Annotated in this window: 53 protein-coding genes and 2 pseudogenes (2 of these 55 only partly in view); 21 read left to right on the forward strand and 34 right to left on the reverse strand. The window is 70.7% G+C overall.

All coding sequences use genetic code 11. From position 1 onward, the window contains the following. The 3 genes in view from ACLVWQ_RS36475 to ACLVWQ_RS36485 are tightly spaced (each overlapping or abutting the next) and all read left to right on the forward strand, a layout consistent with a single transcriptional unit that may run on beyond the window. Positions 1-97 carry the 3' portion of a branched-chain amino acid ABC transporter permease gene (locus ACLVWQ_RS36475; protein WP_414113563.1) on the forward strand. The gene continues 773 nt to the left of window position 1, outside the view, so 97 of the gene's 870 nt are visible here — the last part of the coding sequence; the start codon falls outside the window, past its left edge; it ends in the stop codon at positions 95-97. Further along, positions 94-1,977: an ABC transporter permease subunit gene (locus ACLVWQ_RS36480; protein WP_414113564.1), complete on the forward strand. Its 1,884-nt coding sequence runs from the start codon at positions 94-96 to the stop codon at positions 1,975-1,977. The genes ACLVWQ_RS36475 and ACLVWQ_RS36480 overlap by 4 nt, the downstream gene beginning before the upstream one ends. After that, a complete protein-coding gene (locus tag ACLVWQ_RS36485; protein ID WP_414113565.1) occupies positions 1,974-2,756 on the forward strand; it encodes an ABC transporter ATP-binding protein in 783 nt (260 codons plus the stop codon). The genes ACLVWQ_RS36480 and ACLVWQ_RS36485 overlap by 4 nt, the downstream gene beginning before the upstream one ends. A gap of 19 nt (positions 2,757-2,775) precedes the next feature. On the opposite strand, the gene ACLVWQ_RS36490 is transcribed toward ACLVWQ_RS36485, so the two are convergent. From ACLVWQ_RS36490 to rox, 7 genes are all read right to left on the reverse strand, one after another. Next, complete coding sequence (locus ACLVWQ_RS36490) at positions 2,776-3,915, reverse strand: RNA polymerase sigma factor (RefSeq protein WP_414113566.1); 1,140 nt, start codon at positions 3,913-3,915, stop codon at positions 2,776-2,778. A gap of 34 nt (positions 3,916-3,949) precedes the next feature. Further along, a complete protein-coding gene (locus ACLVWQ_RS36495) occupies positions 3,950-4,357 on the reverse strand; it encodes a YciI family protein (protein ID WP_414113567.1) in 408 nt (135 codons plus the stop codon). A gap of 123 nt (positions 4,358-4,480) precedes the next feature. Next, entirely contained in the window at positions 4,481-4,840 is a 360-nt protein-coding gene (locus ACLVWQ_RS36500) for an STAS domain-containing protein (protein ID WP_414113568.1), read from the reverse strand. Next, positions 4,837-6,078, reverse strand: coding sequence for a PP2C family protein-serine/threonine phosphatase (locus ACLVWQ_RS36505; protein WP_414113569.1), 1,242 nt, complete (start codon positions 6,076-6,078; stop codon positions 4,837-4,839). Before ACLVWQ_RS36505 ends, ACLVWQ_RS36500 begins: the two co-directional genes overlap by 4 nt. Continuing rightward, positions 6,075-6,884 (reverse strand): alpha/beta fold hydrolase, encoded by an 810-nt coding sequence (locus tag ACLVWQ_RS36510; RefSeq protein ID WP_414113570.1) that lies wholly within the window; start codon positions 6,882-6,884, stop codon positions 6,075-6,077. Before ACLVWQ_RS36510 ends, ACLVWQ_RS36505 begins: the two co-directional genes overlap by 4 nt. Positions 6,885-7,105: 221 nt before the next feature. Further along, positions 7,106-7,666, reverse strand: a complete 561-nt coding sequence (locus ACLVWQ_RS36515; RefSeq protein WP_414113571.1) for a hypothetical protein — start codon at positions 7,664-7,666, stop codon at positions 7,106-7,108. 136 nt (positions 7,667-7,802) lie between these two features. Beyond that, positions 7,803-9,299, reverse strand: coding sequence for a rifampin monooxygenase (rox, locus tag ACLVWQ_RS36520; RefSeq protein ID WP_414113572.1), 1,497 nt, complete (start codon positions 9,297-9,299; stop codon positions 7,803-7,805). Between the two features lie 293 nt (positions 9,300-9,592). On the opposite strand from rox, the gene ACLVWQ_RS36525 reads away from it, so the two are divergent. Then, a complete protein-coding gene (locus ACLVWQ_RS36525; RefSeq protein WP_414113573.1) occupies positions 9,593-10,009 on the forward strand; it encodes a DUF1761 domain-containing protein in 417 nt (138 codons plus the stop codon). A gap of 248 nt (positions 10,010-10,257) precedes the next feature. Here ACLVWQ_RS36525 and ACLVWQ_RS36530 read toward each other — a convergent pair. Further along, positions 10,258-10,384, reverse strand: a pseudogene (locus tag ACLVWQ_RS36530) (cellulose-binding protein); the annotation flags it as partial. Positions 10,385-10,428: 44 nt separating this feature from the next. Further along, positions 10,429-11,019: a TetR family transcriptional regulator gene (locus ACLVWQ_RS36535; RefSeq protein ID WP_414113574.1), complete on the reverse strand. Its 591-nt coding sequence runs from the start codon at positions 11,017-11,019 to the stop codon at positions 10,429-10,431. 169 nt (positions 11,020-11,188) lie between these two features. Between ACLVWQ_RS36535 and ACLVWQ_RS36540 the strand changes: the two genes are divergently transcribed. Further along, on the forward strand, positions 11,189-11,959 hold the full coding sequence (locus tag ACLVWQ_RS36540; protein ID WP_414113575.1) for a dienelactone hydrolase family protein: 771 nt from the start codon (positions 11,189-11,191) through the stop codon (positions 11,957-11,959). Between the two features lie 108 nt (positions 11,960-12,067). On the opposite strand, the gene ACLVWQ_RS36545 is transcribed toward ACLVWQ_RS36540, so the two are convergent. From ACLVWQ_RS36545 to otnK, 3 genes are all read right to left on the reverse strand, one after another. Continuing rightward, a complete protein-coding gene (locus ACLVWQ_RS36545; RefSeq protein ID WP_414113576.1) occupies positions 12,068-12,694 on the reverse strand; it encodes a hypothetical protein in 627 nt (208 codons plus the stop codon). A gap of 200 nt (positions 12,695-12,894) precedes the next feature. Then, a complete protein-coding gene (locus ACLVWQ_RS36550; RefSeq protein WP_414113577.1) occupies positions 12,895-13,539 on the reverse strand; it encodes a class II aldolase/adducin family protein in 645 nt (214 codons plus the stop codon). Further along, on the reverse strand, positions 13,536-14,864 hold the full coding sequence (gene otnK, locus ACLVWQ_RS36555; protein ID WP_414113578.1) for a 3-oxo-tetronate kinase: 1,329 nt from the start codon (positions 14,862-14,864) through the stop codon (positions 13,536-13,538). The genes ACLVWQ_RS36550 and otnK overlap by 4 nt, the downstream gene beginning before the upstream one ends. A gap of 243 nt (positions 14,865-15,107) precedes the next feature. Between otnK and ACLVWQ_RS36560 the strand changes: the two genes are divergently transcribed. The 3 genes from ACLVWQ_RS36560 (at position 15,108) to ACLVWQ_RS36570 (ending at position 18,795) form a co-directional block, all read left to right on the forward strand. Beyond that, a complete protein-coding gene (locus tag ACLVWQ_RS36560) occupies positions 15,108-16,520 on the forward strand; it encodes a homoserine dehydrogenase (protein ID WP_414113579.1) in 1,413 nt (470 codons plus the stop codon). Then, positions 16,520-17,878, forward strand: a complete 1,359-nt coding sequence (locus ACLVWQ_RS36565) for a gluconate:H+ symporter (RefSeq protein ID WP_414113580.1) — start codon at positions 16,520-16,522, stop codon at positions 17,876-17,878. Before ACLVWQ_RS36560 ends, ACLVWQ_RS36565 begins: the two co-directional genes overlap by 1 nt. A 122-nt stretch (positions 17,879-18,000) precedes the next feature. Continuing rightward, complete coding sequence (locus ACLVWQ_RS36570) at positions 18,001-18,795, forward strand: DeoR/GlpR family DNA-binding transcription regulator (protein WP_414113581.1); 795 nt, start codon at positions 18,001-18,003, stop codon at positions 18,793-18,795. 51 nt (positions 18,796-18,846) lie between these two features. Here ACLVWQ_RS36570 and ACLVWQ_RS36575 read toward each other — a convergent pair whose 3' ends face one another. Further along, on the reverse strand, positions 18,847-19,590 hold the full coding sequence (locus ACLVWQ_RS36575; RefSeq protein WP_414113582.1) for a class I SAM-dependent methyltransferase: 744 nt from the start codon (positions 19,588-19,590) through the stop codon (positions 18,847-18,849). Positions 19,591-19,724: 134 nt separating this feature from the next. Between ACLVWQ_RS36575 and ACLVWQ_RS36580 the strand changes: the two genes are divergently transcribed. Then, positions 19,725-20,891, forward strand: a complete 1,167-nt coding sequence (locus ACLVWQ_RS36580) for an FAD-dependent monooxygenase (protein WP_414113583.1) — start codon at positions 19,725-19,727, stop codon at positions 20,889-20,891. Between the two features lie 43 nt (positions 20,892-20,934). Here ACLVWQ_RS36580 and ACLVWQ_RS36585 read toward each other — a convergent pair whose 3' ends face one another. Next, the gene (locus tag ACLVWQ_RS36585) at positions 20,935-22,293 is read right to left on the reverse strand and encodes an MFS transporter (protein WP_414113584.1); all 1,359 of its coding nucleotides are present in this window, start codon (positions 22,291-22,293) and stop codon (positions 20,935-20,937) included. An 84-nt stretch (positions 22,294-22,377) separates the two neighbouring features. Here ACLVWQ_RS36585 and ACLVWQ_RS36590 point away from each other — a divergent pair, with 84 nt between their 5' ends. Next, positions 22,378-23,181: an AraC family transcriptional regulator gene (locus ACLVWQ_RS36590; RefSeq protein ID WP_414113585.1), complete on the forward strand. Its 804-nt coding sequence runs from the start codon at positions 22,378-22,380 to the stop codon at positions 23,179-23,181. A 453-nt stretch (positions 23,182-23,634) separates the two neighbouring features. Continuing rightward, positions 23,635-24,861: a cytochrome P450 gene (locus ACLVWQ_RS36595; protein WP_414113586.1), complete on the forward strand. Its 1,227-nt coding sequence runs from the start codon at positions 23,635-23,637 to the stop codon at positions 24,859-24,861. 167 nt (positions 24,862-25,028) lie between these two features. On the opposite strand, the gene ACLVWQ_RS36600 is transcribed toward ACLVWQ_RS36595, so the two are convergent. The 7 genes from ACLVWQ_RS36600 to ACLVWQ_RS36630 all read right to left on the reverse strand — a co-directional run bounded on the left by ACLVWQ_RS36600 (position 25,029) and on the right by ACLVWQ_RS36630 (position 33,782). Next, positions 25,029-26,294 (reverse strand): cytochrome P450, encoded by a 1,266-nt coding sequence (locus ACLVWQ_RS36600; protein WP_414113587.1) that lies wholly within the window; start codon positions 26,292-26,294, stop codon positions 25,029-25,031. Next, positions 26,291-26,908: a GTP-binding protein gene (locus ACLVWQ_RS36605; protein ID WP_414113588.1), complete on the reverse strand. Its 618-nt coding sequence runs from the start codon at positions 26,906-26,908 to the stop codon at positions 26,291-26,293. The genes ACLVWQ_RS36600 and ACLVWQ_RS36605 overlap by 4 nt, the downstream gene beginning before the upstream one ends. Then, positions 26,889-27,245 (reverse strand): DUF742 domain-containing protein, encoded by a 357-nt coding sequence (locus ACLVWQ_RS36610; RefSeq protein ID WP_414113589.1) that lies wholly within the window; start codon positions 27,243-27,245, stop codon positions 26,889-26,891. Before ACLVWQ_RS36610 ends, ACLVWQ_RS36605 begins: the two co-directional genes overlap by 20 nt. Further along, positions 27,242-27,661 carry a roadblock/LC7 domain-containing protein gene (locus tag ACLVWQ_RS36615; RefSeq protein ID WP_414113693.1) on the reverse strand — a complete coding sequence of 140 codons (420 nt, stop codon included), beginning with the start codon at positions 27,659-27,661 and terminating at the stop codon, positions 27,242-27,244. Before ACLVWQ_RS36615 ends, ACLVWQ_RS36610 begins: the two co-directional genes overlap by 4 nt. A gap of 131 nt (positions 27,662-27,792) precedes the next feature. Continuing rightward, positions 27,793-29,541, reverse strand: a complete 1,749-nt coding sequence (locus ACLVWQ_RS36620) for an ATP-binding protein (RefSeq protein WP_414113590.1) — start codon at positions 29,539-29,541, stop codon at positions 27,793-27,795. Positions 29,542-29,972: 431 nt separating this feature from the next. After that, a complete protein-coding gene (locus ACLVWQ_RS36625) occupies positions 29,973-31,166 on the reverse strand; it encodes a phosphatidylinositol-specific phospholipase C1-like protein (protein WP_414113591.1) in 1,194 nt (397 codons plus the stop codon). A gap of 213 nt (positions 31,167-31,379) precedes the next feature. Beyond that, positions 31,380-33,782 (reverse strand): RICIN domain-containing protein, encoded by a 2,403-nt coding sequence (locus ACLVWQ_RS36630; protein ID WP_414113592.1) that lies wholly within the window; start codon positions 33,780-33,782, stop codon positions 31,380-31,382. A gap of 329 nt (positions 33,783-34,111) precedes the next feature. On the opposite strand from ACLVWQ_RS36630, the gene ACLVWQ_RS36635 reads away from it, so the two are divergent. Continuing rightward, on the forward strand, positions 34,112-34,558 hold the full coding sequence (locus ACLVWQ_RS36635) for an SRPBCC family protein (protein WP_414113593.1): 447 nt from the start codon (positions 34,112-34,114) through the stop codon (positions 34,556-34,558). A 56-nt stretch (positions 34,559-34,614) separates the two neighbouring features. Beyond that, the gene (locus tag ACLVWQ_RS36640; RefSeq protein ID WP_414113594.1) at positions 34,615-35,367 is read left to right on the forward strand and encodes a type 1 glutamine amidotransferase; all 753 of its coding nucleotides are present in this window, start codon (positions 34,615-34,617) and stop codon (positions 35,365-35,367) included. A gap of 49 nt (positions 35,368-35,416) precedes the next feature. On the opposite strand, the gene ACLVWQ_RS36645 is transcribed toward ACLVWQ_RS36640, so the two are convergent. Then, a complete protein-coding gene (locus ACLVWQ_RS36645) occupies positions 35,417-35,971 on the reverse strand; it encodes a hypothetical protein (protein WP_414113595.1) in 555 nt (184 codons plus the stop codon). A 461-nt stretch (positions 35,972-36,432) separates the two neighbouring features. On the opposite strand from ACLVWQ_RS36645, the gene ACLVWQ_RS36650 reads away from it, so the two are divergent. After that, entirely contained in the window at positions 36,433-36,660 is a 228-nt protein-coding gene (locus tag ACLVWQ_RS36650; protein ID WP_414113596.1) for a DUF397 domain-containing protein, read from the forward strand. A gap of 101 nt (positions 36,661-36,761) precedes the next feature. Further along, positions 36,762-37,682, forward strand: coding sequence for a helix-turn-helix domain-containing protein (locus ACLVWQ_RS36655; protein ID WP_414113597.1), 921 nt, complete (start codon positions 36,762-36,764; stop codon positions 37,680-37,682). A gap of 129 nt (positions 37,683-37,811) precedes the next feature. Here the strand turns inward: ACLVWQ_RS36655 and ACLVWQ_RS36660 are convergent, their stop codons facing one another. The 7 genes from ACLVWQ_RS36660 to ACLVWQ_RS36690 form a co-directional block, all read right to left on the reverse strand. Further along, complete coding sequence (locus ACLVWQ_RS36660) at positions 37,812-38,630, reverse strand: SAM-dependent methyltransferase (protein WP_414113598.1); 819 nt, start codon at positions 38,628-38,630, stop codon at positions 37,812-37,814. Positions 38,631-38,786: 156 nt separating this feature from the next. After that, positions 38,787-40,103: an MFS transporter gene (locus tag ACLVWQ_RS36665; protein ID WP_414113599.1), complete on the reverse strand. Its 1,317-nt coding sequence runs from the start codon at positions 40,101-40,103 to the stop codon at positions 38,787-38,789. Then, positions 40,100-40,543 (reverse strand): MarR family winged helix-turn-helix transcriptional regulator, encoded by a 444-nt coding sequence (locus ACLVWQ_RS36670; RefSeq protein WP_414113600.1) that lies wholly within the window; start codon positions 40,541-40,543, stop codon positions 40,100-40,102. The genes ACLVWQ_RS36665 and ACLVWQ_RS36670 overlap by 4 nt, the downstream gene beginning before the upstream one ends. Before the next feature lie 116 nt (positions 40,544-40,659). Then, entirely contained in the window at positions 40,660-41,214 is a 555-nt protein-coding gene (locus ACLVWQ_RS36675) for a cysteine hydrolase family protein (protein WP_414113601.1), read from the reverse strand. Positions 41,215-41,326: 112 nt separating this feature from the next. After that, entirely contained in the window at positions 41,327-42,820 is a 1,494-nt protein-coding gene (locus ACLVWQ_RS36680) for an MFS transporter (RefSeq protein WP_414113602.1), read from the reverse strand. Next, positions 42,820-43,275 (reverse strand): MarR family winged helix-turn-helix transcriptional regulator, encoded by a 456-nt coding sequence (locus tag ACLVWQ_RS36685; protein ID WP_414113603.1) that lies wholly within the window; start codon positions 43,273-43,275, stop codon positions 42,820-42,822. Before ACLVWQ_RS36685 ends, ACLVWQ_RS36680 begins: the two co-directional genes overlap by 1 nt. A gap of 154 nt (positions 43,276-43,429) precedes the next feature. Beyond that, entirely contained in the window at positions 43,430-44,098 is a 669-nt protein-coding gene (locus ACLVWQ_RS36690) for a TetR/AcrR family transcriptional regulator (RefSeq protein ID WP_414113604.1), read from the reverse strand. A 51-nt stretch (positions 44,099-44,149) separates the two neighbouring features. Between ACLVWQ_RS36690 and ACLVWQ_RS36695 the strand changes: the two genes are divergently transcribed. Together ACLVWQ_RS36695 and ACLVWQ_RS36700 are read left to right on the forward strand one after the other, a co-directional pair. After that, a complete protein-coding gene (locus ACLVWQ_RS36695; protein WP_414113605.1) occupies positions 44,150-44,572 on the forward strand; it encodes a hypothetical protein in 423 nt (140 codons plus the stop codon). An 8-nt stretch (positions 44,573-44,580) separates the two neighbouring features. Beyond that, positions 44,581-45,087: pseudogene (locus tag ACLVWQ_RS36700) on the forward strand (alpha-L-rhamnosidase C-terminal domain-containing protein); the annotation flags it as partial. Between the two features lie 286 nt (positions 45,088-45,373). Here the strand turns inward: ACLVWQ_RS36700 and ACLVWQ_RS36705 are convergent. Beyond that, a complete protein-coding gene (locus tag ACLVWQ_RS36705; RefSeq protein ID WP_414113606.1) occupies positions 45,374-46,282 on the reverse strand; it encodes a LysR family transcriptional regulator in 909 nt (302 codons plus the stop codon). 146 nt (positions 46,283-46,428) lie between these two features. Between ACLVWQ_RS36705 and ACLVWQ_RS36710 the strand changes: the two genes are divergently transcribed. Continuing rightward, positions 46,429-47,178 (forward strand): SDR family NAD(P)-dependent oxidoreductase, encoded by a 750-nt coding sequence (locus ACLVWQ_RS36710; protein WP_414113607.1) that lies wholly within the window; start codon positions 46,429-46,431, stop codon positions 47,176-47,178. 145 nt (positions 47,179-47,323) lie between these two features. Here ACLVWQ_RS36710 and ACLVWQ_RS36715 read toward each other — a convergent pair whose 3' ends face one another. Together ACLVWQ_RS36715 and ACLVWQ_RS36720 are read right to left on the reverse strand one after the other, a co-directional pair. Then, on the reverse strand, positions 47,324-47,917 hold the full coding sequence (locus ACLVWQ_RS36715) for a DUF4291 domain-containing protein (protein ID WP_414113608.1): 594 nt from the start codon (positions 47,915-47,917) through the stop codon (positions 47,324-47,326). 267 nt (positions 47,918-48,184) lie between these two features. Next, positions 48,185-48,757 (reverse strand): TetR/AcrR family transcriptional regulator, encoded by a 573-nt coding sequence (locus ACLVWQ_RS36720; RefSeq protein WP_414113609.1) that lies wholly within the window; start codon positions 48,755-48,757, stop codon positions 48,185-48,187. Positions 48,758-48,840: 83 nt separating this feature from the next. Between ACLVWQ_RS36720 and ACLVWQ_RS36725 the strand changes: the two genes are divergently transcribed. From ACLVWQ_RS36725 to ACLVWQ_RS36735, 3 genes are all read left to right on the forward strand, one after another. Continuing rightward, on the forward strand, positions 48,841-49,791 hold the full coding sequence (locus ACLVWQ_RS36725) for an NADP-dependent oxidoreductase (RefSeq protein ID WP_414113610.1): 951 nt from the start codon (positions 48,841-48,843) through the stop codon (positions 49,789-49,791). A 272-nt stretch (positions 49,792-50,063) separates the two neighbouring features. Beyond that, a complete protein-coding gene (locus tag ACLVWQ_RS36730; RefSeq protein ID WP_414113611.1) occupies positions 50,064-51,890 on the forward strand; it encodes a serine/threonine-protein kinase in 1,827 nt (608 codons plus the stop codon). Between the two features lie 163 nt (positions 51,891-52,053). Then, positions 52,054-54,039, forward strand: coding sequence for an FHA domain-containing protein (locus tag ACLVWQ_RS36735; RefSeq protein WP_414113612.1), 1,986 nt, complete (start codon positions 52,054-52,056; stop codon positions 54,037-54,039). Between the two features lie 81 nt (positions 54,040-54,120). On the opposite strand, the gene ACLVWQ_RS36740 is transcribed toward ACLVWQ_RS36735, so the two are convergent. Together ACLVWQ_RS36740 and ACLVWQ_RS36745 are read right to left on the reverse strand one after the other, a co-directional pair. Continuing rightward, positions 54,121-54,861, reverse strand: a complete 741-nt coding sequence (locus ACLVWQ_RS36740) for an alpha/beta hydrolase (protein ID WP_414113613.1) — start codon at positions 54,859-54,861, stop codon at positions 54,121-54,123. A 345-nt stretch (positions 54,862-55,206) separates the two neighbouring features. Then, positions 55,207-56,059: the 3' portion of a LacI family DNA-binding transcriptional regulator gene (locus tag ACLVWQ_RS36745; RefSeq protein WP_414113614.1), read on the reverse strand. The gene runs 164 nt beyond the window's last position; the window shows 853 of its 1,017 coding nt (coding positions 165-1,017); the start codon falls outside the window, past its right edge; it ends in the stop codon at positions 55,207-55,209.

Here is a 56,059-nt window from a genome sequence, read left to right on the forward strand (position 1 = left end):
GGGCTACTCCGTGCTCGTGACCTTCCTGGTCTTCACCGCCGCCATCATGATCCGCCCGACGGGCGTCTTCGGGGAGAGGACGGTGAGCCGCGCGTGAAGACCGTACGGACCGGACTCCGGTCCACCGGGCCCCGGGCCGCCAGGGCCGGACTGCTCTCGGCAGGCGCGGTGGCCGCCTGGCTGCTCCCCTACGGCCTGGGCGGCTACTCCATCCATGTCGTCGACATCGCGCTCATCTACGCCCTGCTGGCCATCGGCATGGGCCTGGCCATGGGCGTCTCCGGACAGATCAACCTCGCGCAGGTCGCGTTCTTCGGCGTCGGCGCGTACACGCTCGCCATCCTGACCACCGACTCCGGGTACGGCTTCTGGGCGGCGGCCGGGTGCGCGGTGCTCGCGACCGTGGCGACGGGCCTGTTCGTCGGCATCCCGGCCCTGCGCATGCAGTCCCACTACCTCGGGATCGTCACCCTCGGCCTGGCCCTCGGCTTCATCAACTGGATCACCAACGCCTCGGTCACCGGGGGAGCCGACGGCATCTCCGGAATCCCGCAGCCCACCCTGCCCGGCGTCGACCTCTCCAGCGAATACCTCTACTACTACCTGGAGTTGGTCGTCTGCGCGCTCGGCCTCGGCTTCGGACTCTTCGTCGTCCGTACGTCCCTGGGGCGACGGCTGCGCGCGATGCGTGACGACTCCCTGGCCGCGGGCGCGACGGGCGCGCAGATCCCGCTGCTGCGCATGACCGCGTTCCTGCTCGCCAGCCTCTACGGGGGCCTGGCCGGAGTCCTGTACGCGGGCCTCATCCGCTATGTCGCCCCGGAGACCTTCTCCATCGCCAACATGTTCATCCTGCTCGCCATGGTCGTCATCGGCGGCCGGCGTTCCCTCGTGGGCTGTGTGGTCGGCGCGGTCGGACTGACCCTGATCCGCGAGCAGCTGTCCGACTTCTCGACGTACGCACAGCTCGGATACGGCGTGGTGGTCGTCCTCATGGTCGTCTTCGCGCCGACCGGACTCGCCGGAATCCCCACCCGCGCACGGGAGTTCGTGAACCGGAGGCGACCAGGGAGGACCCGGGCGCGGGACCGCGCCCGGCTGCGCCCCTTCCAGCCGTACGAGGCCGTCGAGGCACCCGGCACCGAGGACGGGCCCCTCCTGGACATCCGGTCCGTCACCAAGGACTTCCGTGGGCTGCGCGCCCTGGACGAGGTCTCCCTGACGGTCGCCCCCGGTGAGATCCGCGGCATCGTCGGCCCCAACGGCTCCGGCAAGACGACCCTGTTCAACGTCATCAGCGGCTTCCACCGGGCCACTTCGGGACAGGTACGGTTCGCCGGCCGAGCCACCACCACGACCCGGCCGTACGAGCTCTCCCTGCTCGGTGTGGCCCGCACCTTCCAGAACCTGCGCCTGTTCGGCCAGTTGACGGTCCGGGAAAACGTCCTCGTCGCACTGGACCGCACCAGGACGCACACCATCTGGCAGTACGCGGTGTGGCAGCCCGGAGTCGTACGCCGCGAGCGACGGCTGCGCCGGCAGGCCCAGGAACTCCTGGAACGCTTCGGCCTCACCGACTTCGCCGAGGCCCCGCCCGGATCCCTGCCCTACGGCATCCAGCGGCGCATCGAGATCGCCCGCGCCATGGCCGCCGGGCCCCGGCTGCTGCTGCTCGACGAACCGGCCGCCGGACTGAACGGCGAAGAGGTGCGGGAACTGGCGGACATCGTGCGCTCCATCCGCGACAGCGGCACCACGGTCGTCCTCATCGAGCACAACATGGGCCTGGTCATGTCGCTGTGCGAGCGCGTGACGGTGCTCTCCGGCGGCTCGGTCGTCGCGGAGGGCACACCCGCCGAGGTGGTCGCGGCACCCGAGGTGATCGAGGCGTACCTCGGGGACTCGGCGCCGGCCGACGTCCCCCGGCCGCGGCCGGCTCCGGCCGGGACACCCGGGGCGAAGGAGACGACCCAATGAGGAAGCCCCCCTTCGGGCGAAGGGCCACCGCCACGGACGAGGCCGCGGCGGCCTCCGGCAGCGGCGCCCCGGCCACACTCGCCGTCGACGACCTGTCCGTGCACTACGGCGGGGTCCGCGCGGTCAGTTCGATCAGCTTCAGCGTGGAGCCGGGGGAGTCGGTGGGCATCATCGGCGCCAACGGCGCGGGCAAGACCTCCACCCTCAAGGCCCTGATGGGACTGGTGCCGCGCGGCGGCGGACGCATCACGCTCGGCGAGCGCGACCTGACCCGGGTGAAGGCCCGTGACATGGTGCGGCACGGCATCGGCTACGTACCGGAGGGCCGGCATGTGTTCCCCGGCCTGAGCGTGGAGAAGAACCTGCTGCTCGGCGCGTACGCCCGGCGCTGGGACGACGGGACCCGGGCGACGCTCGCCGAGGTGCGCGAACTCTTCCCGGTACTGGGCGAGATGGGCCAACGGCTCGCCGGGGCACTGTCCGGCGGACAGCAGCAGATGCTCTCCATCGGGCGCGCGCTGATGGCCGGGCCGCGGATCCTGCTCCTCGACGAACCGTCCATGGGACTCTCGCCCAAACTCGTCGGCGAGATCCTGAGCGTGCTCAAACGACTGCGCGAGGACGGGCTGAGCCTGCTCCTCGTCGAGCAGAACGCCAAGCTCACCTTCGGTGCGACGAGCCACTGCCTGGTCATGGAGAACGGCGCTGTCGCCATGACCGGCACCTCCGAGGAACTGAGCCAGGACACCCGGGTGCGCCGGATCTACCTCGGTCTGTGAGCGGCGGGACCCGTCGGCATCACCGGCCGGCGTTGAGCCGGGCGGCCCGGCGCGTCAGGTGGTCGCGTTCGGCGAGGTTGGGTGCCTTCCGGGCCGCCTCGGCGTACAGCCGCGCCGCCGTCGTCAGGTCGCCGTCGCGTTCGTGGAGGTAGGCCGACACCGCGGTGTGGCGGGGCAGCGAGTCGTCCAGCGCCGCCAGTGCCGCCAGGCCCGCGCGCGGGCCGTCGGCCTCGCCCACGGCCACCGCGCGGTTGAGCCGGACGACGGGGCTGTCGGTCAGGCGCGCGAGTTCGTCGTACCACTCGACGATCTGCACCCAGTCGGTCTCCGCGGCGGTCTGCGCGTCGGCGTGGAGCGCAGCGATGGCGGCCTGGGCCTGGTACTCGCCGAGCCGGTCACGGGCGAGGGCCGTCTGCAGGATCCCGATGCCCGTGGCGATCGACGCGGTGTCCCAGCGGCCGCGGTCCTGCTCGGCGAGCGGCACCAGGCCCCCGTCGGGCGTGGTCCGGGCCGCGCGCCGGGCATGGTGCAGCAGCATGAGGGCGAGCAGCCCCGCCACCTCGGGATGGTCGATCGCGGCCGCGAGCTGCCGGGTGAGCCGGATGGCCTCGGCGGCGAGGTCGAGGTCCCCGGAGTAGCCCTCGTTGAAGACCAGGTAGAGGACTCGCAGCACGGTGGCCACGTCACCGGGCTGGTTGAACCGTACGCCGGAGACGGTGCGCTTGGCCCGGCTGATGCGCTGCGCCATCGTGGCCTCGGGCACCAGGTAGGCCTGGGCGATCTGGCGGGTGGTCAGGCCGCCGACCGCGCGCAGGGTGAGCGCGACCGCCGACGACGGGGTCAGCGACGGGTGGGCGCACAGGAAGTAGAGCTGGAGGGTGTCGTCCACCGTGGGCGTGGGCCCCGGCACCGGTTCCTCGTCGACCAGGTCCTCACGCCGGCGGCGGGCGGTGTCCGCGCGGGCCGCGTCCAGGAACCGGCGCCAGGCCACGGTGACCAGCCAGCCCTTCGGGTCCCGCGGCGGCTCGGCCGGCCAGACGCGGGTGGCCTCGACCAGCGCGTCCTGCACGGCGTCCTCGGCCGCCGCGAAGTCGGCTCCGCGGCGGACGAGGATCCCGAGGACGCTCGGTGTGAGGCTCCGGAGCAGGGCCTCGTTCATCTGAGAGGTCACTCCTTGCGAGGTCGGTGAGAGGTCAGTCCGTGATGGTGGGCGGCTCGGTCAGGAACGGGCGCAGCTCCAGCCACTCGTGGATCGGGTTCCCGCCCGCTCCGGGGGCGGCCGACAGCTCCCCGGCCAGTTCGACGGCGCGGTCGTAGCTGTCGACGTCGATCACCATCCAGCCGGCGATGAGGTCCTTGGTCTCGGCGAACGGGCCGTCGGTGACCGGCGGGCGCCCTTCACCGTCGTACCTGACGAAGGTCCCCTCGGGGGACAGCGCCTGACCGTCGACGAACTCGCCGGTCCCCTCCAGCCGGGCCGCGAAGTCCTGCATGTACTTCACGTGGGCCGTGATCTCCTCGGGCGTCCACTGCGCCATGGGTACGTCGTTCACCGCGGCCGGGGCGCCACGGTAGTGCTTCAGCAGCAGGTACTTGGCCATGATGGTTCTCCTCGGTACTGGTGCGACCCATTGTGGTCGTGTTCATAGCGAGGACGGAGCGGGGCACGGGTTCTCGACATCCCCGGCCGACTTTTCCGCGAAAAGTTTTTCCGTGGGCCGCGGTCAGCCGCTGGTGGGGTGCCACGCGGCCTCGGCGGCCTCGGCCGTCGGATGGGACGGGAAGACCTGGTCCAGGCCGACGATGCGGAAGATCCGGCTGACGCGGTCGGGGACCGCGGCCAGGGCGATGGTCGCGCCGGCCGCCAGCGCGTGGTTGCGGGCGGCGATCAGCACGGTGATGCCGGTGGAGTCGCAGAAGGTGACACCGCCGAGGTCGAGGACGAGCTGCCGGCCCGGCCGCAGGTCGAGACCGGGCAGCGCGGCGCGTACGTCGGGGGCGGTGTGGTGGTCGAGTTCCCCGGCGAGTTCGATGACCACTCCGGTCGGAGCGGTGCGGGTGCGGAGGGTCAGTCGCTGCGTCACTGCTGCTCATCACTGGGGGGTCGGGGGACATGGATGGCCAGGACGGCGGTGTCGTCGTCCACACCACTGCCGAAGGTGTCGAGCAGGTCGCGGATCGCGTCGATGGTGTCCGACGCCGTGGTGGGGGCGAGGGCGCCGGCGAACGCGAGGAGCGCGTCGTCCCCGTAGCGGTCCTCGCTGTCGACCCCTGCGGTGACGTGGGCCTCGGTGAGCCCGTCGGTGTGCAGCAGCAGGGTGTCGCCGGGTGCCAGGTGGACGGTGGTGGTGGCGATGTGGGCGTCGGGCAGGACACCGATGAGCTGCCCGTCGGGGGTGGGGAGGTAGTCGGTGGCGCCGTCGGCGCGCATCAGCAGGGCGGGGGGATGTCCGCCGCTGGCCAGGGTCACGTGGAAGCCTCCCCTGTCGTGGTCGGGGGTGAGCAGTCCGAAGATGACGGTGCAGAAGCGGGGGTCGGCGCCGTTGTACTCGTGGTTCAGGACCGTGTTGAGGTTGCCGAGGACCGCGACGGGGTCGGGGTCGTACACGGCCGCGGCGCGCAGGGTGTAGCGGGCCAGCGAGGTGACGGCCGCGGCGGCGGCGCCCTTGCCGCACACGTCGCCCAGGAACATGCCCCAGGTGCCTTCGGACAGGGGGAACAGGTCGTAGAAGTCGCCGCCGACCTCGTCGGCGGAGGCGATGTGGTAGTGCGCGGAGACATCCAGGCCGGGCACGTTGGCCAGGGTCGGCGGGAGCAGCGTCTTCTGCAGGGTGGCGGCCAGGCGCTGGAGGCGCTCGCGTTCCTGCTCGGCCTCCTTGCGGGCGCGCAGCAGCTCCGTCTCGTAGGCCCGGCGGTCACGGGCGTCGAAGACCGTCGTGCGGATCAGCAGGGGCCGGCCGTCACTGCCGGTCTTCACCGTCGAGGTGACCAGGACGGGCAGGCGGGAGCCGTCGGCGGCCTTGAGTTCCAGGGCGATGCCGCTGACCTCGCCCTGCAGCCTCAGCAGGGGAGCGAAGTGGGTCTCGTGGTAGATCCGTCCGCCGACGGTCAGCAGGTCGGAGAAGTGTCGGCGGCCCAGCAGGTCGTCGCGCTCGTAGCCGAGCCAGTCCAGCAGGGTGGTGTTGACCTTCACGATCCGGCCGTCCAGCAGCGTGGACAGATAACCGCAGGGCGCGTGCTCGTACAGATCCTCGGCGCTGTCCTCCAGGAGTGCGGAGAACTGGGCTCGGTCGTCCTCCTCGTCGCCCGCTCCGACCGTCATCTGAGCGCTTCCGCGAACGCGGTGATCACTGCGGTGGTCTCCTCGGGAGCGGCCATCTGCGGGCAGTGGCCGGTGGCGTCGAGCGTGACCAGTCGGCTGCCCGGGATCCGGGCGTGCACGAACGCGCCCACCTCCCGGGGAGCGATGGCGTCACTGGAGCACTGGGCCACCAGCGTGGGCACGCTCACCAGGGCGAGGTCCTCGCGGTTGTCGGACAGGAAGGTCACCCGGGCGAAGACGCGCGCGATGTCCGGATCGGTGCGGCAGAAGCTGTTGGTCAGCTCCTCGCCCAGTTCGGGCCGCTCGGGGTTACCCATGATCATCGGCGCCATGGTGCCCGACCAGCCCAGATAGTTCGCATCGAGGGACTCCAGGAGCTCGTCGATGTCCTCGGCGTCGAACCCGCCCCGGTAACCGGTCCCGGGGTCGTCGACGAAACGCGGCGAGGGCGCCAGCAGCACCAGCCCGGCGAACGCCCCGGGCTCGCGGACGCTGGCCAGCACGCCCATCATCGCGCTCACGGAGTGCCCCACGAACGTCACGGGGCCGAGCGCGAGCTCCCGGCACAGCTCCAGCAGGTCCTCGACGTATCCGTCCAGCGTGGAGTACCGCTCCGGGCTCCACGCCGACAGGTCCGAGTTTCCCGAGCCCACATGGTCGAAGAGCACGACGGTGAAGTCGCGCTCCAGCGCCGGCGCCACCAGACGCCACATGTTCTGGTCGCACCCGAAGCCGTGCGCCAGCATCACCACCGGCCCACCGGGCCGCCCGCTCACCGCCACATGGTTCCTGCGCCGCACATCCATACGGAACATCCTTGCAGACCACAGACTGTCCACGGGGATCGCGGCACCTGCGTACGGGGGTCCCCGCGGGCGTACGGGGGTGCGGTTCGACCTGGGCGGGCTTGCGCATCCGCGTCACGAACAACCACAGCACGGCGGCCGCGGCCCGCAAGCTGTGTCTGGGCCGATCGTCGACTCGACGCCTAGCAGGTCACGGCACCGTCCGGGTTCCGTTGCCGGTGTCAGTCGTCGTCGTCCAGGGTCGTCGCCCACTCCGCCAGTGCGGTGAAGTCCTCGGCGGTCAGGCCGTGCCGGGGGTCGACGTGGTGCAGGAGTGCCGGGCCGTGGTGGTGTGCCCGCACCCAGGCGCGGTCCGTGTCGGTGATCTCGTCGTCGATCCAGGCGAACGCCCGGCCGTTCGCCCACGCGACGATCTCCGGCGTCTTCCAGAAGACTCCGCCGCCCGGCTCGGACCGCGGTGAGGTCCACGGAATGAAGGGCAGCGCCGGCAGGGTCAGGACCGGTGCGATGAAATCGTTCGCCTCCTCCTCCCACGTGGTCGCCCAGACGAGGTCGTAGGGCAGCGCGGCCAGCGCCGGCCCGTGGTCAGGGTTGAGCCACACCCGCAGCGGCTTCACCGGATCGTCGGGCAGCCCCCACGCCGCCAGGCGCAGCCGTTCACCGGCCTCCCAGCGCGGCGTCAGCATCCGGTGCGTCTGATAGCCCCTGGGTCGCCGGTAAGGCTTCGCGGCATAGGGATTGAGCGGTCCGTCGACATCCACCAGCAACACCGGGCGCACCATCCGACCTCCTGGGCTCTGGTCCGCACGGTACCGGTCGACGGCGAGGCGACTCAGCCGAGTTCTCCGCGGCCGACGACCTGCGCGAGGCCGCTCCGGCGGCCGGGTTCCGATGCCTGCGCGGACCATTACTGCGTGCTCAACCGGCGGCGCCGCCAAACCACCTGGGCACATGGTCGAGCAGGTCCCGCTGATCGTCACCCACCCACGCCACATGGCCGTCCGGCCGCAACAGCACGGCCGGCGCGTCGAGTTCCCCGCTGACGTCGCTGACGTCGACGACGTGGTCCACCCGGTCCGCCCAGCCCGCCACCGAGAGCCGGCCGGTCCGGTCGAGCAGCAGCCCACGGCCGGCGTGCATCAGCGAGTAGAGGCGCCCGCCCTTCAGCTCGATGTCCCGCATCCGCCGGCCGAGCAGCTCGTGTCCCTCGCCGCAGCCCTCGCCGAAGTCGTAACGGACCCCGACCGCGGTGATCATCCCGGTCATGTACCGGTTCACCTCCTCGAAGTCCATGAGCGTCGAGAGCAGCTCCCGCAGCGCCGTCGCACCCGCGCCCGTCCCCAACAGCGTGATCTGCGCCCGGGTGTTGCTCAGCACCCGAGCGCCCACCGGATGCCGTTCGTCGTGGTAACTGTCCAGCAGCCCCTCGGGCGCCCAGCCGTTGACCGCGGCGGCCAGCTTCCAGCCGAGGTTGAACGCGTCCTGTACGCCGAGATTGAGCCCCTGCCCGCCGGTCGGCGGGTGGATGTGCGCCGCGTCGCCGGCCAGCAGCACCCGGCCGACCCGGTAGCGCTCGGCCTGCCGGGTGGCATCGCCGAACCGGGACAGCCAGCGAGGCGAGTGCACACCGAAGTCGGTTCCCGCGACCGCCCGCAGCTGCCGCTTGAACTCCTCGAAGGTCGGCGGGGTCGCGCGCTCCTCGGCCACGGCCTCGGCAGGCACGATGACGCGGTACGTGCCGTCCTCGTTGGGGATGGTGCCGAACCGCAGTTGCGTCGTGCGGACCTTCGCGACGACGGCGTCCACCGTCGCCCGGTCCTCGGTCATCTCCATGTCGCCCAGCAGGGTCTCGACCGTGGCGGGTTCACCGGGGAAGCCGACGCCGAGCAGCTTGCGCACCGTGCTCCGGCCGCCGTCGCAGCCGACGAGGTAGCGCGAGCGCAGCCGCGTGCCGTCGGCCAACTCGACGCTCACTCCGCCCTCGCCGCCGCCCCTGTCCCCCTCCCCGTCGCCTTCACCGTCACGCTCCTCGGACTGGCTCAGGGCGACGACCTCGCAGCCGCGCCGGATCTCGGTGCCGAGTTCGAGGGCGCGCTCACCGAGCAGCCGTTCGGTGACCGGCTGCAGGGCGGAGAGACCGTAGGGGTGCGCCGTGTCCAGCCGCTCCGGCCACGACTTCATGATGCCGCCGAAGAACCCGCCGACCTGGAACTTCTCGCTGACCGCGAGAAACCGGTCCAGCAGGCCGCGCTGATCCATGATCTCGACGCTGCGCGTGTGCAGACCACGCCCACGGGACTCCGCGGTCGGCTCGGTCAACCTCTCCAGCACGACCACCCGCACACCGTGCAGCCGCAACTCGCAGGCCAGCATCAATCCGGTGGGCCCGCCGCCGACCACGATCACGTCAATCATCAGAAACCCCAACTCGACCACGTCACATCTTCAGAGCCGGACCATTGATTCCGGCTTCTGATTCCGGCTTCGGCCGATGATTCTGCGGCACCCCTGGGGCCTTGCCGCAAGCCCCCCGGTGCGCTATAAGTTGAGAGTGGCAAGGAGCGGTTTTCCCTCCTTGCCTTTTTCATTTCCCGCTCCGACTTCGCTCCGTTCCCTCCGAGGTAGCGGACACAACCTGTCCTGTACACCACGGAGACTCCTCTCATCAGCGGTCACAGGGACCGCTCGTCCGTACAAGGGGTCTCCGCGTGTTCTCCGTCCTCGCCGACATCAACCTGCCGGCTCTCGCGATCTGTGTGGTCGCGTCGTTCCTGATCGCCGGAGTGTGGTTCGCGGTCGTGATCGCCAAGCCGTACGCCGTCGCCCTCGGCCGAGAGGGCGCCCCGGCACCCGCGTCGACGGCGGTCACCCTGCTGGGTCCGCCGGTGTGCATTCTTGCCACGGTCCTGACCAGCGCGGTGCTCATCGAGGCGCTCGACATCACCGGCACCGGCGACGCCATCGCCTTCGGACTGATCGTCGGCGTCGGCTATCTCAGCGCGATGACCTTCCAGATCGCCATCAACCCGAATTTCCCGCGCCCGCTCTACTACGGCCTCCTCAACGCACCGTATTTCTTGATCACCAGCGTGCTCAGCAGCGTCGTCCTGGTCGCCATGCGCTGACGCGGATTTTCCGGCCGGGTGGACGCATTACATGAACGGCTCGACGCTCGACCGAGGTGAATGCGATGACCAGGGCGGCACTGGGGGCGTCCGTGGCCCCCTGACCACCACGCGGGCTTTCAGTTGTTCCGGTCGATGGGCCGATGGGCCGATCGGTCGACCGGTCCGCGCGAGGACCCCATGACCGCGACACCTCATGGGGAATGGCCCCCGCCGGACTTCCTGTTCGGCGGGGGCAGGTGAGCGAGTCAGCGGAAGTTCACGTCGCTGCACAGGAAGTACGTCTGGTCCATGTGTGACGCCTGCCAGGCCCGAAGTGCTCACGTCGATCAGGTAGTTCTGACTCGGCGCGTACGAGCCGGTGCGGGCGCCCAGCTAAACCTGTCGCAGCAGCCGCATCCGCAGCCGCAGCCGCAGCGCTACGGCGCCAACGCGGCGAACGCCTCGTCGAGCAGCCCGATGAGATCCAGGCTCCCGTCCGACTCGATCCAGTGGTCCTGCGCGACATTGAGGCAGTCCAGCGCGGCCGCGGCCCGTACCGACTGTGCGAGTGTCGGAGGCCCGGCGACGTCCTGGCGGTCGGCCAGCGCCTGGGCCAGTGCGGGGCGCCAGCGGTGCTGCTTCTCCAACTGGCGGGCGCGCAGGCCGGGGTGGCCGTAGACGAGCCGCGCCGTGGCCAGGGCGCCGACCGGATCATGGCGATGACGCTCCAGGAGGACGTCCAGTGCGTGACGCAGCGCCGTCCAGTCGTCCTCGCCGGCGGGCCGGTCGCGGAGCGCCGCGGCGACCTTCAGTTCCAGCCCGTCGTAGGCCGCGAGGACCGCGTCCTCCTTGGTGCCGAAGTAGCGCAGCAAGGTGCTCCGCGAGACATCGGCGGCGCGGGCGAGGTCGTCCAGCGTGACCTGGTCGAACCCCTGGCGGCGGAACAACTCGAAAGCCACCTGCGCCAGTTCGGCTCGCACGGCCGCCCGTGCGATGTCTCTGGTCCTGCCCCGTCCGCCCGTGTTCACGTGGTGATCCTAACTGTGGCACTGCTTGCCCGGACCGGAAGTGAGTCACTAACCTGACACTGAGTCTCACACATGGCGCCGCACCGCATCACGCACATGGTGCCGCAGCGCATCAGCTGCTCGCTGCGCCGACGCCGCACCCCTCACCAGGAAAAGAGCCCTGCCACCGATGACCTCGACACCGGGATCGACCGTCCACGGATCGACCGTCCATGTCCCGACCCCGGACGGGACAGCCGACGCCTACCTGACCCACCCCGACGACGGCGCTGCCCACCCGCCCGTCCTGCTGTACATGGACGCCTTCGGTCTGCGGCCGCACCTCGAAGGCATGGCGGACCGGCTGGCCGGGGCCGGGTACACGGTCCTGGTCCCGAACGTCTTCTACCGGTACGGCCCGGCCCCCGTCGTACCGCTGCCCGAGTTCATCAACCCCGCCGAACGGCCGGAGATCTTCAGCAGTATCGGCGTCGCCGCCCGGACGCTCACCCCGGAGGGCGCCATGCGCGATGCGGCCGCCTACCTGGACTGGCTCGCCGCGTCACCGCTGACCACGGACGGTCCGGCGGGCATCACCGGCTACTGCATGGGGGCCGGCCTGGCGCTGCGCACGGCGGGCACGTACCCGGACCGGGTCGCCGCCGCGGCCGGATTCCACGGCGCCCACCTCGCCACCGACGCACCGGACAGTCCCCACCTCGTCGCCGGCCGCATCACGGCCGAGGTGTACTTCGGCCACGCCGACCAGGACTCCACCAACCCCGCCGAGCAGATCGAGCGCCTGGCGAAGACGCTCACCGAGGCCGGGGTCCGTAACCAGACCGAGGTGTACGCGGGCGCTCATCACGGATTCACCCAGGCCGACACCGCCATGTACAGCGCCGAGGCGTCCGACAGGCACTGGACCGCACTCCTCGACCTCCTGGCGCGCCGGCTGTAGTACGCCGACTCCGCACGGGCGGACGGACGGCCCTCACGCGGACAAGTGGGCCCTCGCGCAGGAAGAGGGCCCACCCACGGCCGGACAGCCGGACCGCCCGAAGACGTCCTAGCCGATGTCGAGGTCGAGGTTCGTCACGTACCAGGCGTCCTTGATCTTGGTGGACTGGACCTTGATGTCCAGCTGGTCCGCCGTCACCCCGGTGGAGTGGGACAGGACGATCTTCTCCAGGGTCTGCCCGTCGACAGTGATCTTGTCGGAGGGGAACTCCACCGTGTCACCGGCCGCCGGGGCCTTCGCCACTTCCACCTTCGGATCGTCCGTGGGCGGGTCGGGTACGAACGACTCGCGGACCTGTCCGATGGTCTGGTCGATCTGCTTCCGCTCGGGCGCGCCGTCGCCGCAGGTCTCCTCGCTGCCGACCTTCGCGGGCGTCGAGCCGTCGGCCGGCTCCGCCATCACCAGGCACGCTTCCTTCGGCTGGTTCTTGATGACCGCGGTGACCCACGCGGCGACCGCCGTCTCGGCCGTGGACTGGTCGGCGGCCGAACCCTGCGCCGGCGTCGAGGCGTCGCCGCCGCCCGTCTTCCCCGCGTCCGACGCGGACGAGCTGCCCGCGGACGACTTCTTGTCCGTGTCGGAGTCCGTGTCGCTCGACGAGCAGCCCGCGAGCCCCACGACGGCCGCCACCGCGACCCCCGCGATCGAGCCGACTCTTCTCGCCCTCTGATCCACTAACAGCACTCCCGCAGCCTTCCTGTGAACGTATCTGTGCGTCAGCGGCACCACGAGTCGTCTGACGTCGCGATGCCGCTTCCCCCATCAAGACGGAGGGCAGAGAGTATCCGTTCATTCATGGAACTGTCGTTTGGGGGCACCGGAGTTCGGGTGCGCCGACCGGTCGCGGGGCGTGGGACGTCCGTACGTCCGGCGGATCAGCCCGCCACGGTCCACGGCGCGCCGTACTTCTCCGTCAGTGGCGCGATCTCCGCGGGTGACAGGAACCGGGGAGTGCGCTCGCCGAGTGCGAGGAGGAGAGCGGAGACCTCTTCCAGTTCCACGGCCGCTTCCACGGCCAGGGACATCGAGGGGCCCGCGACGACCGGGCCGTGGTTCTGCAACAGGGCCGCCCGGAAGGGGAAGGGCAGGGACTCCATCAGGTCGGCCTGGCCGCGGTCGCCCGGAGCGGCGTACGGCAGGAGGGGAGTCTGGCCGACGCGCATGACGAAGTACGGCGTCAGCGGGGGTATGGCGCTGTGCTCGTGCCAGGCGGACAGGCAGGACACCGCTGCCGCGTGACGGGAGTGCAGATGCACGACGGCCCGCGCGGACGCGTCACGGCGGTAGAAGGCGGTGTGGAGCGGGAACTCCTTGGACGGCTTCGGCCCGTCGAGGTGCGTCCCGGTCAGATCGAGGACGCTCAGCGCTTCGGGGTCGACCCGGGCCAGGTCCGTACCGGTGGGGGTCATGTAGATCCGTGTGCCGTCCCGGAAGCTGAGATTTCCGGAGGAACCGGGGCTGAGGCCGAGCGCGGCGAGATGGGCGCCGGCCGCGGCGAGTTCGGATCGCGGGTCGGTCATGCGAGGGCGCTCCAAGCCTCGGTGAAGATGTCCTGGCCGCCGAAGTTGCCCGACTTGAGGGCCACGTCGACGGTGTGTCCGTCGTTGCCGTCCCGGTCCCGGTCCCGGTCCTGGTTCCGGTCCCCGGCGGCGGCCCTCTCGTCGGTCCGGCCGCGGCAGGTGGCTCTGGCCCAGGTCACGCCCGGGGCGATGGGTGACCCGATGGTGAGTGTGCGTACGCCGAGCGCGGTGACCACCGAGCCGGACGTCTCCCCGCCCGCGACGAGCAGCCGTCGCGCGCCGGCCTCGACCAGGCGTGTGGCGCAGGCGGCCAGCGCCCTTTCCACCAGGTCCGACGCGGCGGGGGAGCCGTCCAGGTCGCTCGGGTCGCCGACGGCGTAGAGGAGCGGTGGCCGCTGTGGATCGCGCTGCCAGCAGTCCCGGGCGAACGCGGTCAGTTCACCGACCGCGGCGTCGAAGTCGGCCCGCAGCGCGGCGAGGTCGAGCTTGCGGTGCGGGAGACGGGCGCGGCCGTGCGCCACCTGGGCGCGGGTGGCCGAGGACGCGCTGCCGGACAGTACGACGGCCGGATCACCGGGGCGTGACGCGGCCCGCACCCGTGCGGCGTCCGGCCGGGGGCCCGTCAGACCGAGCGCGAGCCCCGCGGCGCCGGTGACGAGCGGGTGGTGCGCCGTGGCCGCCGAGACGGTGCGCAGGTCCGCGTCCTCGGTGGCGTCCACCACGACGAGCGCGTCGGCCAGCGCCGGGTCGTCCAGCGCCGCCGCGAGAGCCTCGGCGCCGGCCCGTACGGTGTCCAGGCCCACGAGCCGTACCGGGTGCGTGGTCTGCGGTGTCAGCAGCCGCCCCACATGGGAGTCGAGCATCGGGGTGAGCGGATGGCGGCTCATCGGGCTCTCGTCGAGCAGGTCGTCGTGGACGAAGAGCCTGCCGCGGTAGACGGTGCGGCCCGTGGCCGGGAACGACGGTACGACGACGGCGCGCCGTTCCCCGAGCGCGTCAAGCAGCGCGTCGGTCACGGGACCGATGTTGCCCCGCGCCGTCGAGTCGAAGGTGGAGCAGTACTTGAAGTAGAAGCGCTCGCAGCCGGCCGCACGCAGGGCCCGCAGCGCCGCGAGCGAGGAGTCCACCGCCTCGGCGACCGGTGCCGTACGCGATTTGAGCGCAATGACGACCGCGTCGGCGTCGTCCACCGCGGTGCGCCCGGTGTCGTCGGCGATGCTGTCGGGACCGACGGCCACCACGGTGCGGTACCCGCGGGCGACCAGCATCGTGGCGAGGTCCGTTGCTCCGGTGAAGTCGTCGGCGATGGCCCCGAGGGTCGGCATCAGGCCTCCTTGCGGTGGGTGGGTGTGGTGCCCCGCCCCGGCGGTCGAGCGGTGGGCAACGACGTGACCAGGGCGTGTGAAAAAATGTTAACAGACTTTACGTAGCTGGGATCTGCTGATACATCTTGTTAACGAGCTCCTCTGTGGCTCTCGCCTCGCTGACGAGTCCGCCTGCGCCGGGAGCACATCGCCGGGAGCACATCACGGCATCACCGCATCGCGCTCGTCATCCAGGAGGGGCCCATGAACCTGCACCATCTGTTCGCCGACACCGGCGACCGGACCGTGCGCTACGCACTGTCCGGAGCCGGAGGCGGCTTCGCCCGGACCCTGCTGGCCCAGACGCCCCGCATCCCCGGGCTCGTCCCCGCCGTCCTCTGCGACCGCGACGTACCGCGGCTGCGCGCGATGCTCCTGGAGCTCGGGTACAGCGCGTCCGACCTGAGTGTCTGCGCCACCGAGGACGAGGTGGCCGCCGCGGCGCACGCGGAGCGCATCGCCCTGGTCGAGAGCGGCGCGCTGCTGCCCGCCGCGCCCTGGGACATCCTGGTCGAGGCCACCGGCAGCCCCGCCGACGGCTACGCGATGGCGAGCCGGGCTCTTTGCGCCGGCCGGCACGTCGCCATGGTCAGCAAGGAGGTCGACTCCGTGGCCGGCCTGCACCTCGCGGACCTCGCGGCCGAGAACGGCGTCGTCTACACCACGGCGGACGGCGACCAGCCCGCCAACCTCATCGGCCTCGTCACCTGGGCACAGTTCCTGGGCCTCGACGTCGTGGCCATCGGGAAGTCCAGCGAGTACGACCTCGTCCTCGACCCCGACACGGGCACGGTCACCCAGCTCGACACCACCGTCCCCGCACCGGAACTCGCCGCGCTGCTCACCCTCGGGGACGACATCCCCGCCACCCTGGCCGCACGTGCGGCGGCGGTGGCGGCGCTGCCGGTCGGCGCCACCGCCGACTACTGCGAGATGGCCGTCGTCGCCACGAACACCGGCTTCCGCCCCGACATCGAGCTGCTGCACTACCCGGTGGCCCGCATCGCCGAACTCGCCGACATCTACGCGCTGCGCGAGGACGGCGGGGTGCTCCACCGACCCGGAGCGGTCGACGTGTTCAGCGCGCTGCGGCTGCCGCAGGAGGCGTCCTTCGCCGGCGGCGTGTTCGTCGTGGTCCGCACCGGTGACGAGGTCACCTGGGAGACACTGCGGGGCAAGGGCCACGTCGTCAGCCGCGACGGCCGGTACGCCGCGATCTACCTGCCGTACCACCTCATGGGCGTGGAGACGCCGCTCTCCCTGCTCTCCGCGGTGCTGCACAACCGCCCCTCCGGAGGCACCGACCCGCGCGCCCACGCCGCGCTCGCGGGCCGCGCACAGCAGGACCTGCCCGCCGGGACCGTCCTGGCCATGGGCGGGCACCACCACGACGTCACCGACGTGCAGGCCGTCCTGCTGCGCGACGAGGACACCCCGGCCGACGTCGCCCCGCTCTACCTCGCCGCCCACTGCACGCTCGCCCGGCCGGTCGCCGCAGGTGAACTCGTCCGGCTGGCCGACCTCGCCGACGCCGACGAGAACCTGCTGCGGGCCTGGACGCTGGGCCGCGCCTCCCGCGCCACCGCCACCGCCACCGCTGCCGGGCAGGTCCGCTGATGGACACGGACATCCAGCACCTCCTCCTCGGCGTGGCGGCCGTCGTCGTCCTGATCCTGCTGATCACCAAGGCCAAGCTGCACCCCTTCCTGGCGCTGAGCATCTCCGCCCTGGGCCTGGGACTCGCCGCCGGCATCGGGCCGGGCAAGACCGTCGAGTTCTTCCAGAACGGCTTCGGCGACGCGCTCAAGAGCACCGGCCCCACCATCGGCCTCGGCACCCTTCTCGGCGGCATCCTGCTGGGCTCCGGCGGGGCCGACCGCATCGCCACCGTCTTCATCGGGGCGCGGCCGGTCAAGTGGATCCCCACCGCGATCACCGCGGCGGCCCTCCTCATCGGCATGCCGCACCTGTTCGACGTCAGCTTCGTGATGCTCGTACCCCTGGTGTACGCGGTCGCCAAGCGCACCGGCTCCCATCTGCTGTACGTCGGACTGCCGATGGCGGCCGGCCTCTACATCTCGCACGGCCTGCTGCCCCCGCACCCCTCACCGACGCTCGCCGTCTCGGCCTACGGTGCCAACACGGGCCTGACCATCATGTACGGCCTCATCATCGGCATCCCGATCGCCGTCGTGAGCGGCCCGCTGCTGACCAAGGTCGCCAGCCGCTGGTTCGGGCCCGCTCCGGACCTCGACAAGGGGCCCGTTCCCGAGCCCGAGCCCCTGCCCGAGAACCAGCGGCGGCAGGCGTCCTTCACGCTGGCGCTGATCACCGTGCTGCTGCCGCCGGTGCTCATGCTGATCGGCACGGTCGGCACGTCCCACACGGCCGAGGGCACCCTGCCGTACTCGTTCTTCGAGGCCTGCGACTCCTCCGTGCTGTCCCTGCTGGCAGCCGTCGTGTTCGCCTTCTTCGCCCTGGGTGTGCGCTCCGGCTTCGGTCTCGGACAGCTCCAGAAGATGGCGGGCAAGGGACTCGGTCCGGTCGGCGGCATCGTCCTGATCCTCGGTGCGGGCGGCGGCCTCAAGGCGATGCTGACCGCCACCGGCATCGACAAGATCATCTCGGACTACGCGGTGGACTGGTCGATACCCCCGCTGCTGCTGGCCTGGCTCGTCGCCGCGCTGCTGCGGATCTGCCTGGGCTCGGCCACGGTCGCGACCGCGGCGGCCACCGGCATCGTCGCACCGCTGCTCGGCGCCTATCCCGGTCTCTCGCCCGAGCTGATGGTGCTGGCCTCCGCCTCGGGCGCCGTCATGCTGTCCCATGTGAACGACTCGGGGTTCTGGCTCTTCAAGGAGTACTTCCAGCTCTCCGTGTCCCAGACCTTCCGCACCTGGACGCTCATGCTGTCCCTGCAGTCGCTGCTCAGCCTCGGGGGAGTGCTGCTCCTCAGCACGTTCGTCGGCGGCTGACCGCACGGGCACCGCCGGGCCCGCCGGACACGGCACACGGTCCCGGCGTGAGCGGGGGACCGGCAAGAGCGGCACAATCTCCAGCGACCGACGTGGTGAGACGACAGGAAGGACCACCGACGATGGCCGAGGAACGCTCCCTCCCGCTGATTCCGGACCAGCGGCGCGAGCAGTTGCTGAAGCACCTGCGCCGCGACGGAGTGCTCAGCGTCCAGCAGATCACCCAGCTCCTCGGCGTCTCGCACATGACGGTCCGCCGGGACATCGCCGAACTGGAGCGCCAGGGGCAGGTCTTCTCCGTACCGGGCGGCGCCCGGATCGCCAGTCATCTGCAGAGCGAACCCAGCCACCAGGCCAAGACGCTCATCGAGCAGCCCGAGAAACAGGCCATGGCCGCCGAGGCGGCGGACCTGGTCGAGGACGGCATGACCGTCTACCTCGACGCGGGTACGACCCTGTCGGCCATGGTCCCGTTCCTCGTGCACCACACCACGCTGACCGTCGTCACCAACGACTTCACCACCGTGGACCAGCTGATGGCCGCCGCCCCGCACCTCGACCTCATCCATGTCGGCGGGAAGGTGGAGCCCGCCAACCGGTCGAGTGTCGGCCGTCTCGCCGCCACCGTTCTGCGGCAACTCGCCCTGGACGTGGCCTTCATCAGCACCAGTTCATGGGATCTCCTGCGCGGCGTGACCACTCCCTCCGACCTCAAGGTGGAGGTCAAGCAGACGGCCATGGAGTGCACGGGTACGTCGGTACTCGTCGCGGGATCCTCGAAGTTCGGCACCTTCGGCAAGTACCGGGTGGCCGGTCTCAGCGCGTTCGACACGATCATCACGGACCGCGCGCTGGCCGACGCGGCGGCCGAGGGCGTACGCGCCTCGGGAACCGAACTGCGCCTGGTGAATGCCTGAAGAGCGCGCCGGTGACCGGCTGTTGAGGGGGAGTACGTCTCCTTCCTACGTCTACCGTGTCGGCGGGATCCGGTAGACGGAGACATGGGAGCGCGACTCGGCGGTGAACGCGGAGCCGTCCCAGTCGGCGTCCCTGGACTCCAGGGTGAATCCGGCCAGTCGGGCCATGAGATCGAGCTCGGCGGGCCAGATGTAGCGATGCGGGCTGCGGAACAGCCGCGCCTGCTCGGTCTCGTCGAACGTGAAGTGGTGCGAGACGACCCGCTGGTGCAGGACGTCATAGGTGTCCAGGCCGATGTAGCCGGACTCGGAGTGACAGACCATGGCCTTCTGGCCCGGCGGGAGCTTGCGCAGTTCCGGTACCCAGAGCTCGATCACGAACCGTCCGCCGGGCGTGAGATGACGGGCGGCGTTACGGAAACACTCGACCTGCTCGGCCTGGGTGAGCAGGTTCGAGATCGTGTTGAAGACGAGGTAGACCAGGCTGAACCTGCCGGGAACGGCAGTCGTCGCCATGTCACCGATGACCACGGGGATCGTCGCCTCGTCGGCCTTGGTCCTCAGCTGGTCCACCATGGGGCGTGACAACTCGACGCCGGTCACGGGGACTCCGCGCCCGGCGAGCGGTACGGCCACCCGGCCGGTGCCGATGGCGAACTCGAGGGCGGCGCCGTCCCCCGCGAGGCGGGCGAGGCGGTCCACGGTCGGCCCCAGGATCTCAGGTGCGAACATCCCGGTGCCGGGCGTGTCGTACCGCCGGGCGGCGTCGGCGTTCCAGATCTTCTCCTGCTGCATGGCGCCAACGCTCGTCGCCGGCCGATGTGTTGTCCAACGAATTACGACCTATGACGGGCCGCCGACGGGCGGTTGAATGGGTCGTCGCCCGCCGCTACCGGTGCCGGCGAGCGGGTCGAGGCCGGGGGGTCGGTGTGCGGGCGATCGTCGTGGGAGCGGGCATCGGCGGACTGGCGGCGGCGCTGAGTCTGCGCCGGGCGGGCCATGAGGTGACGCTGATCGAGCAGACCCCGCGGTTCACCGAGATCGGGGCCGGCATCCAGCTCGCGCCCAACGCCACCCGCGTACTGCGCCGGCTGGGCCTGCTGGACGCGGTCGCCGCGCGGGCCTTCCGCCCCTCCCGGATGCGGTTTCGCACCTGGTCCGACGGGGCCGACGTCTGCAGTTATCTGCTCGGGCGCGAGGTCGAGGAGGAGTTCGGGGCGCCGTATCTGCTTCTCCACCGGGCCGATCTGCACGAGGTCCTGGCTGCCGCCGTGCCGGCCGGATCGGTGCGGCTGGGCACCACGGTCGTGGGCATCGACCAGGACGCCGGGGCCGCGTACGTGACCCTGGCGAGCGGTGAGCGGCTGGGCGGCGACCTGGTCGTGGCCGCGGACGGGATACGGTCCGCCGCCCGCCAGTGGCTCTTCGGCGCGGACGAGGCGCTCTTCTCGAAGACCGCCGCCTACCGGGCGCTGCTCCCGGCCGGCGAGGTGGCCGACCTGGAGCTGCCCGAACTGGCCGTCTGGATGGGGCCGGACCGGCACTTCGTCCACTACTGGGTGCGCCGCGGCGAACTGCTCAACGTGGTGGCGGTGTTCACGGCGGAGGAGGCGCGGGAGTCCTGGACCGCTCGGGCCGAACCGGGGGAGCAGCTGGGCGAGTTCGCGGGGTGGGACCCCCGAGTGCTCAGCGTCCTGGAACGCGCGGGACAGGTGCTGCGCTACGGCATCTACACCCGAGCCCCGCTCACGCGGTGGAACGCCGGACGGGTGACCCTGCTGGGCGACAGCGCCCACGCGATGGTGCCGTTCCTGGCCCAGGGCGCGGCCCAGGCGATCGTGGACGCGGCGGTGCTGGGCGACGTCCTCACGGGCGCGACACCGGCGGAGGTGCCCGACGCGCTCGGCCGGTACGTACGCCGGCGGCTGGCCACCGCCACGGGCATGCAGGCCGGCGCGGCGCGGGCGGGTGACGAGTTCCACCTGCCGGACGGACCCGAGGCCCGCGCCCGCAACGCCCGCATGGCGGCCCACGCGGCCCGGAACAGGTTCATGCCACAGGCGACCGGCTGGGCGTCCCCGGAGCCCGGACCGTGAGGCTCGGGTCGCCCCTCCCGCCACGGGTGTCACACGACGGACCTCATGCCGCGGTGACGTCGTAGCGCCAGAAGGGCCGCACGAGCAGGGCGCCGCCGAGGACGACGGCCATGCAGAGCAGTGAGCTGCCCGTCCACGCCACACCGAGTCCGGTGGCGGAGGCCATCGCGCCGGCCCGCAGGTCCCCGAGGCGGGGACCGCCCGCGACGACGACGGTGAAGACGCCTTGCAGACGGCCACGCAGGGCGTCGGGCGCGTAGGTCTGCAGGATCGTCTGGCGATAGACCGCGCTGACCAGGTCGGCCGCTCCGGCGGTGGCCAGCAGGACCACGGCGGCGAGGAGATGGTGGGCGGTGCCCGCGAGGGCGATGGCCGCCGCCCAGACGACGACCGCGAGGGCCAGGGCCCGGCCCTGACGGCGTACGCGGCCGATCCATCCGCTGCACAGTCCCGCCGCGACGGATCCGAGGGCGATGGCCGAGTACAGCAGACCCACTCCGCCGCCGAAGCGCACCTGAGCGGCCTGCGGGAACAGGGCGGTGGGCATGGCCAGTGTCATCGCGGCGATGTCGACCGCGAAGGACATCCAGAGCACGGGGGCGGCCGCGATGAAGCGCAGGCCGTCGAGGACCGAGCGCAGCCCGCCGGTGCGGACCCCCGATCCCGTCGGCCTGACCGAGGGCAGGCGAAGGGCCGAGTACAGCAGGAGGGAGAACAGCACGGCGTCGGCGGCGTAGGCCCAGCTGTAGCCGTGCGGCAGCGAGATGAGGAGGCCGGCCACCAGCGGTCCGGCGACCTGTCCGACATTGCCGGCGGTGAAGTACAGGGTGTTGGCGGCGGGCACCAGGGGCGTGGGAACGACGCGGGGGATGATCGCGCCCCGGGCGGCGGACGACATGGCGAACGCGCCGGCCTGGACGGCGACGAGGACGAGGATGAGCGGCACGGAGCGCAGCTCGGCGACCGCCTGGAACAGCAGGGCCAGCGTGGTCACCCAGGTGGCGAACGCCGAGGCCAGGTACAGCACACGGCGGTCGAACCGGTCGGCGACGGCACCCCCGTACAGGCCGAGGACCACGAGCGGCACGAGGCCGGCCAGCCCTGTCAGCCCCACGGACAGCGAGGAGTGGGACAGCGCGTACACCTGCACCGGGATGGTGACCGCGGTGACCATGGTCCCGACGTAGGCCGCGCTCTGTCCGATCAGCAGGCGTCGGAAGACGGGGTGCGCCAGGGGCCGGGTGTCGAGCGCGACGCCCCGCAGACCGGAGACCGTCCGGGACTTCAGTGAGGGCGGAGACGAAGGCGGAGGCGGGGGCGAGGGCGGGGCCGGAGCCGGGAGCGGAGCGGGAGACGGGGTGACGGGCGGGGGGCCGGGTGAGGCGGGGGGCGTCGTGGACATGGTGATCACGCTGGCAGCACCGGACGGCCCACCGCTTCCGTTATTCTGCCGTCATATATCGGAAAACGGTCAGAGGGGGCAGCGGTGGGGGCGGTGGTGAAGACGGAGGCGTGGACCGGCCCGCGGACCGGTCCGCGGGCCGAGGAGGAGACAGCCGCGGCGGAGCCCAGGGACAGCACGCATGCCCACCTCGCCGGTGAGATCATCGGCCGCCATCAGCACGGCTACCACCAGCTTCTCTACGTCAGCGCGGGCGTACTGGCGGTCCGGACGGACGAGGCGTCCTGGGTGGCGTCCAGCGCGCGCGCCGTCTGGATTCCGGCGGGGACCTGGCACCGGCACCGGGTGCACGGGCACAGTTCCGTGCACACGCTCGGCTTCCCGGCCCACGACGTACTGCTCAGGTCCGAGACGCCGGTCGTCGTGGCCGTGGACGCCCTGGTGCGCGAACTGATCATCGCCTGCAGCGAACCGGCCCTCCCGCAGCCGGAGGCGCGCCGGCTGCGCGCCGTGCTGCGGGACCGGCTGCGGCGGGCCCTCGTCGAGCCGCTGACGCTGCCTACCTCCGGCCACCCCCTGCTGCGACAGGCGTGCACGCTGGTGACCGACGACCTGCGCAGTCCACGGACCGCCGCCTGGCTGGCGCGGCACATCGGCGTGAGTGAGCGGACCCTGGCCCGGCTGTTCCGGACCGAGTTCGGCATGACGTACCCGCAGTGGAGGACCAACGTACGGGTCTTCCACGCCATGGTGCTGCTGGCCGAAGGAGCGAACGTCAGCGAGACGGGACGGCAGTGCGGATGGGCGACGACCAGCGCGTTCATCGACACGTTCAGCCGCACCATGGGCCAGACCCCGGGGACCTACCGCATCGGCCCCGGGGAGTAGCCCACCCGGTCGGGCGGGGCCGGTCGCGCGAGGGCCGGCCGGGGCCGCCGCCCGGGTGATGAACAGCCGTCTCCACGTGCTGACCGCCAGCCCGCTGTGCAGGGCCCGGTAGGCGGACAGGGGACATGTGCGACGACCCGACCCGTGGGGCCGACGGACGCCGCCCTGACACGTGTCGTGTGCGGCCTGGCCGAAATCTTTCGCCGGTTCGAGGTGTGGCGGCATGACGTCGAGTCAACCGTCGTTGCCCCGGCCACGGATTCGGCACCGGATTCCGTGGGAAGGGTCGAAAGTGACCGAACTGTCGGGGTGAATGTGGCGGAACGTTACATCGGGAGACGGACGCGGCCTTGGACGGCCAAACGGTCAACTTCGGCCAAGACTGGACTGTTTGAGCCATCGAAAGATCATTAACCTGTTCCTCGACGGCACGCATCAACCAAGAGGAGTTCCGTGTCCACTGCCCAGCAGGTGCCCGACATCCTCTCGCCCGAGTTCGCCGCGGATCCCTACACCGCGTACACGACGATGCGAGAGAAAGAACCCCTGATCTGGCACGAGGCCACCCAGAGCTACATCATTTCCCGCTACGACGACGTCGAACGTGTATTCAAGGACAAGAAGTCCGAGTTCACGACCGACAACTACGACTGGCAGCTGGAGCCGGTGCACGGCAAGACGATCCTCCAGCTCAGCGGCCGCGAGCACGCCGTGCGGCGCGCACTCGTCGCCCCCGCGTTCCGCGGCAGCGACCTTCAGGAGAAGTTCCTGCCGGTCATCGAGCGCAACTCGCACGAACTCATCGACGGCTTCCGGTACTCGGGCTCCGCCGACATCGTCAGCGACTACGCGACCCGCTTCCCGGTCAACGTCATCGCCGACATGCTGGGCCTGGACAAGGCCGACCACGCCCGCTTCCACGGCTGGTACACGGCTGTCATCGCCTTCCTCGGCAACCTCTCCGGTGACGCCGAGGTGACCGCGGCCGGCGAGCGCACCCGCCGGGAGTTCGCCGAGTACATGATCCCGATCATCCGTGACCGGCGCGACAACCTGGGCGACGACCTGCTCTCCACGCTCTGCGCCGCCGAGGTCGACGGCGTCCGGATGAGCGACGAGGACATCAAGGCGTTCTGCAGCCTGCTGCTCGCCGCCGGCGGGGAGACCACGGACAAGGCGATAGCCGGCATCCTCGCCAACCTGCTGCTGAACCCCGAGCAGCTGGCGGCGGTCCGCGAGGACCGGAGCCTGATATCGGCGGCCTTCGCCGAGACGCTGCGCTTCACCCCTCCGGTCCACATGATCATGCGTCAGTCGGCCACCGAGGTCGAGGTCTCGGGTGGCACCATCCCGCGCGGCGCCACGGTGACGTGTCTCATCGGGGCCGCCAACCGGGACGAGCGCCGCTACAGCGATCCCGACCGGTTCGACATATTCCGGAGCGACCTCACCACGACCTCCGCGTTCTCGGCCGCCGCCGACCATCTCGCCTTCGCGCTGGGCCGGCACTTCTGCGTCGGCGCGCTGCTCGCCAAGGCGGAGGTCGAAATAGGTCTGAACCAGCTGCTCGACGCGATGCCCGATCTGCGTCTCGCCGACGGCTTCGACCCCGTGGAGCAGGGCGTGTTCACCCGCGGCCCGCAGTCCCTGCCGGTGCGCTTCACCCCGGCCACCGCCTGAGCCGGACCCGGCGGTGACCCACTTCCCGCGCGTGTCCGGGATCCCAGGAATCCCGGACACGCGCCCCGAAGGGGCGCGGGGAACTGCGCGACCAGCCACGACGACGCGCCCGCGGACAACTCACCGGACTCACCGGACCCACCGGACTAGCTGAACCCAGCGGAGCGCTAGTGCACCGCCGGCGTGAACTGCACCGGAAGGGACGTCAGACCGCGCATCCAGATGGACGGCCGCCAGGTCAGCTCGTCCGGGTCGACGCCGAGCACCAGGTCGGGCAGGCGCTCCAGCAGCGTCTCCACCGCCGTGCGCGCCATCACGTCCGCGAGGAGCGGCGCCGGATAGGGGCAGCGGTGCTCGCCGTTGCTGAAGGACAGGTGCGAGGAGTTCTCGGCCCCGACATGCGACTCGGGCCAGATCTGCGGGTCCGTGTTGGCCGCCGCGAGCCCGAGGACCAGGCAGTCGCCCTCACGGATGAGCCGCCCGCCCAGCTGCGTGTCGCGCACGGCCCAGCGGCCGATGAAGTTCTGGGTCGGGGTGTCCAGCCACAGCACCTCGTTCAGCGCGTCGCCGACACTGACCCGGCCACCGGAGACGTTCACCGCGAACCGCTCGTCGGTCAGCAGCAGACGCAGGGTGTTGCAGATCCAGTTGGCGGTCGGCTGCTGCGCGGCGGCGATGACGGAGATCAGGTCCTGCACGATCTCCTCGTCACTGAGATCCGCCGGATGCTGCAGCATCCGTGAGGTGACGTCGGGCCCCGGACGCTCCCGCTTCTCCTTGACCAGCTGCATGATGCGCTCCCCGACGCGCATGTACGCGGCCACCGGGTCGTCGCCCTCGCTCGCGTCGAGCGAGATCCGCAGATCGTCGACGAGCTGCTCGGTGTCCGCGCTGTCCTGCGGCATACCGCACATCCACAGCACCGCACGGGCCGGCAGGGCGTGCGCGTACGAGCTCATCAACTCGGCCTGACCGCTGCCGCCGAAGGCGGTGATCAGCTGCTCGGCGATCGTCTGGCACTCGCGGGCCAGCTCGAACTGGTCGACCCCCTCCAGCGCCTGCGTGATGACGCCGGCCCGGCGCTGATGCTCCGCGCCCTCGGCGAACAGCACGGACGGCTGGTAACCGACGAACGGCAGCAGCGGCCAGTCCGCCGGGATGTTCGGCCACTGGTTCCAGCGCCGGGAGTCCCGTGCGAACAGCTCGTCGTGGCTGGTCACATAGCTGACCTCGGGGTAACCGAGCACGAGCCAGGCGGGGATGTCGCCGTCGAGCATGACCGGCGCCACCGCCCCGTGCTCCCTGCGCATCGTGCGGTACAGCTGCGAGGGCGTCTGCTGGTACTCGAGACCGCCCAGCTGCACCGCGGCGCCGTGGGCCGGGCAGCCCGGTGGAGGTGTGTTCGTGGACGTGGAGCCGGTGGTGTCGCTCACGTAGTCCCCTCCTGGGACAGGGCCAATGAGTAGAGATGGTCCACGAGAGTGATCAGGACCTCTTTGCCCGACGACCTGACCCGCGCGTCACAGTCGACCATGGGCACATGGTCTCCCAGCGCGAGCGCCTGACGGATCTCGTCGAGCGAGAACTGCGGGTCGTCGCCGTCGAACCGGTTGATGGCCACCACGAAGGGCGTCTTGTGATGTTCGAGTCTGTCTATCGCGTACCAGGAGTCCTCCATGCGCCGGGTGTCGACGAGGACGATCGCACCCAGGGTGCCGGAGAACAGCCGGTCCCACAGGAACCAGAAGCGCTCCTGGCCCGGTGCGCCGAACAGGTAGAGCACCATGCGCTGGTTGAGACTGATGCGCCCGAAGTCGAACGCGACGGTCGTGGTGGTCTTCCGCTCCACACCCGCCGTCTCGTCGACGCCCTGCCCCGCCTGCGTCATCACCTCTTCGGTGTTCAGCGGCCGGATCTCGCTGACCGAGCGGACCAGTGTGGTCTTGCCGGCACCGAACCCGCCCACGACGACGATCTTCAGGCCGGTCTCGGCGGCATCGGCCAACGGCGTGCGCTGGGCGGGCAGCTCAGAGGTTGCGGAGCCCATGGAGCACCTCCTGGAGCAAGGCGGTTTCGGGGAGGGTCGCGACCGAGTCGGCCGCGCGAGGGTGACGGGCGCTCACCTTGCCCATGGCATGGAGGTCGCCCAGGAGGATCCGTACGACGGTGATCGGCAGCTTGAGCTCGGCCGAGACCTCGACCAGCGCCGTCGGATGCCGGCACATCTCGAGGATCCGGGTGTGCTCGGACTGCATCCCGGCGGTGGGCTCGCACTCACTGACGATCAGCGTGACCAGGTCGAAGGCGTCGTCGGACTCGCTGCGTCCGCCCGTGACCGTGTAGAGCCGGTCGGGGTCGCCGATGTCCACGGGTTTGCGGCTCACGCCGAGGCACCCCGGGAGACGGGCGTGCGCGGCTCGGCCCTGAGATGGTCACCGATCTGCTCCACCAGCTCGGTCATCTGATGGCCGACGACACCAGGGTCGGCGCTCTCCTCGGCGACGACCGCGAGGTGCGCGCCCTGGCCGGCCTCCACGATGAACAGGAGGCCTCCGTGGAACTCGGTCATGGAGTGCCGGACGCCGCCGGTTCCGTCACCGAACTCCACCGACGCGCCCTGCGCGAGGGCCTGGATGCCGGAGCAGATCGCCGACAGCTGGTCGGCCTGGTCGAGGGTCAGGTGCTCCGTCCAGCACAGTTTCAGACCGTCCCGTGACAGGACGAGTGCGTGGCGGGTGCCCGGTGTGCGCTCCAAGAGGTTCATCAAGAGCCAGGTGAGGCTGTTGTCAGTGGTCTCCATGATGGGCGGGGCGGGTGATGACCTGTCGGTGGTCACCCGGCCCGTTCCTCCAATCCAACGGGGTGCGGCGAATCAGTGCGGGGAGTGCTGGGTGGGCATGCGATGCCCTGAGCTGTGCGAGGGGCCGGGTCCTAGCCGTCCGCCCCGGGACCGGTCTCGTGACCGGCGTCCTCATCGGGAGCGGCGGGCGAGGAGCCACCGTGGGTCCCTCCGGACTGCCGCCCGCGGTGGAAGGCGCCGAACCGGCTGCCGGCGTCGCGCGCCGGACCGGTGCCGCTCTCCTGGGTGCGGGGCGGCTCGGTCGTCGTCCTGGGCCGTCCTCGTTCCGCCTCGGCCATCGTGTGGCCGGGAGCCCGGACCGGCAGGCCGTTGGGGGTGGCGGGACCGCGCCTGCGGGGGATGTCGGCCGGGGGTGCCTCTGCCGCGGACTCGACCGGCCTGCCCCGTACCGGGAACGTTTCCTCGACCGCGGGAGCCGGCGCGGCGGCCGGTACCTCCGCGGTGTGACGCGTGGGTTCGGGGGTCACCGGTTCGCGCTGCTGGGCCATGAGCTGGGGCGGCAGCAGGACGACGACGCCGGTGCCGCCGCGCGACGAGGGGCGGTAGTTGACGCTGATGCCGTGCTTGGCGGCGAGCCGTCCCACCACGCTCAGGCCCAGCCGGGTGCCCTGGAGCGAGGCGAGGTCGGTGATCTTGCCCGACACCGAGCCCTCCGCCCGGCGCATGGAGGCGTCGGACATCTTCAGGCCGCTGTCCTCGATGGTGACGACGAGTCCGGCGCTGCGCTCCTCCACGTACACGTGGACCTCGTCGATCGGCGGCGAGAAGTTGGCGGCGTTGTCCATGAGCTCGGCGAGCAGGTGCATCACGCCCTCGGCGGCGAAGCCCGCGATGGCGGCCTTGCTGGAGTTGTGCAGCCGCACCCGCCGGTAGGCGGCGATCCGGCCGACGGAGCCGCGCAGGATGCTCTCCATGACGATCGGCTTGTTCCAGACGCGGCTGGAGCGGCCGCCCATCAGCAGGGCGAGCCGGTCGGTCATGAGGCCCAGCTGGGAGGTGCTGTGGTCCAGCCGCAGCAGATCGCCGAAGATCTCCCCGCCGTGGCGGTCCTGCATGTCCCGGAGGTCGGCGAGCATGCCGACGGTCTTGGCCTGGACCCGGCTGAGCGCCTTCGCGGAGGCGGCCTGGGCGGCGGCGGAACGGCGCTCGCTGTACGCGAGTTCGCGGATGAACGATTCGGCGGGGGCGCGCAGCAGGGGGTTGAGCGGCCAGTCGAGTTTGGCGAGCACGGTGTCGGCGGAGCTGCCCTCGCGCAGCAGGGCCACCGCGGCGGGCAGTGTGTCGTTGGCCAGGCGCTCCAGTTCCTTGGTGCCCTGGTCCAGTTCACGCCGCAGCGCTTCGAGGTTCGTCCGCGTCTCGATGGTCCGCCGAACCGATTCGGCGACCTCGGCGGTGAAGACGTGCAGCATCCGGCGCAGATACGGGTCGGAAGGTATGGGCAGCCCGGCCAGGATCTCGTCCGCGCCGGTGCCGTTCTTGAGCTGCTCGGCTATCGACGGCAGGGTCACGTTGACCAGTTGGTCGGTCTCGGCGCCGTGCTGCATCCAGTTGTTCTTGGTCATCTCCAGTTCACCGGCGCGTGACACCGTCTGGCGCTGGGCCCGACGCAGCCGGACGGAGGTGAAGGCGACGACGGCCGCGATGCAGCCCCATGCGGCGATCGCCGTGCCCGCCACCCAAGGTCTGGCACCTTCGGGGGCGAGGCCGACGGCCGTGCCGGCCCCGGCGGCGGTGACGACCAGGACCGCGGGGAACACGGCCGAAGAGGAACCCGACTTCTGCGCAGATCGGCGCTGGCGGGGGCGAGCAGGCACTGGCATTCCGCGGTCCCTCGGTCCGTGCGAGCAGGTGTACGTCCACGATTGAAACATCGTCTGAGACTTCGTCGCGAACCCGGAAGACGGTAGCCCATCTTCCGGATCGAGCGCGTGGCTCATGCTAGTCACCGCACCTGGCAGGTGGACCCCAACAAAGGGCCCATCCCTCACAAGACTTCACTTCGTCGAGAAATGACTACCGCGACACCGATGTGTGGTAGTTGAACTGAGTTGGTGTCGGCTGATTCATGGCCCGCGCCGGTCGACATTTTCATGCGCTTTGCCGGTCCCTCGTCGTATTCGGGACTTTGTGCCGTCCGGCCGACAGGGTCTAGTTTCAGTCAACTACCGCCACCCGGTGGCCGATGATCCAGCGGACCTGACGGTGCGACGGGGCGAGACGGCACTGGAGGAGTGGGGTGCGGCCGCCCCGGTCAGGGTTCCAGCGGACTCCGCGGGCACTGCCACTTCCGTACGTTGACCGGATTGCAGCGCACCGGCCCCGTGGTGCCGGGCAGTTCGGCGACGTAGTCGGAGCCGTAGCGGGCGGCGAGCCCGGGGGCCGGGAAGTCGGTGCTCACCATCTGGGCGCCGGACGCCAGTGCGTCGGTGAGCATACGCGTGTCACCGGTGGCCGCCTCCTTGAGCGCACCGTCGGCGTTGGTGCGTACGAAGTAGCCGCGCCTCACCAGGTCCTGGACGACGGCCCGCTCGGCTCCGGTGGGGTCGTCGACGTTCATGAACGCGGCGTCGGGGCGCCCCGCCTCGGACGACGTGAACAGGACCCGGCCCTGGAGGCTCTCGCGTCCGCCCGCACGGTAGGCGTCCTGGATCCGCCGGTCGTCGTTCTCCATCAGGAACATCACCTTGCCGCGGGACTGGGAGACCCTCGGCCAGCCGTGCTCCAGCACCGACTGCTCCAGGGTCCGGCCCTCGTCGCGGATGTCGTCCGCCGTGACGGTGGCCTCGTCCGGGAAGACCGTACGGATCTCGGCGTCCAGCGCGTCGAGCTGGGCGGTGTCCCAGGGCGGGCTCTTGACACCGCCCAGCTCCTCCAGGACCGGGTCGGTCTGCTTGAGTTCGAGCAGGATCGGCACGGTGACATGACCGGGCCGCCGCTCGGACCACTCCTTGACCTGGGTGAGACAGCTCCTGAGGGTGACGCAGGAACTCCGGTAGTCGAAGTCGGCCACGTGCAGCACCTTGAAGCCGGGCTTCTCCAGCTCCGCGTCGGCCGGCGCCGGCAGCTGCGCGGCCCTGCGGATCAGCGGGTCCGCGTACAGGCCGCCCTGCGGGTCCGGGTAGACGTCCAGTTCGATGCCGCGCGCCCGCTGCCGGTCGAACTGCTGACGCAGTGACGCGTGGCTGTAGAGGAGGTCGCGGAAGTCCGGAAACTTCTCCTCCATGAACTTCTGCTCGACGAACGAGACTTCGCGGTGATAGCTGTTGTGGGTGGCGATCGCCTGGACCTCGTTGATCCGCAGCCCGCGGTCCGGACCGCGGGCCTGATCGTGGTCCGGCTGAGCCTGCGCGGCCGACGAGAGCGCCGCGACCGCGACGATCACGGTCGCGGCGGCGAACCAACCACGGAACCCGGCCGGCCGTTCCCCGCTGAAGTACCTGTGCACATCGACCTCCTGTCAGGGAGGCGGCTGATGGCGTCCCACCGGAAGGCCACGCCGCCCCCGGAGATCAACCCTGGCTCGTACGGCACTCCTGTGTCGTTGTACGGACCGACCGCAAGGCGGGCTCGTGGTTGTGGCTGTGCACAGGCGCCGACCGCGCGGCGTACGCCGCATCCGTACCCCGCATCCGTACGCGTGCCCGTTCACCGGGCCCGGTCAGGCGAACTGCCACAGGTGGTCGTCGGTGCCGTTGTCCTCGTACTGGACGACATGGGTGCTGTTCTGGGTCGACATGCCGTCCACGCCCAGCACCTTCCCGCTGTGCTTGTTGCGGATCAGGAACCAGCCGTCCCCCGCGTCCGCGAACTGCCAGAGGTGGTCGTCGGTGCCGTTGTCCTCGTACTGGACGACGTGCGCGCTGTTCTGGGTGGACATGAGGTCGACCCCCAGGACCTTCCCGCTGTGACCGTTGCGGATCAGGGACCAGCCGTCGCCCCGGTCCAGGACCTGCCAGGCGTGGTCGCCGGTACCCGAGTTGTCGAACTGGACGACATGGGCGCTGTTGTCGGTGGACATGCCGTCCACGGCGAGCACCTTGCCGCTGTGCCGGTTACGGATCCGCCGGTACGGAGGTTCGGGCACCCAGGGAGTGCCGTCGGGGGAGGCGGTGGGGAAGGACGCGATCCGCAGTCGGGCCGCGCCCATGGGGATCAGCGTGACCTGTTCCACCGCACCCGCGGAGCGGGCCGGGCTCTGCTGCAGCGGCGCGACCACGTGCTCGTCGTCGGCGATCCACTCCGGGACACGGCGGGCCTGCGCCGTGATCGAGACGGGCGCCGCCGACTGCGTGAACGGGTTGGCGTCGAGCGGCCCCTCCGCCCGCCGGACCTCCAGGGCTCCGCCGGGCACCAGCCCGTAGTTCCAGGGGGTCGTGGCGTGCACCTCGTACTCGGGGAAGGCCGCGTCCCCGGCGTAGCGGACGTAACGCTCCCCGATGCGCAGCGCGTAGGTGAGCGGACCGTGGCTGACGCTGACCGAGTCCCGGTTCCCGGACCAGGTCCGTACGTCCGTGCGCTGGGGCAGACGCAGCGTGACCCGGTCGCCGTCGGCCCAGGTCCGCTCCACGCGTGCGAACGCGGGGCCGCTCTGGGCCGTCACGCTCCGCCCGTTGACCTGGAGCCGGGGCGCCGCGCACCAGCCGGGTATCCGCAGCAGCAGCGGGAAGCGGACGGGGTGCGGTGCGGAGATCACGAACGAGACCGTCTCGTCGAAGGGGTAGTCGGTCTCCTCGGTGACGGTGACGGTGGTGCCGTCGCCCACCCGCGCCGTGACCTCGCAGGCCGCGTACATCGCCGCCACGAGGCCGCCGTCCGGTGTGCCGAGCCAGAGCTCCTCGGCGAAGTAGGGCCATCCCATGCCGTAGTTGTGCGGGCAGCAGCGGTACTGGTCGATGCCGGGCTGGAAGGACTGCATGGCGAAGCCGTTCTGGAACTGCCCCTGCGTCTTGCGGGCGTTGTCCAGGTCCACGCTGTTGGCGCTGGTCACGTAGTGGACGGCCGTGCCGTCGGGGTCCAGTGAGGCGGGCAGCAGGTTGAAGGCCAGCTCTTCGCACCGGTCGGCCCAGAGCGGGTCCCCGGTGACCCGCGTGAGCAGCTCGTGGCTGGCCATGAACTCCACGACACCGCAGGTCTCGAAACCCTGCCGGGGGTCGCCGAACCCGGGGCGGATGTTCTCGTCACCCGCGAAGCCGCCCCCCGGGAACTGGCCGTGCGCCGCGAGGAGTTCCGTGTACGTGCGATAGCTGGCGCGGGTGTGCTCCGCCGAGCCGGAACGCTGGGCGTACTGGGCCGGCTCACGGAACCCCTGCGCGATGTTGACGTTGTGGGGATCGGGCAGCGCGCCGGTCCAGTCGGCCCCCCACGCGTGCATCTTGTCGATCAGGTCGAGGAGGAAGGGCTCCGGCGCCCGGCGGTAGAGCCACAGGGCGATGTCCATGCAGTCGCCCCACCGTTGCGACACCCAGCTCGTGTCGAAGGCGCCCTTGCCCTGCGCGTTCATGAAGCGAAGGAACCGGGTGAGGAAGGGCACGACGCGGGTGTCCCCGGTGAACTCCTCGAAGGTGCGCAGGGCTTGCAGGAGGGGGAGGAAGGGCCAGAAGTCGGGGCCGCCGTCGAGCGCGGTGCGCAGGGCCCGCGGCCCGAAGAAGCCGTCGCTCTGCTGGGTGGCGAGGACGGCTTCGATCCAGCGCCGGGCCTGGTCGAGCGCGGCGGCGTCGCCGGTGGCCACGGCGAGCGGGACGTAGCCGCGCAGCCAGTACGGCAGTTCCTCCCAGGCACCGTTCTCCGGATGGACCCACCCGCTCGTGGCGAAGTCCAGGAAGTGGGACTTCTCCGGGAGACGGCCGCACAGGCCGTCCAGTTGGAGCCGCAGCTGACCGGCCAGCCAGCCGCGCGGGACGATGCTGCCGGGCCTCAGCCGGAGGAAGGTGTCGGCCGCCACCCGCGGAGCGTCGGCGGACCCGTGGGATGCGGCGGAGGCCGCTCCGGCGTTCATCAGGGGTACACCCGCACCGAGCACGAGGGACCCGGTGCGCAGGAGGTCGCGTCTGTTGATCGGCATGTCACTGCTTCCTGTCGGGGGGAGGAAGTGGCCATCCGACGACCGCCGTCCAGGACGGCCGGACGTCGGCTGTGCGTGGCGGAACAGAGGCTGTACAACGTTGGAAAGTCGGCTTGCGGCATCACAGCACGGCGTACGACCGCTGTCCAGAGAGCTGACAGGGCTGACGAGGACGTGTCTGTTTCGCCTGCTGCCGGGCCCGGACCCGGCGTCGTATGGTTGACCCGCCTGTTCTGACGTGTGGACCTGTGGATCTGTGGACTCCGGTCTCGGCCCCGCCGAGCCTCCTGCCACCGGCCGCCGGCCACCGATTTCCCCGGGGAGAGTCCATGGGTACGCAGTTCGAGGCCACGGTCGACGTCGACCGTCCGATCGACGACGTGTTCGCGTTCCTCGCGGACGGCACGAACGATCCGAAGTTCAGCCCCCGCGTGCAGCGCATCGAGAAGAAGCCGGAGGGACGGACGGCCGTCGGCACGGTCTTCCGGAGCACGGTGAAGGACGCCGGTATGACGACGCGGCGGGAGTTCGAGATCACCGAACTGGTCTCCCCGAGCCGGATCCGCTGGAGCGAGCGCTCCCGGAACCTGATCACCGCGGCCGACGGCGGCTACGACCTGGAGGCGACGGCCGGCGGCGGAACCCGTGTCCGTATCTTCAATGTGCTGGAGGGCCACGGCTTCGGCAAGCTGCTCCTGCCGTTCGCGGCTCGCGCGGTGCGCAAGGACGCCCCTGCCTTCGGGCAGCGCATCAAGGCGGCCGCGGAGGCCGCGTGAGGTGAACCGGCCCGGGTCCGGCGAGGCGGAACCGGCGGCGCGATGGTGGGAGCGGAGTGGTGGAACCGGTGTACGGAGCGGAGATCCGGGTGCTCGCGGTGCGCAACGCCGAGCGCAGCGGGCCCGGACGGCTGCCGGCCTGGCTGGCCGACGAGGCGATCACGCTGGTGGAGGTCGCGGGGGCCGACGCGCCCGACCGGGCCGACGGGTTCGACGCGGTGATCCTCCTCGGCGGCGGGCTGCTTCCGGACGACGACACCCGTGCGCCCTGGCTGCCGGCCCAGCGGAGGCTCGCCCGGCGGGCCGTGGCGGACGGTGTCCCCTTGCTGGGCATCTGCCTGGGAGCGCAGGTGCTGGCGCTGGCGGCCGGCGGTACGGTCCGGGGCAGCCACGGCGAGGCCGAGCGCGGCAGCTGCCCGGTCGCCCTGCGCGCCGAGGCGGCTTCCGATCCCCTGTTCCGGAAGCTGCCCCGGCGCTTCCCCGTCATCCAGAACCACCGGGACCAGATCACGGTGCTGCCACCCGGCGCTGTGCATCTGGCCGAGAGCGACGCGTGTGCGGTCCAGGCGTTCCGGACGGGTCGGTGTGCCTGGGGAGTTCAGTTCCACCCCGAGGCGGGCGCCGACCGGCTGAGCCGCTGGGACGAGGCGGCTCTCGCCGACCAGGGGATCGACCTGGCCGCGCTGCGGGTGCGAGCCCTGGCGGCCGAGCCCGAATCGGCCGACGCGGCGAGGCGGTTGGTGGCCGCTTTCGCCACCGTGGTCCATGAGCACGTCGCGTCCCGTACGACCCCGGCGGTCCGCCCATGATCACGAACCCGGGGCGGCACGCGCGCGGTGGCGGTGCGCGCCGCGCGGTTCAGCAGGGCTGCCTGCCGAGGGTGCGCGCCAGTTCGGTCGTGGCGTGCGCGATCTCGGTGTCGTCCTCCGACTCCAGGACGTCGAGCGCGTCCTGCTGGGCATGGACGGCTTCCCTAGCCGCGCGCTCCCACACGGCGGGGTTCTCCCGGTGGTTGAGCAGCTTCGGATAGGCGCCGGCGATGCTCTCCCACTGACGGGTGTCGGCGATGTTCTTGAGCAGCTGAAGGATCTGCGCCCGGCAGGCCACCTGGGGCAGTTGTGCGAGTTCCCAGAGGAAGGGGACGGTGGCGGCGGTCGCCTGTTCCACGACGAAGCCGTACTGGCAGATGCGTTCGCGCAGATCCTTGAGCGCGGAGGCCGCGGTCTCCGCGTCGCCCCAGGCGACACTGCTGAGGAGCAGGGGGATGGCGGAGGCGGAGCCCGTGGAGTCCCGCATCTCACCCCATGAGATCTGGCCCATCGCGGTGAGCGGCGTCGTGGTCGCCATCCCCTTCGGGGGTTTGTGCTGCCCTCGCTGCCCGGTCCTGGGCTGCTCCGGCGGAACGCTATGCATGGCGTGAGGCCTTTCCGGCGTGTCGTGTCGGTTGGGTGGCGAGGTCGACCGGGTGGTCCGCGCAGTCGTCCTCTGCCGTGGGGCGGGCCCGGCCCGTGCCGGACGGAGCGAGCAGGTGGAGCCGGCCTCCACCGAGTCCGTCCGGAGCGGCGGCCGAAGGTGCGTACGGCCTGGTGAAACCGGTTCGGCCGACTGCCCGCGGCACGGTGGTCCGCGGCGAGGGGTGCTCTGGACGCGCAAGTGACAACACGTCATCTCCCTGATGTGACGTCAGGATCCAATGGCCCGGCTGGGGTTGTCGGCGCTGCAGTTATTATCCACACTGAACGCGGTCGCGTGCAATTGCACGGGAAATTGCGTGAAGTTTGGCCGAAGAGAGTAGGGCGGACGCGGCGTCACGAGCCTGCGCCGCCGGGCTCCGGGCCGGTGCGCGGCGAGATCGGGAACCGTAAGGAGACGCAGTGCCACAGGTGGAGAACGGGATGCAGGCCAGCTCGCTGGACGCCGACTGGATCAAGAGCAGATACAGCAACGCCGAGGGGAACTGCGTGGAGGTCGCCCGGATAGACGGGGGCATAGCCGTGCGCAACTCCCGCCATCCCGAGGGGCCCGCGCTCGTCTACACGTCCGCCGAACTGGCGGCGTTCCTGGCGGGAGCCAAGGACGGTGAGTTCGACCATCTGCTGTGAGGCGCGAGCCCAACTCCCCAGCTGCTGAAGGGGGGATGCGAGGTGGAGCCGTCCGGTGCGATACTGTTGCCGTCCTTGTGCCGGACCGCGGGGAGTCGAAGATGGTCGCCCAGTCGCCTCGCGTCGCACGGCTCGAATCCTATCTGGAGCGTGCCGAACCGGCTCCGACTCTGCTGAAGATGCTGGTCGGCGTCCAACTCTCGGGATTCCGTGAGGACGCCGGCCTCGCTCAGGACCAGGCGGCGCGCTCGCTGGGGTTCAGCGGCGCCAAGCTCTCGCGCATCGAGTCGGGCAAGGGACGCAGGCCCCCGACCGAGACCGACGTGCGGGCCCTGCTCAAGCTGTACGACACCGATGCCTACGAGGGCTCGGTGCTGCTCAAGTTGCTCCACCGCGCCAATGAACCGGGCTGGTGGCAGCGGTACGACAAGCGCCTCATGCCCGAGTGGTTCGAGCGGCTGGTGGGCCTCCAGGAGGCCGCGGCCACCATCCGGACCTTCGAGATCCAGTACGTTCCTGGTCTGCTCCAGACGTCGGACTACACCCGGGCCGTGGTGGAGCGGGGCCTGCCGAACGTCCCGGCCGCCGAGGTGCACCGCCGGGTCGAACTGCGCATGCGCCGCGCCCAGTTGCTGATGCGGGCGGATCCTCCGCAGCTGTGGGCCGTCATCGACGAGTCGGTCCTGCTGCGGGTGCTGGGCAGCCGGCAGGCCATGCGCGAGCAGCTCGCCCACCTGATCGAGATGGCGCAACGCCCGCATGTGGTCCTGCAGATCGTGCCCCTGGACGTGACGAACGCGTCGGCGCCCGCGATACCGATCACCTATCTGCGGTTCGGCGGCCTCGACCTGCCGGACGTCGTCTATCTGGAGCACATCAGGAGCGCCCACTTCCTCGAGGACCGCGACGAGACCGAGGAGTACCGGCTCACGCTCGACCGGCTGGCCGACGAGGCGCTGAAGCCGCGTGAGTCCGTGGATCTGCTGCGCAGCACGATGGAGCAGCGCTACCCGGCCGAGTGACGAGCCCCGGAGGTCGCGGCACCGAGGACTCCGGTCCCGCCAAGGTCTGTTTCCGGCCTGCGAGGTGACCCGGGGCTGGTCCCGGGTCGGCCCCGGCGAGGGCCTCCCGGGAAGGCGCCCGGAGCGTTCCTAGAGAAGCCGGCCCAGGCCGCCGAACTCGATCCACTCCTGGGAGAGCTGACGGGACTTCACCTCGCTGTCGGGCCGCCAGGTGGAGACCTCCACGAGCCCCGGCTCGACGATCTCCATACCGTCGAACAGCGCCGCCACGTCCTTCTCCTGCCGTACGCGTCCCCAGTGGCCCTGAGTCGTCTGGTCCATGAAGTCGGTGACGAAGTCGCGGACTTCGGGATCCTCGCTGACCAACTGGCAGATCACCATGAAGCTGCCGGGCACGAGCCGCTCGGCCACACGCCGCACCACGGCGGGCGGACCGTCGGTCTCGCTGTCGGGGATGCAGTGGAAGACCGAGTTGAACAGAACGGCGACCGGCTGGGAGAAGTCGATCAGGCGCTGGGTGTCGGGGTGGGAAAATATCTCGTCGGTGTTCCGCATGTCGGCGTGGATGACCGCGGTGCGGTCGTTCTGCTCCAGGAGCGCCCGGCCGTGCACGAGCACCATGGGGTCGTTGTCGGCGTAGATCACCCGGGAGTCGGGATCGATGGCCTGGGCGACCTGGTGCACGTTGTCCTGGGTGGGGAGGCCGGATCCGTGGTCGAGGAACTGGCGGATCCCGTAGTCCGTCGCCAGGGTCCGGACGACCCGCTGCAGGAACCGCCGGTTGTTGAGGGCCAGTCGGCGGGTGCTGGGGACGACCTTGTCGAGCTCTTCGCAGGCCGCGCGGTCCGCCGCGTAGTTGTCCTTGCCGCCCAGATAGTGGTCGTACATACGGGCGGCTGTCGGTACGGCGGCGTCGATCTTCTTGGACAGTGGCCTGTCGGTGTTCATGGTTCCCCCAGCTCGAACGGCGCCAACTGCAGGCTTAACAAGAACTACATCTTAGGTAGTTGGAGTTTGCGACTGCCAGCCCGTCGGGAAACCGGCTCGTCGAATCGGTGTGGTTCCACGGGTCCGGCGCGAGGAAACCGGACGAGGGGTACGGATCTACTCGCGCGGGTCGGTTCCGGCGCCGAGGGGGAGCGGGGCGGGCGACTCGGTGTGCGGGCCGGGAGGGTCGTCGAGCGAGACGCGCACGCGCGGTCCGTCGCGACGGATCCGCAACCGCTGATGGCGGATCAGGTGACGGGTCCCGACGCCCAGAGCGGCGAAACCGGAAGCGGCGCCGACCGCGACCGCCCAGCGCGGGCCGAAGGCATCGGCGACGAGCCCGGTGAAGGGCGCCCCGACGAGCGTGCCGCCGAGTCCGACGGCGAGCATGATCGCGACCACCCGCCCTCGCACGGCCGGATCGGTGGAGAGCTGGACCAGACTGAACGTGGTGGTCGTGAAGGTGGGGGTGACGACGCCGACGGCCACCAATGCGAGGGCGAACAGCAGGTACGTCGGTGCCAGCGCGCCGGCGCAGAGCGCGACCCCGAACACGGCCGCCGCCGCGAGGAGCAGCGTGAATCCGGGGCGCTCCCGGCGCGCGGCGAGGAGCGCGCCGAGGACCGCCCCGACCGCCATGGCGGAACCGAGCAGCCCGTAGGCGCCGGGTCCCAGGTGGAAGACCGAGACGGACATCGTGGGGATGAAGATCTGGAAGTTGGCCCCGAACGTCCCGACCAGGAAGAGCATCAGGAGCATCGCCCTGAGGTCCGGCCGGGCCAGTACGTAGCGGAATCCGCCGACGAAGTCGCCACGGGCCCTCGGCGGCCGTCGCGGCAGATGCAGTTCGGCGACCCGGATGAAGAACAGGGAGGTGAGGACGGCGGCGTACGTAGCGGCGTTGACGACGAACACCCAGCCGGTTCCGACGGCGGCGATGAGGAGGCCCGCGACGGCCGGTCCGATCATCTGCGCGACGTTGAAGGAGGTCGTGTTGAGCGCGAGGGCGTTGGACAGGGCGGGGCCCTTGACCAGTTCGGAGACGAACGTCTGACGCGCCGGTGCGTCGAAGGCCGCCGCCGAGCCGAACAGGAACGCGAGGAGATGGACCTGCCAGAGCTGGACGATCCCGGTCACGGTCAGGAGGCCGAGGGCGAGGGACAGCGCGGCCATCGTGGACTGGGTCGCCATGACCAGCCGGCGCCGGTCCAACCGGTCGGCCGCGAGGCCCGTGACGGGCAGCAGGAGCACCTGCGGCGCGAACTGGAACGCGAGAACGACGCCGACCGCGGTGGCGTTGTGGTGGGTGAGCTGGGTCAGGACGATCCAGTCCTGCGCCGTGCGCTGCATCCACGTCCCGATGTTGGAGACGATGGCGCCGAAGGCCCAGATCCGGTAGTTCCGGACGGCGAGCGAACGGAACATCCCGCTCATGACTCGGCTATGTGGTGGAAGATGCGCGCCGCTTCGGCGAGTACGCTCCGCTCAGCCTCGGAGAGCTGTTCGAGCCGGGCGTCCAGCCAGTCGTGCTTCGCGCGCCGTCTCTCGTCGACCAGTTCCGTGCCCCGGCCGGTGGCGGTGACCAGCACCTTGCGGCCGTCGCTCGGATCAGGACGGCGTACGACCAGACCCGCGGACTGGAGGGCGTTGACCGTCTGGTTCATCGCGGGCGGGCTGACGCTCTCCCGGTCACTGAGCGTCCGAAGCGTCTGCGGCCCCTGCCTCACGAGGTGGGCGAGCACCGACAGCTGGGTGCCGCCCAGTTGCTGGTCCGGCAGTTCGGACCGTACACGGCGGTAGATGCGCGCGACGGCGCCCTGGAGCTCCATGGCGAGATCGGTCGTGGCCCGCTCCGCCGGTGTGATCCTTTCCATGATTGATGAAGCTACTTCATTAAGTTACTTAATCATAGGGTCGCGGGCAGCCGTCTCCGGAGGGAGTCCGGACCGGTCCGGGCTGTCCGCGACCCTGCGGTTGAGGGGGGCGGGTGTCAGGTGAGGTCGGAGATCCAGGCGTCGACGGTGGTGACCTCGGCCTGGCGCGGGAAGACCTTCTCCGTCAGCACCCGGTGGACCTCGGGGTCGGCGTCGCCGCAGCCGTCGGCCAGGACGGTGAGGCGGTAGTCGAGGTCGGCGGCCTGGCGGAGGGTGGACAGGACGACGCCGCTGGTGGCGAGACCGGTCAGGATCAGATGGTCGATGGCGCCGCCGCGCAGTACGAGGTCGAGGTCGCTGCCGGCGAAGGCGCTGACGCGCTTCTTGGTGACGACGCTCTCGCCGGGGAGGGGCGCGACGTCGGGGTGGATGGCGGACCCGGGGTCGTCGGCGGTGAAGGCCCCCTCGGGCAGGGCGCTGAACGACGGGCTGGACTTGGTCTCCGGGTGGCCCGCGCGGAAGCCGATGACGACGTGCACCACGGGAATGCCCGCGGACCGGGCCGCGGTGACGGCGCGGGCGAGGCGGGTCGTGTAGTCGGGGGCGAGGTCGGCGACACGGTCGGTGATGGCCTTCTGGAGGTCCATCACGAGCAGGGCGGAGTGGGTCATGGTGCGTCCTCGGTCTTTCGAGTGGGTCGGGTCGTCGCGCGCGGCGGGATGCCGTGGGGCGGGTCCTGTCGGTCGGGCGGCTTCTGCCGGGCGGGCGGCCCGGAGGTCCGGTTCACCGGTCGGTGCGCCGGTGCTCTTGGGGTTCGTGAGGTTCGGCCTCGGCGGGGGCGCCGTCCTCGTGCGGTGCGCCGACGCGACGCAGGGAGCGGTCGGTGACGGTCACCGCGAGGAACAGGGCGCTGACGGCGAGCAGGAACCAGGCGAGGTGGTGCAGGCCGCCGGTGTCGGCGCGCTGTCCGAAGAAGGCGCCGTTGGCGGCGGAGGCGACGATGGCGCCGAGGTAGCCGAAGGTGCGCAGCAGCCCGGCGGAGGAGCCCATGCGTTCGGCGTCGGCCTGGTGCAGGACGGAGTTCTGCAGGGCGAGGTTGTTCAGACCCTGGGGGACACCGAGGACGATCACGACGGTCAGGAGCAGCCACACGGGACTGTCGGAGTGCAGCAGGAGCAGGAGCGCGCTGGCGGCGAGCTGTCCGGCCGCGCCGACCAGGAGCTTGCCGCGTACGGCCTGGCGTCGGCCGGTGAGGGTGGAGACGAGGATCGCGACGGTGAACAGGGGGAGTTGCACCAGCCCGGCCTGGGAGGCGGACAGCCCGCGGCCTTGCTGCGTCCACTGGGTGTAGCCGTAGAGGAAGGCGTAGGTGGTGACGTAGGCGAGCAGGCCCCTGGCGTAGGTCGCGAGGAGCGGCAGGTTGCCGCCGAGGACGCGTACGTCGATGAAGGGCTGCCGTGTCCGCAGTTCGCGCCAGGTGAAGCCGGCCGCCGTGGCGACGGCCAGGACCAGCAGGTACCAGTCCCTGCCGCCGGGGTTCATGAGGAACAGCAGGAGGCAGACGAGGGCCACGGCGAACAGGCCCATGCCCGGCAGGTCCAGGTCGTCCACCGGGCGGCGGCCGTTCTCGCGGTGCGAGCCGGGGGTCGCGGGGAGGCGCCGGGCGCCGAGGTACAGGCCGGCGAGGCCGAGGGGGATGTTGACGGCCAGGGTCGCCCGCCAGCCGCCGACGCCGATCAGCAGGCCGCCGAGGCTGGGGCCGATCACGGCGATGGTCTGGGTGGTGACGGCGAGCGCGGTGAGCACACCGGCGGGACTCTCCTGGCCGGTGCGCCGGGCCTCGCTGCGGATGAGGTACATGGCGGCCGGATAGCCGGCACAGGTGCCGAAGCCGAGGAGTACGCGTGCGGCGATGAGCACGCCGAGGTTGGGCGCGAGCATGCCGACGACGCCGGCCACGCCGGTCAGGGCCGTCCCCGCCAGGAACAGCCGCCGGGGCCCGAAGAGGTCGATCAGCCGTCCCATGACGGGTTGCCCGATGGCGGTGGCCAGGTAGAGGGCGGAGATGAGCCAGGCGGTTTGGGAGGGCGGGGCGCCGAAGGCGGCGCCGATCGGCACCAGGGAGACGGAGATGACGGAGGAGTTGACCGGGTTGAGCACCGAGCCCAGCATCATCGGGGCCAGCAGGCGTCGGTCGAAGCCGTGGGCCGGGCGCTTGGCCGCGCCGGGGCGACCGGGGCGCGGCAGGCGGGGTATCCGGGGCAGGTTGACGGTCATCACCGGACGATTCGTTCGAGCAGAGCCGTCGCTTCCAGGACGGTTCGGCGCTCCTCCTCCGTGCACCGGTCCTCCAGTGCGCGGATGAGCCAGCCCTCGCCGGCCCGGCGGCGGTCCTCCAGGAAGGCGTGGCCGCTGTCGGTGACGAAGACCAGCTGACGGCGGCCGTCCTCGGGGTCCGGGCGGCGGGCGACGAGGCCACGCTCCACGAGGACACCGACCGTGGTGGCCACCGACTGGTGCCGGATGCGTTCGACGGCGGCCAGGTCGCTGACCGACGCCTCGCCGTCCTTGTCGAGCCTGCTGAGGACGGACGTCTGGGAGGGCGTGAGGTCATCGGGGTCGTAGGTCTCCCGCATGCGGCGCCGGAGTCTGCTGAAGACCACGCGAAGCTCACGGGCCGCGCGTGCGGCCGACTCGGACACGCCGTCGGGGGTGCCGATGATCTCGTTCATACGTACAGGCTAGCTTGCGCAGTCTGGACTGCGCAAATAGAGCGATGGGTGTGCCGTTGGAGTGTGGGGGCGTACGCCTGGCTGGAGCTGGAGCTGGAGCTGGAGCTGGAGCTGGAGCTGGGGTTGGGGCTGGTTGGTCCGGTCCGGTCCGCGCTCAGTGCGCTCCGACCGGATCACCCTCCGGCGCCTCTGATCCGTCGCGGCCGGTTACCGCACCCGCACGGGCATCCGTACCTCGCTCGCGCCGGGAGAGGTCGGTCACGATCCACGCTGCCTCGATCATCCGGAAGATCTCGTCGAGCGCGGGCTGCGGGTCGGCCGCCTCCCGGGTCAACTGGAAGGCGTCGAGCACGAACCGCGCGATCGCCCGGCAGGCCGTGGAGGGCTCCGGCAGGCCGAGGTCGTCGGCGATGGCGGCGGCCAGTGCGTCGGCGTGGCGCAGCCTCATCGACTTCTCGTACTCCCGCAGGGTGGGCGACCCGTCGATCATGAGCCAGAGCGGGCGGGCGTCGCCCGCCGTGCAGTGCCGCAGCTGGGCCTCGATCTCGCGGCGCAGGGCGCCGATGAGCGATTCTTGCCGCGCCCGGCCGGTGACCGCCTCGGTGAGCTGCTGCTCGAAGGTCCGGTCGAGGTCGAAGACCAGTGCCTCTTTCGAGGGGAAGTGGGAGAAGAGGGTGGTCACGGCCACGTCGGCCTCGGCGGCCACGTCACGGACCCCCACCGCGTCGTACCCGCGCTCCAGGAAGAGCTGTAGGGCGGTGTCGGCGATCTTCTGGCGGGTCGCGGCCTTCTTGCGTTCGCGGCGCCCGGTCGGCTCGGTCATCTTTCGGACACTAGCAGATGTAATAACGTAACCGTTACGAAATGCTAGCGGATGGATACGGTGAGTGATGCGGGGGTGGTGGGCCTCGCCGAATGCGCGCCGTTGTCCTACCTGTCGGGATTTCAAAAACGATTCAATCCCACCGTTCGGATGCCGCTGAAAGTCATGCCGGAATCGACCGGCGCCTTCACCAGCTCCAGCGCGCTCCTGAACAGCTATCAGGACGCGCAGGCCGACACCGCGGACGCGCACCTCAACGCCGACTCCGCGATCGCCGACTTCGACATGGAGAATTTCTATGAGAACTGGATGCGGACCCACCGCGACGACCGGAACCAGGACGGGACGTTCGGCCACACCGTGCCCGGCACCGTGGGGGCCAAGGGTGTGACCGGTCCGGTCTGGTCGGCCAGTTTCGTCCTGATCAACTGGGACCTCTACTGGTACTTCGGACCTCGAACCTGCTGCCGCTGAGCCTCGGCCTGGTACCCGAGGCCCACCGGTCCGCCGTACTGGACCGGCTCACCGACGACATCAGGACCCGGGGACGTCACCTCGACACCGGCGCGCTGGGCACGAAGATCATCCTTCCGGTGCTCACCGACGCCGGCAACGGGGACCTCGCCTACGACGTCGCCGCCAACCCGACCAACCCGACCTACCCGGGCTGGGGTTACTGGTTCAAGGAGCTCGGTGCCAGGACGATGTGGGAGGAGTGGCAGGCCGACTCGCGTTCGCACGATCACGCCTTCCTGGGAACGGTCGACGACTGGCTCTGCCAGCGGGTCGCGGGGATCGAGCCCGCGGCGCCCGGCTACAAGAAGATCAAGATCCAGCCGTACCCGGTCGGCGACCTCACGAACGCCTCGGCCCACGTCGACTCCCCGCACGGCAGGGTGAGATCGGACTGGACCCTGGAACGCAGCCGGTTCACGCTCCGCGTCGGCGTCCCCGTCGGAGCGACGGCCGAGGTCCTCGCCCCCGCACGGGACCGTGCGGCGGTCACGGCCGCACCCGGCGCCCGGTTCGAGGGCATGCGCGAGGGCTACGCCGCTTTCGAGGTCGGATCCGGCACGTACGTGTTCCGCTCCGCGACATGGCCGGTCACCGGACCCCCGCCGGCCGTAGCCGGCGGGGCCGTCGTGACCGCGCGGACGACACGACGGCCGAGGCGGTCCTGGACGCCCGGACGCGCCGTTCCGGCGGGCGGTCGCAGCGGCACCGCTCGCTGCCCGACGTCGTTCGGTACGGGCGCACCGTGGAAGAAGTGGACGCTCAGACGGTTGTGGGCCGGCGGAGGAGATCCATGCCGCACCAGGTCTGCTGGTGGAGCTGGTCGAGCATGGCTGCCTCCGCCGAACCCGGGTCGCGCCGCACGCCGGCGAGGACGGGCTCGGTCAGGGAGGGCAGCAGCGGGCAGGCCAGTTCCTCGAAGCCTTCGGGGATGGCCGAGGCCGGGACCACGGTGACGCCCAGGCCCTGTGCCACGAGCCGCACGGCGGTGGAGATCTGGGAGGCTCGGGCCACCGTGTGCGGGCTGAGGCCCGCGTCGGAGAGCAGCCGGGCGAGGTACTCGTCGAGCAGGCTGGCGCGCCGGAACCGGATCCATCCCTCGGACGCCAGGTCTTCCAGGCGCAGGGCGGCGCGGTCCGCGAGAAGCGGGTGGCCCTTCGGCAGGACGGCGACGTAGGCCTCCTCGCCCAGGGGGTGGACGTCGAAGGCGCATCCGGCGGGGACGCGGTGCACGAGGACCATGTCGAGGGTTCCCTGGCGGAGCAGCCGCTCCATGTCCGCGGGATCGGGCTCCTCGTGGAGGGTCACCTGCAACTTCGGGTGGCGATCGCGCAGTTGCCCCAGTGCCTGGGGCAACTGGCGTGCTCCCAGGCCCATGTGGACGGCGATGATGAGTTCGCCCGCCAGTTCCCCGTCGGCGGCGCGGGCGGCGGTGACGGCACGCCGGGACGCGGTCGTCGCGATCTTCGCCTCTGTGAGGAAGGCCCGCCCTGCCACGGTCACCGTCACCCCGCTGGGGGTGCGGGTGAACAGCCGCACCCCGAGATGTTTCTCCAGGGCGCCGATCTGCTGCGACAGGGAGGGCTGGGTGACCCGCAGGCGTTCTGCCGCCGCTGTCATGGAGCCCTCGTCGGCGACGGCCAGGGCGTATTCGTATTGGCGCAGGTTCATTCGAATCCGCCCTCGACCTTCGATCGGACATAGGAGATGTCAATGCAGAGTATACGTTGACATTATTTGCCTCTATGTCGGGCCGCTCCTACCGTGAGGCACGGCCCTGGGTTCCGCGCTCACGGTCTCGACTCGGAGGAGAAAGCATGCGTCTCGCGAACAAGGTCGCCCTCGTCACTGGCGGGAGCGCCGGCCTCGGTCTGGCGATCGCCCGGAGGTTCGCAGGTGAAGGTGCCCACGTCTACATCACGGGGCGACGGAAGGAGGCGCTCGAAGCCGCGAAGGCTTCCATCGAGGGGCAGGTCACGGCGGTCGTCGCGGACGTCACGGTGTCGGGTGACCTCGACGAGCTGGTCGAGGCGATCCGCCAGGAGAGCGGGCACCTCGATGTGATCGTCGCGAACGCCGGGAGCATCGAGCGGATGAACTTCGGGGCCGTGACCGAGGACCACTTCGACCACGCCTTCGACGTCAATGCCCGCGGCACGCTGTTCACCGTCCAGAAGGCGCTGCCGATTCTGCGGACGGGTGGCTCGATCGTTCTGCTGGGCTCGATCACGGCGTTCAAGGGGGACCCCGGGGCCGGGGCGTACAGCGCGGCGAAGGCCGCCGTGCGCTCCTACGCGCGCACCTGGGCGGCGGAGTTCGGCGACCGGGGTCTTCGGGTCAACGTGCTGAGCCCGGGACCGATCGACACGCTCATCATCGACGGCCAGGCCGAGTACTTCGGTCAGGACCCGGTAGCTCTCCGGACCCACATGAGCACCCTGGTCCCGATGGGCCGCCTCGGGCTTCCCGAGGAGATCGCGGGCGGTGCGCTGTTCCTCGCCTCGGACGAGAGCAGTTTCATGACAGGTGCGGAACTCTGCATCGACGGCGGTATGGCTCAGGTGTAGCCCCCTGGGTGACGTGGAAGGTGGGGCCGCGACGAGACGCGGCCCCACCTCGTCGTGAACGGTGCGCGAACGCCGGACCGCCCTGCCGCCCGAGCCCGCGGAACCTGCTGACGCCATCGCGTATCGGATCGTGGTCGGGACCGGCTCAGTCACGCAGGTGGGTCAGAAGCGTGTCGTCCGACGGATACGGGAGCTCTGCGGGAAGCAGTCGCTGGGCGGCATCCAGGGCCCCGTCCTTCACCTGGGCATGGATCGCATGTGCGAGTGCGGTGACGTCGTTGATCGAGACGATCCACTCCTCCGCGTAGCGCTCAGCGGCCTCGCCCGTGAGGCCGAGTTGAAGAGAGCGGTGAGGAAGTGGCTGTAGGTGGAGACCGCGTTCGGGATCCCACTGAACTCGAGCCGGGGCTTGCTTCAGCCGGCGTTTCCAACTTGCGCGGTCGGGATGCAGCCCGTGTTCGTAGTGGGCCAGGCAGGCGTTTCGCAGCGCCCATTCGAAACCCTCGCGGGTGATCTCGATCGCGAGGACGGTCTCCTGGCCTTCCTTGCTCGCCCATCCGCAGCGGTACATCATCCAGAGGAACGACGGCTTGATCCACGTCATGCGTTCCCTCTTCCAGGTCGCCGGAAAGCGACCGTCCTGCAAGGCAGGCAGCCCGATTTCCGGCGCGTATGCCTGGTAGACGGTCACCGTGGCGGCCGTGTAGAGGGCGCGGATCTGATGCTTGGGTTCTGGCACGGTGACCAGAGTCGACGTTCGCTGGGGGCTGCGCCATCGAATTACCGGGCCGGATGAGGCTGGCTGGTCACAGCATGGAGCGGGGATCCGGCCTCGGGGTTCAGGGTGTCCGGGACCGGCACCGGCGGGAGGCATCTCCTGGCGGCGATGTTGCGCGGGCCGCGGGTTTCTGCGTGCTCGCAAAGGATCCGGCCGAAGGGCTCGGGGATCGGGACGGGGCCGTGCAGCCGGTTCTACCCTTACCCGCGAGGCATGTCTGCGGCCGACTCAGCGGATCGTTGGAGCTGGTGGCGCGACCGCTTCGCGCAGCTCGGCGGCGGCCTGGGTCATGAGCTGAGCGAGGGTGGTGTCCGGCTCGGCCAGCCAGCGAGGCACGGCGCGCCGGTGGATCGCCAGTACCACGTCGATGATGAAGCGTGCTCTTCCGGGCTCGACGCCGCGGCGCTCGAGCGCCGGTACCAGCGCGTCGGCGATGTCGGCGAGCTTGATCAGATCGCGCTCGGCCAGCGCAGGGTTGGCGGCGATAACTCTTCCCCGGCGCAGCAGGAACTCGCGTGGGCGGAAAATCCCCTCGGCGGTTCCCAGGGCCGTCAGCAGCGCCTCGATCGGGGTGAGGCCGGGGTCGGCCGCCTCGACCTGGGCGACGACGTGGGCCTCGAGTTCGTTGCCGGCGAAGAGGACCTCCCGCTTGTCGGGGAAGTAGCGGTAGAAGGACCGCTCCTTCAGTCCGGCGGCGCCTGCGATCTGCGCGACCGAGGTGCGCTCGAAGCCTTGCGTCTCGAACAGCTCGAGCGCCGCGCGTTCGAGCCGGCCCTGTGCGTCAGATTCCCATCGCGGCATACCCACCAGAGTACGACAACAGGAGCTGTCGTCAGCTGGTACCGTCGATGACAACAGATGCTGTCATCAGCCAGGAGATCGCCATGAAGGCTCTGCAATTCGACCGGTTCGGTTCCCCGGACGTGATCGTGCTCCGCGATGTCCCCCAGCCGGAGCCGGGACCCGGTCAGATCCGGATCGCTGTGCGGGCGTGCGGCCTGACACCGGCCGACTGGCACGTCGTCGACGGTCTCCTCGCCGACCATCTGCCGCCGCTGCCGCGCGGGCTCGGCCTCGAGGTCGCGGGGACCGTCGACGCGCTCGGTGAGGGTGTCGACGGCGTCCAGATCGGCGACCGCGTGTTCGGCCCGGCCACCTTCGACGGCCCCACGGCCGGCGCCGCCGAGTACGCGCTGATGCCGGCCTGGGCACGCATTCCCGAGGGCGTGACCGTCGAGCAGGCCGCCGCGCTGCCGATGGCGGCCGAGACGGCATGGCGCGCGCTCGACGACCTCGGTGTCGAGCCGGGTGAGCTGCTGCTCGTCCACGGCGCGGGCACCACCGTGGGTGAGGCGGCGGTGCGCTTCGCGCTGCACCAGGGTATTCGGGTGATCGCCACCGCCGGGCCGACACGGGCCGCGGCCCTGGAAGAGCTCGGCGCCCAGGTGACCACCTACGGCCAGGGCATGGCCGAACGCGTCAGCGCACTGACCCCAGGCCCCGTGGACCGCGCCCTGGACGCCACGCCGACCGGGGGCCGGATCGACCGCGCCGAGCAGTCCAGTCCGGCCGGCGGCTCGCTGCCGACCCTGATCGAGCTGACCGGGGATCCCGACCGCGTCCTCACCGTCTCGGACTTCGCCGCCGCAGCCGAACTGGGCGTCCGGATCACCACCGAGATCCGCTACGACCAGATGAACGAGTTCGCCAGGCTCGCCGGCGAAGGCATCCTGGTCGTACCGGTCGCCCGTACCTACCCCCTCGACCAGATCCAGGAAGCGGCCAAGCTCAGCCAATCCCGCCGCCCCGGCGGCAAACTCATACTCGTCCCGTGATCACCTCGCTGGCTTGGTCGGGTTCCGGGTTCCGGGATCAGGAACAGGAAGTCATCTGACGCGTCAACCGGCGAGGCGTGACAGATGTGGACAAGACGCGACCGTTGCTGTCCGATGGAGGCGGACGCCGAGGATAGAATGCAGCAACCGAACGGCCCTTTCCTTACGTGTAGTTGGTAGCCGAAAGCACCCGGCTGGCGAGAGATGCCGATCGTCACGGATCACGTCCGGACGCTCACGTTCATGCAGAAGACAAAGGGAGAATCGCCCCGATGCACCACCAGGACACAGGGTCCCCGGACGCGAGCCCTGAGCGGCTGGTCGCTGAGCGCTACCGACTGCTGTCCACCCTCGGGGAAGGCGGCATGGGTACGGTGTGGCGCGCACGGGACGAGGTGCTGCGCCGCGAGGTCGCCATCAAGGAGGTACGCGCGCCCTCCGGGCTGTCCGCCGAGAAGATCGAGCGCATGTACACCCGGCTGGAACGGGAGGCGTGGGCAGCGGCCCGCATCACCGCCGGCAATGTGATCACCGTTCACGACGTGGTCACCGACGGTGGCCGGCCCTGGATCGTGATGGAACTCGTGCGCGGCCGCTCGCTCGGCGAACTGCTCAGCACCGAGGGGGCGTTGACCCCGCAGCGGGCCGCGCGGATCGGTGCCGAGGTACTGGGCGCGCTGCGTGCCGCGCACGAGGCCGAGGTACTGCACCGCGACGTGAAACCGGCCAACGTCCTGCTCTCCGACGACGACAGGGTGATCCTCACCGACTTCGGCATCGCCATGGTCCTCGGCGACACCGCGCTCACCATGACCGGCGAGGTCGTCGGCTCTCCCGAATTCCTCTCGCCGGAGCAGGCGTTGGGCCGCGCGCTCGGCCCGGCGACGGACCTGTGGTCCCTCGGCGTCCTGCTCTACACCGCCGTCCAGGGCCGTTCGCCCTTCCGGCAGGACAGCGCCCTGGGCACCCTGCGCGCCGTGGTCGACGACGAACCGCCTCTCCCGCACCGGGCGGGACCGCTGGCGCCGGTCATCGAGGGTCTCCTGCGCAAGGACCCGGCCGAGCGGGCGTCCGCCGAACAGACCGCACGGGATCTGCGGCTCATAGCCGCCGGCGGCACTCCCGACGCCGACTCCACGCAGACGGGCACGGCGGAGACGGTCACCGTCTCCGCGCAGACCGGTGACGTACGCGCTGCGGGGCCCTCCGCCGCGGACACCACGGCGGCGACGACCGTCGACGGGCCCACCGGACAGGATCCCGCCGCACCGCGGGCCCCGTCCGCCGGCACCACCGTGACGGACCTCCCCGACACACCCACCCTCCAGGTGCAGTCCTCGTCCGGCACCGCCGCACCGACAGGCACCCCCGCAGCGGCCGACCCCTCCGTGACGGCCCCCGGCGACACGCTCCCCACCGCGTCACCCGCCGCGTCCCCGGCGCCGCCCGCCCCCACGCCCACTGCCCCCGCCTCGCCGCAGGCGCTGCCGCAGTACGCCCTCCCGACGGCGTCCGCGCCGGTCACCGCGGGGACACCGGCGTCCGCCGCGCCGAAGCGCGGCAGGCGCAAGGGAAACCTGCTGGTGGCGTTGGCGACCGTGTCCGTCCTGCTCCTGGGCGGGCTGGGGTACGCCCTGACGCGCGACGGGGACGACGACGGGGCGGACGCCAAGAGCCCCGCGGCGGACAGGACGTCCTCCACACCGCAGGCCCAGAACGGCGCGTCCTCCGCCGGAGGCGACGGATCGGGCGACGCCGTGGCACCGCCGGTGACCGTGTCGGTCACGGGCACGAACACGACGTATGCCGGAAGCTGCCCGCCACCGCAGGAGCAGGCTCCCGCGTTCACGGCCACCTTCGAAGTCACCGAGCTGCCCGTGCGGTTCACCTACCGATGGGTGTCGTCGGAGGGGTCGGTCGTGGACCGGACCTGGCGGGCACTGTCCTTCTCGGAAGGCGGCCCCCGCACCCACCAGGAGACGATCCGCGTGACGACGTACGCGCAGGAGGGGACGCTGGCCAGCGCGATGGGCGTGGAGATCAAGTCGTCGCAGCAGACGATCTCCGACACGGTGCCGTTCACGCTGACGTGTCAGTGAGGCACCGGTGACGGCCCGGGGCGGTCCCTGTCGTAGTGGCGTCGAGAACCCGGGTCGCGCCCCCGGGTCCGTGTCTGTGCTGGTCCAGTTCGCTCCTCGTGCCGGGGCGGCCGCGTCACGCGGCCGCCCCGGCACGAGGAGCATGTCCGCAAGGAGTGTTTGAGTGTCGTCGGTCATCGTGGGACGCACGGGTCCCTTCAGCGGTCAGAGTGTGGTGCTCGGCACCGCCACCCTGCGGTTCGGGCGCAAGAGCGACAACGATGTGATCATCATCAGCACCAGTGCCTCCCGGCTGCACGCCGAGATCGTCGCGGAGGACGACGGCTTCGTCCTGCACGACCGCAACAGCAGGAACGGCACCTACGTCAACGAACAGCGCGTCACGCGGCACGTGCTGGCCCCGGGCGACACGATCCGGATCGGCGACGAGACCTTCCTGTTCGAGACGCAGGAAGCCCTGGAGACGGTCATGGACCTCTCCCAGCTCGACCTGCCGCGCCCCACGGCCCTGGCGAACCCCAGCGCGCTCCGCGTCACGGTCGCCGGCGGCGGACCGGTCGGCCTCGCCTTCGCCCTGATGCTCGAGAACGCGCTCCAGGGGCGCGTACTCATCACCGTGTACGAGGGACGCTGGGCCAAGTCCGGTGCCACGGTGGTCTGGAAGGACGAGACACAGGGCAACGTCCGCCGCCAGCAGGTCGTCACCGTGCAGAGCCGGCAGTACCTCGCCCTGACCGAGGAGATGCAGGCCGCGCTGTTCGGCGCGGGCCAGTTCTCCGAGATGTGGCCCGTCGGACCCGACTCCGTCGAGGGCAGGCCGCCCCGCAACATCCGGATCGCCTACGTCGAGGACCAGCTGCTGGAGCTGGCCAACACCAAGCCGGCGATCCGTCTCGTGCCCCAGCGCTTCGACGCGGCGGAGCACGAGCACCGGCTCGCCCAGGAGCACGTCCTGGCGATCTGCGACGGCGGTCGGTCCCGCACCCGTGAGCACTACGCCGACCGCTTCGGCGCGGCCGACGCCTCCATCTACTCCCTGGACGGCGAACACCTCCAGGACGTGGTCCTCGGACTGCGCGTCAAGTCGCCGCTCACGGACCAGATGAGTGTCCTGCTCACCGTGTCGCAGAACAGGTTCCTGCTCAACTCGCTGCGCGGCGAGGGCTTCCTGAACATGCGGCTCACCCGTGAGGAGATCAAGGCCGTGATCGGGATCGATCCCGTCCGCCAGGTCTTCGAGGAGTGCATCGCCGCACGCCCCTGCGTCATGAGCCGCCACGAGGACAACGAGTTCGTCTGTCCCACCCACGGCACCCTCTTCCTGCCCGCCCTGCTGCGCGGCTCGGCCCTGTGGAAGCGGATCCAGGAGGGCCTCAGGCTGTTCGGTGTGGCCGAGGACGACCTCAGCGCCATCACCTCGTTCCGGCTGGACATGGTGCAGCGCCCCCGGTTCACGGCGCAGCTCAGCCGCGCCACCGCGACGAACCCGGGCACGTACGGCTTCCTGCTGGGCGACGCGGCCAACGCCATTCACTTCTGGCCGGGGCGCGGTCTCAACAGCGGTCTCGCCTCCGCCGTGTCCCTGGCCCGCTCGCTCAGCCGCACCTGGCAGGGCAGGCCGTTGCGCGACGCCGACTTCATCCGGCACGAGGCGGCGATGTCCATGCTGCAGTACCGGCACAAGAGCCGCGCGTGGAACGCCATGGTGACCACCGACGAACAGGGGGTCACCCGCGCCATCAAGGACATCATCGCCCGCAGCATGGAGCCGGACCAGGCCGCTCCGTCCCAGGCCGCTCCGTCCCAGCCCCCGGCCCCCGTCGCCGGTGCCGGTGCCGAGACGGGGCACCCCGACCTGGAGGCGCTCCTGGAGCGCATGGGCGCGATACGTGAGCGGCTCGCGACGCGCCTCTCCGGCCTGCCCACCGACAAGGAACTGCGCGACCACCTCGCCACCCTCGCCCCGACGACGCTGCGGACACTCCAGGAGAGCGGTGCGTGGGACACCCTGATCGTCGGCGGCGAGGAGGCCGACATCGACCTCTTCTACCAGGCCGACGCGCCCATCTACGCCCCTCGCCCCACGGACCCGAGGGTCGCGGGCCCCGAGGCGGGTCCCCAGGAGCCCGCGCCCCTCAACCCGGCCTGAGGGAGCCGCCGCAGGGCGGCGGGTGAAGCGGCGGACGGAGCGGCGGTTGCGCCACGGGGCAGTGGTCCGGTGGCCGCCGGATCAGCCGGTCTTGAGCAGGAGATCGGCGAGTTCGGCCGGCACGGTGATCATGCAGTCGTGGCCGCTGCGCAGCTCCCACACCTGTGCCGGGGTGCCGTTGGGCTGGATCGCCGGGACGGCGCGTCGTGCGAACCCGTCCGGCTTGTCGCCGACGCAGTGGATGTGGGTCCGGGGGATCGCGTCCGCCGCGGGGTTGTCCAGCCGGGCCGGCTGCTGGAAGCAGCGCACCGACTCGTCGGACAGCATCGCGCGCAGCCACGCGATGTCCGCCGGGTCGGTGACTCCGAACAGGCCCATGGGAGCGGGCTGTTCGGGTATGGGAGGAATGCGCCAGGGCGAGTCGGAGCCGGCGGCGAGGTCGATCATGAACTGGGTCACGGGCATGACGTCGATCGCGCTCTCACCGTCGGTCGGGACCATCGCGTCGAGATAGACCAGGCCGGCGATCCGCTCCGGGACCCGGTCGGCCGCCGACGAGACGACCATTCCCGCGTAACTGTGCCCGACGAGGACCACGTCGGTGAGGTCCTCCTCGACGAGGAGGCCGACGACGTCGTCGACGTGCGTGTCGAGTCCCACCTCGGGGCTGAGCAGATGCGCCTTGTCGCCGTGGGCGGTCAGCGACGGCGCGAACACCCGGTGTCCGGCCGCGGCGAGCAGCGGGACCACTCGGTCCCAGGCCTGCCCGCTGTGCCAGGCGCCGTGGACCAGCACGAAGGTCGTCGTGTTCGGCTCACTCATGGGGAATTTCCTTTCACGGACATCCCGGCTGTCCGGGACGTCCCGGGTTCTCATTCACTCGGTGCGGCCACGAGCGGAATACGGTTTCTCCGCGATACCGGACGCCTGCGACGAGCCCCGTGACGTGGGGTTTCCTCGAAGTACGTCCGGATGTCCGGCTCGTCGGCCACGGCACTCACGCCGATGAGCAGTTCCGTACGAAAAGCATTTCTCGTGTCTCGGTGAATTCGGCGTGTGTGTCGTCGAGCCGCATGAGAAAGACGCTACTGAGCCGATAGGTACCTTTAGGTACCCGTCGGCTCCTCGCGCGTTCCACGCTCCGGTGCGACCGGGCGCGGGGCCGGGCTACGACGATTCGCGTACCACGAGCTCGGTGGGGAGAACGACGTGCCGACGCGGTTCCTCGGGATCGTCGATCTCTTCGAGGAGGATGCGGGCGATGGTGTTGCCGATGTCCTCGATGGGCTGACGCACGCTGGTGAGGGGCGGGTTGCTGTGCCGGGCGATGATGGAGTCGTCGAACCCGACGACCGCCACGTCACCGGGGACGGCCCGCCCCTGCCTGCGCAGCTCCGCCAGTGCCCCCACCGCCATGACGTCCGAGGCGACGAACACGGCGTCGAGCGCGGGGACCCGTTCAAGGAGTGAACGCATCGCGGCCTCGCCGCCCTCCTCGGTGAAGTCGGCCGGGGCCACGAGATGGTCCGCGGCCTCGTGGCCCGCCTTCTCCAGGGCCTCGCGCCACCCCTGGAGGCGGCTGCGGGCCACGTCCATGTCGAGGGGGCCGCTGATGGTGGCGATGGTGTTCCGTCCCCGGGCGAGCAGATGCCGGACGGCCGTCGCGGCGCCGCCCGTGTTGTCGGAGTGCACATGGCTGAGCGACTCGTCGGGGGAGCGGCGGCCGGCGAGCACGGTGGGCAGGCCCATGTCCTCCAGCAGGCCCGGCAGCGGGTCGTGCTCGTGCACCGAGACCAGCAGCACCCCGTCGACACGCCGCTCCGCCACCGACTCGGTGAGCTGGTCGCGCTCGGCCTGGTCGCGTACGAGGACCAGTTGGAGCTGGGTCCGGGTCGTCGCGAGGGCGGTGCTGACCCCGCGGATGACCGCGGAGAAGTACGGCTCGGAACCCAGCCGGCTCTCCGACTCGGGGATCACCAGGGCCACCGAGTTCGTCCGGCTCGTCACCAGCCCCCGGGCG

It is taken from the genome of Streptomyces sp. CWNU-52B (genome assembly GCF_047444975.1).
GTDB lineage: Bacteria > Actinomycetota > Actinomycetes > Streptomycetales > Streptomycetaceae > Streptomyces.

Coding starts and splice junctions, on each gene's coding strand:
- ACLVWQ_RS36635 (WP_414113593.1), top strand. CDS start 34,112: ATGGGTACGCAGTTCGAGGCCACGGTCGACGTCGACCGTCCGATCGAC.
- ACLVWQ_RS36675 (WP_414113601.1), bottom strand. CDS start 41,214: ATGACCCACTCCGCCCTGCTCGTGATGGACCTCCAGAAGGCCATCACC.
- ACLVWQ_RS36540 (WP_414113575.1), top strand. CDS start 11,189: ATGACCTCGACACCGGGATCGACCGTCCACGGATCGACCGTCCATGTC.
- ACLVWQ_RS36710 (WP_414113607.1), top strand. CDS start 46,429: ATGCGTCTCGCGAACAAGGTCGCCCTCGTCACTGGCGGGAGCGCCGGC.
- ACLVWQ_RS36685 (WP_414113603.1), bottom strand. CDS start 43,275: ATGAACGAGATCATCGGCACCCCCGACGGCGTGTCCGAGTCGGCCGCA.
- ACLVWQ_RS36645 (WP_414113595.1), bottom strand. CDS start 35,971: ATGCATAGCGTTCCGCCGGAGCAGCCCAGGACCGGGCAGCGAGGGCAG.
- ACLVWQ_RS36730 (WP_414113611.1), top strand. CDS start 50,064: ATGCACCACCAGGACACAGGGTCCCCGGACGCGAGCCCTGAGCGGCTG.
- ACLVWQ_RS36720 (WP_414113609.1), bottom strand. CDS start 48,757: ATGCCGCGATGGGAATCTGACGCACAGGGCCGGCTCGAACGCGCGGCG.
- ACLVWQ_RS36655 (WP_414113597.1), top strand. CDS start 36,762: ATGGTCGCCCAGTCGCCTCGCGTCGCACGGCTCGAATCCTATCTGGAG.
- otnK (WP_414113578.1), bottom strand. CDS start 14,864: ATGCCGACCCTCGGGGCCATCGCCGACGACTTCACCGGAGCAACGGAC.
- ACLVWQ_RS36620 (WP_414113590.1), bottom strand. CDS start 29,541: ATGCCAGTGCCTGCTCGCCCCCGCCAGCGCCGATCTGCGCAGAAGTCG.
- ACLVWQ_RS36690 (WP_414113604.1), bottom strand. CDS start 44,098: ATGACCGAGCCGACCGGGCGCCGCGAACGCAAGAAGGCCGCGACCCGC.
- ACLVWQ_RS36680 (WP_414113602.1), bottom strand. CDS start 42,820: ATGACCGTCAACCTGCCCCGGATACCCCGCCTGCCGCGCCCCGGTCGC.
- ACLVWQ_RS36575 (WP_414113582.1), bottom strand. CDS start 19,590: ATGCAGCAGGAGAAGATCTGGAACGCCGACGCCGCCCGGCGGTACGAC.
- ACLVWQ_RS36605 (WP_414113588.1), bottom strand. CDS start 26,908: ATGGGCTCCGCAACCTCTGAGCTGCCCGCCCAGCGCACGCCGTTGGCC.
- ACLVWQ_RS36515 (WP_414113571.1), bottom strand. CDS start 7,666: ATGGTGCGCCCGGTGTTGCTGGTGGATGTCGACGGACCGCTCAATCCC.
- ACLVWQ_RS36490 (WP_414113566.1), bottom strand. CDS start 3,915: ATGAACGAGGCCCTGCTCCGGAGCCTCACACCGAGCGTCCTCGGGATC.
- ACLVWQ_RS36665 (WP_414113599.1), bottom strand. CDS start 40,103: ATGAGCGGGATGTTCCGTTCGCTCGCCGTCCGGAACTACCGGATCTGG.
- ACLVWQ_RS36695 (WP_414113605.1), top strand. CDS start 44,150: ATGGATACGGTGAGTGATGCGGGGGTGGTGGGCCTCGCCGAATGCGCG.
- ACLVWQ_RS36740 (WP_414113613.1), bottom strand. CDS start 54,861: ATGAGTGAGCCGAACACGACGACCTTCGTGCTGGTCCACGGCGCCTGG.
- ACLVWQ_RS36630 (WP_414113592.1), bottom strand. CDS start 33,782: ATGCCGATCAACAGACGCGACCTCCTGCGCACCGGGTCCCTCGTGCTC.
- ACLVWQ_RS36725 (WP_414113610.1), top strand. CDS start 48,841: ATGAAGGCTCTGCAATTCGACCGGTTCGGTTCCCCGGACGTGATCGTG.
- ACLVWQ_RS36660 (WP_414113598.1), bottom strand. CDS start 38,630: ATGAACACCGACAGGCCACTGTCCAAGAAGATCGACGCCGCCGTACCG.
- rox (WP_414113572.1), bottom strand. CDS start 9,299: ATGATTGACGTGATCGTGGTCGGCGGCGGGCCCACCGGATTGATGCTG.
- ACLVWQ_RS36485 (WP_414113565.1), top strand. CDS start 1,974: ATGAGGAAGCCCCCCTTCGGGCGAAGGGCCACCGCCACGGACGAGGCC.
- ACLVWQ_RS36560 (WP_414113579.1), top strand. CDS start 15,108: ATGAACCTGCACCATCTGTTCGCCGACACCGGCGACCGGACCGTGCGC.
- ACLVWQ_RS36705 (WP_414113606.1), bottom strand. CDS start 46,282: ATGAACCTGCGCCAATACGAATACGCCCTGGCCGTCGCCGACGAGGGC.
- ACLVWQ_RS36615 (WP_414113693.1), bottom strand. CDS start 27,661: ATGGAGACCACTGACAACAGCCTCACCTGGCTCTTGATGAACCTCTTG.
- ACLVWQ_RS36550 (WP_414113577.1), bottom strand. CDS start 13,539: ATGACCGACCCGCGATCCGAACTCGCCGCGGCCGGCGCCCATCTCGCC.
- ACLVWQ_RS36495 (WP_414113567.1), bottom strand. CDS start 4,357: ATGGCCAAGTACCTGCTGCTGAAGCACTACCGTGGCGCCCCGGCCGCG.
- ACLVWQ_RS36570 (WP_414113581.1), top strand. CDS start 18,001: ATGGCCGAGGAACGCTCCCTCCCGCTGATTCCGGACCAGCGGCGCGAG.
- ACLVWQ_RS36565 (WP_414113580.1), top strand. CDS start 16,520: ATGGACACGGACATCCAGCACCTCCTCCTCGGCGTGGCGGCCGTCGTC.
- ACLVWQ_RS36585 (WP_414113584.1), bottom strand. CDS start 22,293: ATGTCCACGACGCCCCCCGCCTCACCCGGCCCCCCGCCCGTCACCCCG.
- ACLVWQ_RS36505 (WP_414113569.1), bottom strand. CDS start 6,078: ATGACGGTCGGAGCGGGCGACGAGGAGGACGACCGAGCCCAGTTCTCC.
- ACLVWQ_RS36670 (WP_414113600.1), bottom strand. CDS start 40,543: ATGGAAAGGATCACACCGGCGGAGCGGGCCACGACCGATCTCGCCATG.
- ACLVWQ_RS36510 (WP_414113570.1), bottom strand. CDS start 6,884: ATGGATGTGCGGCGCAGGAACCATGTGGCGGTGAGCGGGCGGCCCGGT.